Source organism: Chloroflexaceae bacterium, from assembly GCA_025057155.1.
GTDB lineage: Bacteria > Chloroflexota > Chloroflexia > Chloroflexales > Chloroflexaceae > JACAEO01.
This window is the reverse complement of sequence record JANWYD010000023.1, coordinates 1-57481: the sequence shown is the minus strand read 5'-3', so window position 1 is coordinate 57481 and position 57481 is coordinate 1. Positions and strand designations below refer to the sequence as shown.

Here is a 57481-nt window from a genome sequence, read left to right as displayed (position 1 = left end):
GATAGTCGGCCAGCAGGGCCTGGGGGCCGGAAATGCCGGCATTATTGTGGGCAATATCGAGTCGGCCATACATCTCCAGAGCCGTGCCAATCATCGCCTCGACATCGGGGCGCCGGGAGACGTCGGCGCGCACGAAGATCGCATCGGTGTTTTCAGCGCGGGCGAGCGCGGCTGTCTCCTCTCCCGCCTCGATCTGAACATCGGCCACCACCACCTTCGCGCCAGCCCGAGCGAAGGCGAGGGCCGAGGCGCGCCCGATGCCCGACGCGGCCCCGGTAACCAGGGCGACTTTTCCTCTAAACTCCGGCCACATATAGAAAACCTCCTGATCAATAAGTATGCCACAAAGGCGCGAAAATCAACGGGATTGGAAGAGTTTTAAAGCAAAGCCTGCGCAACATCCGCTTCCAGGAGTGAGTCGTGGGAGCGCACGCTGCTCCGGCGCCGGCTGAGAGGAACGAAGAAAGCCGCTTTGCTCCATGCTTCTTTAAGCAAAAGATGGTTTTCAAAACAAGGGTTTGATATGGCAATGTAGTAGATAACACTTTTGTCAACGACGCAACAGGCCCGATCCCCCGCGCGTTTGTACAATCGAACATGGCGTTGGAGCGAGCGCGCGAGGGAACGGGTATGCCTGAGGAGCAAGAACGGCACGGGAGCCGGAAAGAGGATGAGCAGGCGGACGCGACGGACGCCGCCGCACTCGAACCGGCGGAAGACCCGACTGCCGAGGCCCCGCCGCCAGCGCCCTCGCCACCGCGCCAGTCACACCGCCACACCGTGTGGCGGTGGCACGTGCGCCGGCGCCGGCGGAAGATACGTTAGCGCACCCCTTCCAGGCGATCCTCGAGGTCGGCGTGGAGCGCGCGCAGGCGCTCGAGGGTCTCCTCATCAGTCTGCCAGATGCCGCGACTGTGGGCCTCGAGCAGCCGCCCGACGGCGTTGCGGGCAGCCTCAGGGTTGGCGGCCTCCAGACGCTGGCGCATGGCATCGTCGAGGATGAAAGTGGCCGCAGCCTGGTCATAGACCCAGTTGTCCACCGCCCCGGTGGTGGCGCTCCAGCCGAGCATGTAGGTGAACCGGTGGGAGATCTCGGCGGCGCCGTTGTGGCCGTGCTTGAGCATGCCTTCATACCACCTGGGGTTGAGCAGACGGGTGCGGTACTCGACCCGCAGCACCTGTTCCAGGTTCTGCACGCGCGTCTCGGCGGTGAAGCTTTCGACATAACTGAGGGGCACCGCCTTGCCGGTGGCGCGTTCGGCGGCGGCCTTGAGGGCACCGGAGTAGCCGTAGTAGTGCTGCATATCGGTCAAACCGTATTCGACCGAGTCGATCTCCTGGGCCACGCGGTCCACTGTTTTGAGGAGGGAGCGCAACACTTCAGGCTGAGCCGCGCCGCCTTTCTGTCCGCCAAAGGCGTAGGCGTTGCGCTTGATGAACAGTTCCTCCAGCTCGCGGCGGTCCTCCCAGGCGCTGCCCTCGATGGCCTCGTCCACATCGGTGCCATAGGTGCCCTCGGCCTGGGTGAAGATCCGGGCCGTTGCCGCCTCCCAGCTCTTGCCCTCGGCGAGCATGGCCTGCACATGCTTGCGGATGAAGTTCATATCCTCCGGTTCTTCGGCGCGGGCGGCGTCGCAGACCAGCCGGTCGAGCAGATCGATCGTGCCGGCGAAGGTGTCGCGGAAGATGCCCGAGGCGGTCATGAGCACGTCAATGCGCGGGCGGCCCAGTTCCTGGAGGGGTATGAGGGCGTAGCGCCCCACCTTGCCCTGGCCGTCCTTGACCGGGCGGGCGCCGATCAGGCCGAGGACGATACCGATGGCCTCGCCCTTGGTCTTGATCGAATCGAGGCCCCAGAGGACCTGGGCGATGGTTTCGGGGTATTCGCCGTTGTGTTCGGCGCGATGGGCGGCGATAAGCGCCTCGGCGATGCGCACGCCGCGCTGGTAGGCGCTGTCGGAGGGCACGCGGAAGGGGTCAAGGCTATGGATGTTGCGCCCGGTGGGCAGGACGGCCAGACCGTCGCGGATCAGGTCGCCGCCGGGGGCGGCGGGGATGTAGCGCCCCTCGAGGCCGCGGAGCAGGAAGTCCAGCTCCTGGGTGTTATCGCGCAGGGCGGCGAGCATGGCCCGTCCCAGCTCGGTGAGGGGCAGAAGGAAGATGTTCCAGGCCGCGGCGCCGGCCTCGCTGATGCCCAGAACGGCCTGCCAGGCCCGTTCCGGGGCTTCGCCGTCGAAGACGGCCCGCCGCACAAACTCGTTGCAGACTGTCTCGACGCGGTCGCGCAGCTCCAACGCAGCGAGATCGCCCCGGCGCGCCCGGGCGAGGAGGGCGGCGTAGCCGTCCTGGGCCTGCCCTTCGCCGGCGGCGCGCCCGGTCACTGCGCTCATCACCAGGTCGCCCAGGCCGGGGTTGCCATCGCGGGAGATCTTGAGCGCCTCGACCACCAGGGTCAATTGATCCTCGGCGGGCGGGGCGCTGCCGAGGACGTGGAGCCGATCAGTGATCAGCGTGGTCTCCAGATCGCGCAGGTAGGCGTAGACCCGCGAGGCGAAGTCGGCGAACGGCTCGTCCTGGTAGCGCGCCAGGTCGGCGTCAAGGTTGAGGAGTTCGATCTTCTGCGCGATGGCCGCTTCGAGATCCGCATTCGGGCGTTCGCGGTACTCCTCGAGAACGTCCTTGAGGGCTTGCAGCTCTTTGTACAGCCCGGCGCGGCCGTAGGGCGGAATGGCGTGCCCGACGATCACTGAGAACCCGCGGCGCTTGGCGATGTTGGCTTCGGCCGGGTTGTTGATCGGATAGACGTAGAAGTTGGGCACGGCGCCCAGGAGCACATCGGGCCAGCAGCGCTCGGTGACGCCGAGTTGCACGCCGGGCATCCACTCGGCGGTGCCGTGCATGCCCACGTGGACGATTGCATGGGCGCCGAACTGCTCCGTCAGATATTTGTAAAACAGCGCGTACTGGTGGTGCGGCGTATTCTCCCGGTCGAAGAGCAGGCGCATGGGGTCGCCGGGCATGCCGATCATCGGCTGGACGCCGATGTAGATATTGCCCAGGGTCATGCCGCCGAGGCGCACGGCGTCTCGCCCGGCGGGGGCGATATCGCCGGGGAAGGGCCCCCAGCGGGCGTTGATGCGTTCCTGATCCTTCGGGCGCAGCCAGGCGTGAAAATGCTCGCGACCGACGGTGGGGCGCGACACCGGGGGGTGACCGGGGGGCAATTCAGGCACGTCAGCGCGGATGGAGGCCTCCAGGCAGCGGGCCAGTTGCGCCGGGTCGCGCGGGTATTCGCCGACACGATAGCCGGCGGCCTTGAGACGGTCGAGGAGGGCAATCAGCGTGGCGGGCACATCGAGCAATGCCGCAGTGGCAGTGTTACCCTGACCGGGCGGATAGTTATAGACCACCAGGGCCAGTTTCTTCTCGCGGTTGGGCGTATGGCGCAGACGCACGAACCCGCGGGCCAGGGTGGCCAGCCGTTCAAGGCGGTCGGGCACGGTGCCGATCTCATTGCCGCGCATGCCGCCAAGGACCACGGGCGCCACGGCGCCGTCCATCTCAGGCAGGGAGTAGAGGATAGCGGACTGGAGGGGGCCGACGCCGTGTTCGCGCCAGTGGTCCTCATCCTGCACGAAGAGGGGCGAAGCCACGATATAGGGGACGTCGAGCTTGCTGAGCAGTTCGCGGGCTACGGCGACAGTCAGGCCGGCCTTCGACGATCCGGCCGGCCCGCCCACCAGCGGGAAGCCCATGGTGTTGATCAACACGTCCACATTGAGCCTGGAGAGCCACTCGCGAACGACAATGTGGCTCTCGATGCCCTGCACGAAGATCGGCAGCACGCGCAGACCGGCGGCCTCAAGCGCGCGCACCAGGTCGGCGTGGTAGCGGGTGCCGCCGAGGATATGAGCGCGGAAGGAGAGCACCGCCGCCGTACCCAGGGGCTTCGCCGAAGCGCCTGTGCTCCTGGCGCGGGCGCGAGCGCGCTCCTTCTCCCAGCGCAGATACTCCTCGGGCTTGCCGAAGTAGCGCGGTGCATCGGGATGGGCGAAGCCCATGCCCGGCAGTTCCACCGGAGGGGCCACGTGGAGCTTGGAGAGACCGCAGTACTCGCGCAGGATCAACTTGAACATGTTCGCCGTATTGGCGACATCGCGGTTGTTCCAGTAGGTGGTGACGTTGGTCCAGTTGCGGAAGTCGGTAAGCCGTCTCCCAGGCAGGAAATTGACCAGCTTCGAGGTGATCTTCTGGAGCTTGACATAACCATAGTAGGCGTCTTCCTCGCGATTGCCGACCAGAAGGCGGGCCACGTTCTGCACCGGTTTGGGCATACCGCCGCCCTTGCCGCGCATAGAGTAGTTGCCCACTTTAGTCAGCCGCATCACCTCGGGGACGCCCTCGAAGCAGAACACCACCGGCGGGTCGAGACGTTCGACGGTCGGCACGAGCCACTCGGCGGTCTCATGGAGGGTGATGATCGAGGTGATCAGGCAGGCGCAGCGTGCAAGCGCGGCTTCCACCTCCTGCGGGCGGCGTTGCACGTCGCTATCCTCGAACACGTGCACCTTGAACTCCGGCGCCTCGGCACGTACCTGGGCCTCGGCCTGGCGGAACAGGTCGTGGCTGTAACGTTGCATACCAAGGATCAGCACAAACTCGATTGGGCGCGCCATTGCTGTCCTCCTCATCGTTCGGCTGCTCTTATTATCCTTCAAGTCGGGAATTATTCAAGTTTTGCAATTACGAAAAAAAGGCTGTGCAATACGTTATTCGATTGCGTGTGGTCTGTGGTTACAGGCGCGAGCTAGAATTGGTTTAACGCGATGCCGGACCGCCCGTGCTGCGATGCGACTGATGCGCGGTCTGCAATCAGACGCGCCGGTTGCATCGGGACGGGCAAGAGAAAGCGGTGGCATATGTCCGCTATTTTCACCACCCCTGAGGCGCTCAGCAAGGAAAACGCTGCATTACGGGCCGAACTGGCGCGCTACCGGGCGATTTTCGAACAGCTTGGCGTGGGGATCCATGTCTACAGGCTGGAAGATCCTGAGGATGACCGGACGTTGCGCATGGTGGCGGCGAACCCGATTGTCGAGGAGCTGACCGGCGTGAGTCCGGCGAATATTGTCGGCAAGACCCTCGACGAGAACTTCCCTGGACTGCGCGAACAGGGCGTGCCGCAGGCCTACGCCGGAGTTGTGCGCAGCGGACAACCTCTCGCGTTCGAGGTGACCTATGGCGACGAGCGGGTGATCACCAGCGCCTTCGCGGTGCGCGCGGTTCCCTTGCCGAACGATGAACTGGCCGTGATGTTCGACAATATTACGGCGCGCAAACAGGTAGAACAGGAGTTGCGACGGCTGAATGCCGAACTGGAGCAGCGGGTGGCCGAACGCACCGCCGCCCTGGAACGTAGCGAGCGGTTTCTGCATCATGTGCTCGAAACCTCGCCAGCAGCGATCTACATTAAGGACCTCGAAGGGCGGTTCCTCTTGATCAACCGGTACGCGGCCCAGATAGCCGGCCGGGCAACGGACGAGTTGATCGGGCATGCCGACAGCGAGTTCTTTCCCGAAGCGTATGTCGCCCGGTGGCGCGCCGCCGAGCAGGAAGTCGCGCGGACGGGCCAGGTCGTGGTCCAGGAAGAAACGGCCCCGATGCCCGATGGCATACACACCTTTCTTTCCATTCGTGCGCCAATGTACGACGAGCATGGCAACGTCTTCGCCATCAGCGGGTTCTCAACCGATATCACTGACCGGGTCCGGGTCGAAGAGGAACTGCGCCAGGCCCGCGAGCGGCTTCAGTTGATCATTGACAGCCTGCCGGCGGCGGTGTTCTGGAAGGACCGCAACTCGATCTACCAGGGCTGCAACAAGACCTTCGCCCGCTTCGCCGGACTGTCCTCGCCCGATGAGATCGTGGGCAAGAGCGACTACGATCTGCCCTGGACAAGAGAGGAGTCCGACTCATACCGCGCCTTCGACCGGCAGGTGATGGAGTCGGGCGAGGCGGCGCTGCACATCATCGAAACCCAGACCCAGGCTGACGGCCGGGTGGCGTGGGCCAGCACGAACAAGATCCCGCTGCGCGATGGTCGTGGCAGGGTTATCGGCATTCTTGGCACCTACGAGGACATTACCGATCTGAAGCGCACCGAAGAGGCGCTGCGGGAAAGCCAGCAATTGCTCCAGACGCTGTTCGCGCATCTGCCGGTAGCAGTGTTGTTGAAGGCGGCAGCGGACGGCCGCTTCGTCCTCTGGAACGCGGCCAGCGAACTGCTCTTCGGCTTGCGCGCCGAGGAGGTGATCGGGAAGACTGACTACGACTTCTTCCCGCGCGAGCAGGCCGACGCCTTCCGGGCCAAGGATCGCGAAGTGCTTGCCCGCGGGGTCACCGAGGTGATCCCCGAAGAACCGGTGGACAGCCCGCATCTTGGCCGGCGCATCGTGCGGACGACCAAGATCCCGCTCTACGACGAGCGGGGCAAGCCGACCTACCTGCTGGTAATCTGCGACGATCTGACCGAGCGCCGACGGGCCGAGCAGGAGCGACTGGTCCTCCAGGAGCAGATCATCGAGGCCCAGCAGCAGGCGCTGCGCGAGTTGTCCACACCGCTGCTGCCGCTCTCAAAGCGCGTGGTGCTGTTGCCGATCATCGGTTCAGTGGATACGGAGCGAGCGCTTCAACTGATTGAGACCTTGCTTGAGGGCGTCGCCAGGCATCGCGCCGACATCGCGCTGATTGACATAACTGGTGTACACATAGTAGACACCCAGGTGGCGAACACGCTGATCCAGGCGGCGCGTGCGGTGCATCTGCTCGGCGCGCGGGTGGTGCTTACGGGGATACGTCCCGAAGTCGCGCAGACCCTGGTGCAACTGGGTGTGGATCTGGGGGGCATTCTGACCCGCGGCACACTCCAGGACGGGATTGCCTTTGCTTTCGCGCAGGCGGGAGGGTAGTGCGTGGAGCGGGCCATGGTGCTCACCCTCCCCCGCCTCGCCGTGCCCGGCGCCCCCTCCTCTCAGGGGTAGGGTTTTTGGAGCGAGAAAGGGTTTTCGGCATTCCGGCGCGCTTACGACCCTCACCCCCCCGCCCCCCTGTCCCGCGCGCGGGAGAGGGGGGAGTTGGGCGTTCCAATGCCCCGGATGGCGCATGCGACGCAAGGATGCGCCGGAAAACCCTCCACCTGAGAAGGCCCCCCCTCCCTCTCCACTGCAGGTGGAGAGGGAGGGGGGGCGGGGGGAGGGTGAGGACCAGCACGCCTGGCGGGTAGAGGGGGACGGGGAAACCAGGTTTCCCGATTCAGCGCCGCTCCTCATCGGAAGCTTCGGCGACGGGGCGACCAAGGAGGGCGGCGACGCTCTCGGCGGTGAGTTGCAGGGCGATGCGCCCATCGCTGATCAGCCGATCCAGGATCGTCGGGTCGCGTTCTTCGGTGGGCAGGGCCATCACGAAGTGATTGAGCGCCTCGCTGCGCTCGGCGAGCAGATCGGCCCAGGTGGCCTGGGGGTTGGCGCGGCGCAGATCGGCGAGGTGCAGTTCAGCGAATTCGAGCAATTTCGCGGCGGTGTCCTCGGTAAGCTGGGCGGCGGCCCCGGCGAGATAGTACGTGGGCGCGGCCGCCCCCGGGGCGGTATCCGCCGGCACGAGGTGGCCGACGATCACCTCCCCCGTCGCCAGGCGCTTTGAGGCATGGTAGTCGGCGAGAGCGCGCCGCTCGCCGGTGAGCAGGTCGCGCAGGGTCAGACCCTGGCCCTTCTTCACCTCCTCCACCACATAGGCGCCCAGCCGCACCGCGCGCCACGCATCCAGCAACCGCCGCTCATACGGATTGGAGGTAAAATCTTCCTGCCCGGCCAGACGCTCCACCAGGGTTTGCCCATCTTCGTCGCGCGCGTCGAAGGCGAACCACGTGAGGAAGCGTTCCGCGCCGCGATCCTCCAACTGGTCCAGCTCGGGCATCTGTTCCACAGCATACTTGCCCTGCCAGAAGCGCGCGAATGCGGCGGGAAAGGACTCAGGAACGCTCCGGGCGGCCTCGATGATCTTTGGCAGCAGGGTGTCCTGAGCCTCGCGCAACAGCAGTTGCTCGGAGCGGGCGGCCTGTTCGAGGGGGAGATGGCAGTCCTTATACTTTCGGCCACTTCCGCAGGGGCAGGGGTCGTTGCGGCCGGGCTTGCGCTGCTTCTCCGCGGGCTTCGCCATACGAACCTCACTGATGGAGAATGGAGATGAACCGAATCACGGCGCGACGGCGAAGATTGTACCATGTCGCTCGTACCAGATGCGGCCATTCCGTCTCCCTGCCGGCGCGGGGAGAGCGTCTGGCGCGCTGCGCCCGGGCGGAGGAGGGAGGGGAAACCACGCCTCCCCGCGCCCCCGCCTGAAGCAGAAGCCCGAAATGACGCTCACTCCTTGTCCGCGGTTCTCATTAGCGCCCATATACACCAATCCAAAATCCGAAATGACTCCAGTTCATCTCTCGCTGATCTGCACGGTGCGCGATGAAGCCGAGAGCGTTGGCGCGCTGCTCGAGTCTATGCTGGCGCAGACGCGCCTGCCCGATGAAATCGTGGTGAACGACTGTCTGAGCCGGGACGCGACGCCGGCGATCGTGCAAGCCTACGCTGCCCGCGAGCCGCGCATCCGGCTGGTGGCGGGCGGGCATAACATCCCCTCGGGGCGCAACCATGCCATTCGCGCCGCGCGAGGCAGAATCATCGCCTGTACCGACGCCGGGCTGACCCTGGATCGTGACTGGCTCGCGGCCCTGGTCGCGCCAATCGAGGCAGGCGAGGCCGACCTGACGGGGGGCTTCTACGCGCCGGACCCGCGCTCGCTGTTCGAACTGGCGCTAGCGTGGACCAACTATCGCACCCTGGAGGAGATCGATCCGGCGCGCTTTTTGCCCTTCGGCAACTGCATGGCGTTTCGGCGGGAGGTGTGGGAGGCGATTGGCGGCTTCCCGGAATGGCTGAGCCATAGCGAGGATCTCTACTTCGACCTGGAGGCGGAACGGCGCGGCTTTCGGCGCGCATTTGCGCCCGCGGCAGTCGTGCATTTCCGGCCCCGTTCCTCACTGCGGGCCTTTGCGCGGCAGTACTACCTCTACGCGCGCGGCGACGGGGTAGGCGGGCTGTGGGCGCGTCGCCACGTGACGCGCTATAGCGCCTACGCGGCATTGCTGGCGCTCCTGGCGGCCGCGGCGCGCTGGCCCGCGGCCCGCCTCCCCGTGACCACGCTCATCGGCCTGGGGGCGGCAGCCTATACGCGCGGACCCTATCGCCGGCTCTGGCCGCATCTGGCCGGAAGGCCGCTGCGGGAACGGGCCGCGGCGCTGGCGCTCGTGCCCGTCATTCGTCTGGTCGGCGACCTGGCGAAGATGGCGGGCTATCCAGCGGGATTGGCGCAGCGGCGGCGCGCCCGTGGGAGGTGAAATCAGCGTCTCAGGCGGAGACAGGAACGGCCCGGCCCTGGCTGGCGTAGTACTCGCGGCAATACTCCTCAAGGGTCTGCATCTGGCCCAGACGCAGGATGCGGCTGGTCTCGCGCATATCGCAACTCATCTCATCGTAGCTGAACTCGAGGAGCTCCATGATCCCCGGCGCCGAGGGATTGAAGGGCTTGAGGACGAAGCCAAGGGTTTTAATCATCCAGACGGGCACGTGGATCACGCGAATAGGGCGCCCCCACACCCGCGACCAGGTGGCGACGATGTCCTCAAAGGTGGCATGTTCCGGGCCGCCGAGTTCAAAGATGCGGTTGATCGCCTCAGGGTTATCCAGCGCGTTCACGAAGGCGCGGGCCACGTCCACCATCGCCAGCATCTGGGTGCGCTTGCCGGGCGCGCCGATTACGGGGAAGAAGCCGAAACGCTTCACGATTGGCTCGCCGCGCTGCACGATCTCATAGAACAGCCCGCAGGGGCGAAAGATGGTATAGGGAACGCCGCTGCGCTGGATCTCCTCTTCAGCCATCAGCTTGGCCCAGACAAACTTATAGCCGACAGGGTTGCGTGGAAAGAGCGTGCTGGTAAAAAGAAACTGCCGCACCGTCCCGGCGCGTTCGGCGGCCCGCAGCAGATTGATCGGCCCCTGATATTCGGCCATCCGGCGCGACTCATCGCGCCGGTCGGCGCCGGCGCTGGTGGCGCAGATCACATGGGTCGCGCCGCGGCAGCCGATCTCCAGGCTGCCGGGGTCACGGATGTCGCCGCCGATCAGCTCGGCGCCGAGGGCGCGCAGCGGCTCGGCCTTGGCGACCGAGCCGGGCCGCACCAGCACCCGCACCGGACGCCCCTGCTCGCGCAGCATGCGCACCAGCGTTTGCCCCAGGGTTCCTGTTCCGCCGACGATGAAGATCATGACGGCCTCCTCTGATGAAAACAGTAGCCGATAGCCGATAGTCGATAGCCAATAGCCTGCTACCGGGGGATGGTGGATGTCGGATGTTGGATTTTCGTTTATGGCGTCCTTCGCAGGACCAGGGGATGCATCCGGGCAGGGTTCCAACAGAAAGGGCGGAGCGCTCCCGGCCTGGCGCCGGATGTCACGCTCGGAACGCCACCCCGGACGTGGTTCCAACAGAAAGGGCGGAGCGCTCCCGGCCTGGCGCACCGGCGCCAGTATAGCATATTTCCTCTGTCGTTTCTTGCATATATGTATGGACATATAGAGAATGAGTCTGTATAATGGGCACACCTGGTCCAGGCCCATTCGTCTCGCGCAGGCGGGGCGATTAGCTGGGGAGGAGTGTGCTGATGCCCTACCGGATCACCCGTCATAGCGAGGACCTCATCTGGGTCGTCGTCGAAGGCCATATGGCCGCGGATCAGGCGAACGCCTACTTCAACGAGTTGTGGACGCTGTTCGACACGTGCACGCAGCCGACCGATCTGCTGGTTGATGGCCGGCGGATCAGCGGGGCCAGCCCCTCGGCGCGTCGGCGAATGGAGCAAGTCGCGCACCATCCCCGGCTGGGGCACCTGGCCTTCGTCGTGAGCGAGCACCACCTGTTGCTCTTCGCGCCGCTGGTGAAGCTGGTCAGTGGAATCGGGCTATTTGGCAACGAGGTCGAGGCCCTCGATTACCTGCGTTCGTCGCGCGGGCTGCCGCCGGTGATTGACCTGGCCATGCCCGGCCTGCCGCCGCTCTCTGAGGAAGCCCGGCCGGCTGACCAGCGCGCCAGCGCGCCGTCTGCCGACACCCGACGCCCGCCGGTGTACACGATGCCCCATGCGCGGGCGGAACGGCGCCAGATGCCGGGGTTGTTTGCCGGGTTGAGCAACATGCTTGACGGATGGGCCAGTAATGTCCGCGACCTTTCCCGGCAGATCAAGGGCGATTGAGGCCGGTTTAGCGCCGGATCGTTTTCTCCAGGATCATGTACGCGCCCTCGGAGCGCACCGGGGTAAACCCGCAGGTGTAGCGGTAGAAGCGCTGCGTATTGCTCGACCACCCCGGGGCCGCGACGAGCCAGCGGGCAGTGTCCTCGCAGCGCTCCTCCAGGAAGCGCCAGACGTAGGCGCCGATGCCATACCCCTGGTATTCGGGTGTAACGAACAGCAACCCCAGCACGCTGGTACGGTCGGGGTAGTGCCAGATCACCGCCGCCCCGACCAGAGTATTCCCCACTGCCACGCTGAAGCGCTCCGCGTCAATGCAGCCAGGCGGCCACTTCTGGAACAGGTCGTCGGTATAGTAACACTGGAGCAACTCGGGGCTCACCTCGTCAAAGGATGGCACGTCCGCATCGAAGGTCGCGGCCATCAACCGCGTCAGGTGCGGAATATCGGCCGGGTCCAGCGGCGCGAGGTGCACGTCCTCGGGCGTATTCATGATCATTTCTCTCTTAACACGCGGCTGCGCCACACAGAACCGGTGCGAACATGGGGGAAACCGGACTTCCCCAGCCTCTTGCTGGCGGGTGGACGCAATCGGCAAGAACGCGCCCACCTGGGAAACCAGGTTGCCTCGTATCCTGAGACCGGTTGTAAGGAGGAAAGAGGAAACCCGGTTTCCTCTTCTAGCCTACCGGATCAGCATTACACCACGCGTACAAACTTGCGCCGGCCAACCTGCACGACCGCATTGGCGCCGGGCTGGAGCACCCGGTCATAGCCCTCAATGCGCTCGCCATTCACCCTGACGCCGCCACCGTCAATCAGACGTCGCGCCTCGCTCTTCGAGGCTGCCAGCCCGGCGGCGACCATCAGATCAACAAGCGGGGTCGGGGCGAGCAGCGGGTGCTCAGGCATCTCCGCGGGTGCTTCGCGCTGCACGAACTGCCGGACGAAGGCCGCCTCGGCCTCCTGGGCCGCGGCGGGGCCATGGAACTGGGCGACGATCTCATACGCGATGCGCGCCTTCAGATCGCGCGGATTGGCCAGGCCTTCCGCCAGGGCCTGGCGCATCTCGGCCAGTTCCGTTAGCGGCACATCGGTGAAGACCTCAAAGTACAGAGGGAGCACCGCATCGGACATTGACATGACCCGGCCGTACATCTCGGCGGGCGGCGTGCGAATGTCAATCGTGTTGAGGAAGGTCTTGCTCATCTTGCGCCCGTCGGTGCCGGGGATGAGCGGAACGAGAACCACCTGCTGCGGACGCATGCCGAGCTGGGCCATCAACTCGCGCCCGGCCAGAATATTAAACTTCTGATCAGTGCCGCCAAACTCCACATCGGCGCGGATCGCCACCGAGTCGTAGCCCTGAAGCATCGGGTACATCAACTCCAGGATGGTCAGACCCGCCCCGGACTCATAGCGGCGGCGGAAGGTCTCGTGGGCGAGCATCTGCGCCAGGGTGAAGCGCCCGGCCAGGTCGAGGGCGTGCTCCAGGGTGAAGCTCCCGAACCACTCGCTCTGCCAGCGCACCTCGGTGCGCTGCCGATCAACCACACGGAAGAACTGCTCCATGTAGGTCTCGGCATTAGCGCGCACCTCGGCGGCGCTGAGACGCGGGCGGGTCTCATCACGGCCTGACGGATCACCGATCTGTGCGGTCCAGTCGCCGATGATGAGCACCACCTGATGCCCAAGTTCCTGGAACTGCCGGAGCTTGCGCAAGCCAACGGCATGGCCGATGTGCATGTCGGGCTTTGTCGGATCAAAGCCCTGCTTGAGGCGCAAGGGCACGCCTTCGGCGAGGCGCTGACGCAGTTCCGACTCAACGATGACCTCGGCGACCCCGCGGGTCAGCAGTTCATCAATGTTCATACGGTATGAAGAGAGCGTGGACGCGGGGTCCACGCTTTCCGAGCTGGCTGCTTGCGCTTCTTTGGCGTATGGTAGCACGAGTCAGATGGTTCGGCAACCGTATTGCGGCGCAACCCGGAGAGTTGCACCCACGGGCGCTAAGCGCCGCTGACGGGGATCAGCGCGCGCCGCTGGAGGGTGATGAGATAATCGGCGTAGCGCCCGGCGGTTGCGCCTTCGGGGCCGGGGAGGAGGTCGCGCAGGGTGGCCGCGTACCGAGAAAGGCGGGCGAGGATCTGCGTGGGCGCGACGCCATCGTGGGGTTGCCGTTCGTTGACCCAGGCCACCTGAGCGTCAAGGGGCGCGGGAGTGCCAGCGGCGATAGCTGCGGCGAGCATACGGGTGGTGATGTGGAAACCGGCGCGGATGACATCTTCATCGCTGTCGCCATCGGCCAGGCAACGCGCCGTGGCCGCAGCCACGATGCGTTCGCGCAGCCGTTCGAGGGTAAGCGCCGTGGTGTCGGGCGACAGAGGCGCGGGTGGAGGCGAGGCGCTGGTCAGCACCTCCTCGGCCACCCGCAGGGCCGCCGCCGCATCGGCGCCGCTGCCGCGCACGTTGAGCGCCGGGGCCAGTTCGGGCTGCTCGGTGAAGGGCATGCCGCCGGCAATCACCGGAATCCCGGCCAGACCGGCGGCGTCGAGGGCGCGCACCAGTTCCTGCACCCGCGGCAGGTTGAAGAGCATCTGCGCGGAGACGCCTACCAGGTCGGCCTGGCTGTCGCGGACCATCGCCACCAGGTCGCGCACAGGTACGGCAGCCCCGAGGTAGTGAACCGTCCAGCCCTCGGCTTCAAAGAAATCGGCGACCATGCGCGCGCCGACGCGGTGCCACTCGTCGGGCACGCAGCCAATGACTACGGTGCGCCCGCGTTGCTGCCGGGGGCGAAAGAGGGGATGCAGCTCGCCCATCTGCCGCTCGATGATCGCCGTGGCCAGGTGCTCCTGGGCGACGCTCACGCGGTTGCGCTGCCAGAGCCGCCCGATGGCGTAGGCCGTGGGCTGGAAGAGGTCGAGGTAAACGCGCTGCGGCGTAAAGCCAGCGTCGAGGGCGCGTTGAACTACCCTGTCGGCGGCGCGACCACTCCCCGCCAGCAGCGCGTTGAGATAGTCACGCTGCAGTTCCTCGGTGGATGCTGCGCTGCTCATAGCTTGCCTTTTCCGTTCAGCCGCCTGGCGCCTCGCCACAGTATAGCCGATCATCGGCGCTTCGCGCGTCGTGGAGTTGCAATTCTGGCGGAAGGGAGGTTTACTCTTTGCCTTTCACCTTTCTATACAGGTTCAAGGCCATGGCCCGGCGCGTCTGGTGATCAACAATCGGCAGCGGGTAGTCGCGTCCGAGGCGTACGCCGGCGCGGATCTGCTCCGCGGGGGGCAGCAGGTGGGGCGTGTGAATGTACCTGACGGGCACGGCGGCCAGTTCGGGCACGTAGCGGCGCACGTAGGCCCCCTCGGGGTCGAACTTCTGCCCCTGGCTGACCGGGTTGAAGATGCGGAAGTAGGGCTGGGCATCGGTGCCGGTGCCCGCGGCCCACTGCCAGCCCCCGTTGTTGGCCGCCGGGTCGCCGTCGAGCAACAGGCGCATAAAGTGGCGCTCGCCCTCGCGCCAGTCTACCAGCAGGTCCTTGGTGAGAAAGGAGGCGACGATCATGCGCGCGCGGTTGTGCATCCAGCCCTCCTGGCGCAACTGACGCATGGCCGCGTCCACGATGGGGTAGCCGGTGCGGCCCTCCTGCCAGGCGGCGAGCAGGGCCGGGTCGTTCTCCCACTCCAGGGCGTCGTACTCGCGCTTGAAGGCGCCGCGCAGCGCATGCGGAAAGTGGTACAGCACCTGCACGTAGAAATCGCGCCACGCCAGTTCGCCGATCCAGCTTTCGAGCGAGTCGCGGGCCGCAGGCGTGAGCGCCGCCGCCCCCTCAAGGTCGAGCGCCGCGCGCAGGGCGGTGCGGATGCCGAGGACCCCCAGGCGCAGATACGGCGACAGGCGGGAGGTGCCGTCAATGCCCGGATAGTTGCGTTGTTCGGCGTAGGAAGTGATGCCCGGCTGGCGCCGGAGGTCCGCGAACGCGGCCAGACGTTCCAGGGCCGCCGCTTCGCCCGCGGGAGGCAGCGGCAGGTCATAGCGCAGCCCCAGGTCCGCCAGGGCGGGAATGGGGAGACTGGCGGGCCATGGCTCGCCGGGGATCAGGTCTGGCGGAGGATAGGTGCGGCAGCCCTCGGCCGCCAGGCGCTGGCGCCAGCGGCGCGCGTAGGGCGTGTAGACGCTGTAGGGCGTCCCCGCGTCCGTCTGCACCTCGTCCATCTCGAAGATTACGGCGTCTTTGAAGCTGTGCGCGGCCAGGCCGCTCGCTCGGAGGGCCTGTTTGACGGCAGTGTCGCGCCGGATGGCATAAGGGGTGTAGTCGCGGTTCCAGTACACCCCGGCGGCGCCGCTCTCGCGGGCCAGCGCGAGCAGCTCCCGCAGCGGATCGCCGCGGCGCACGATGAGGCGCAGGCCCCGGGCGCGCAACGCGGCGTCGAGGGTGCGCAGGTTCTCGAGCAGCCAGGCGGTGCGCCCGGGGCTGGCGAAGCGCCCGAAGAGGATGGCCTCGTCGAGGATAAAGACCGGGAGCACCGCGCCGCCGCTGGCGCGGGCCGCGGCCGTCAGGGCGGCGTTGTCGCCGAGGCGCAGATCGCGGCGAAACCAGTGGATGATGCGAGGCATACTCTGTTCCCGTGCGGCGCCCGCGACCTGTTAGCGCAACCCTCAGGGTTGCGCTACGGGTTGCGCCACGGCGTATAATAGGAGGCGTCCTGCCACAGAAGGGAGCCGCAGCATGGCGACACATTCACCTGAGGTGCGCGCCTTAGCCAGACGCACCGCGATCCTTGTAGCGGGCGATGTCCTCGCCCTGCTGCTTTTCGCAGCGATTGGGCGGCGCAGCCACGGCGAAGCGGCGGGTCCAGGGGCCATCCTGGAGGTGGCGCGCACGGCCGCGCCTTTCATCCTCGGCTGGCTGATCGCCGCGACCCTGGCCGGGGCCTACACTCCGGCTCGCACGCGAGGGCCGGGCGCCATGGCGCTCGCCACGCTGATTGGCTGGACGGGCGGGTTGCTCCTCGGCGCGGTCTTCCGCGCGCTGATGATCGGGCGCTTCAGCCCCATGTCATTTTACGTCATTACGTTTCTCGTAGCGCTGGCGATCCTGGGCGGCTGGCGCGGCGTCTTTGCTGTTGTTGAGCAGCGCCGGGCGACGTAAGGACCGGCGAGGAAAGGGCGGCGACACTGTATCTCCCCTTTGCGCTGGCCCGCCGGAGAGATACATCTGGGAGGGCGCCGCCCTCCCAGGAAGATTGATGTGTTCCCGTGTTGTGTGGGAAAGCTGCGCGAGAAGCGGCATGACCAGAGCGCAACCGGCCTGGCCCGCGCGCATCAACGGATGGTCGCCACGGCCTCGAACACCTGTCGCCCGTCAACAAACACCCGCGCCGTATAATTGCCGGTGGGCAAGGCGACCCGTCCGCTATCGCATGTAAAAGCGGTCGTGAGGCAATAGGCGGTGGTGAAGCGGAAGTCGTTGCCCGTGACGGTCCGGCTGCTGCCCGTGAGCGTCTGGCCGTCAGGGAAGGTGAAGTCGAGCCGCGCCAGGCGCCCGGCGTACCCCTGCAACTGCACCAACACATAGAGCAGATCAATCCCGCTGGCAAATTCGGTTCCGGGGTCAATCAGTTCACCGGTGTCCCGGTTAAAATTGGCGGCAAAGGTTACGCTGACGACGGGCGGGCGACCGAGGAACGGCAGGTAGACCGGCGTTGAGTTGCCCTGGGAACGGGCAGGAGCGATGAAGGCCATGGGCAGCAGAAGCAGCAGCAGCGCACTGAGGCGCCGGTAACGCGGCATACGGTCCCTTCCTAAGCTCAATGCGGATATCGGCTCTGGATTTGATTATAGCACGGAATCGTGTGCGCGAAGGCGCGGCGCACTCAGTCCACCCGGGCCGGGGTGCGGTGGAGAGGCCGCAGGCCCGCGGCCAGTTGCTCATCCGTGGGCATGGCTGACTCGGAAGGCTTGTCGGAAGCGGCCAGCAGCAGGGCGCCCCGCTGCGCCAGGTTCCAGCAGAGGTGATAGACGTCGCCGCAGAGGGTCAATCGCCCATCGGCCATGCGCGCGAGCGTAGCCGTCAGTTCGGCCCGGCGAAAGGCTTTGAAGGGCGTTGGATCGCCCCGGGCCGCCAGGGCGCGGAGTTCGGCGTGCAGGGAGGCCAGAGCGGGATGCACGGTCGGCTCGACAAGGGCGAGGAAGGCGGCGAAGTCTCCCAGGCTGCCCTCCTCGAAGCGGGCGCGCACCTCGTCCAGGGACATGGCGCCTGTCGTGATCAACAGGGCCGTGGCCACGACGTAGTCCTGGTTGTCAAGGGTGAACGGATGCCACGCGCGCCGGCACAATTCGGCGTAGGCGCGCCGGAACAGCGCCACGTCGAGATCAGGAACCAGACGCGTGGCGACGGCCAGGGCGCCTTCGGCGCGCGCCTCGTCAATAGCTCCGTCCGAGCGCCCCCGCGGGCCGAGCAGCGTCTTGTCAATGTCAATCAGCACGGCGGTGCGCGCCCAGTCCACCCCGCGCCAGTCCAGCTCGGCGGCCCAGGTGTGGATGAGGCTCCAGCGGGTGGCGGTAGCGGTGTCACCGTACCAGACCAGGCTCTCCGGGGCGACAGGCCGGTCCTCACCAATGAAGGCATACGCGGGAAGCGGGCTGGTTTGGCGGAGATGCTCGGCAAGCAAGCGGTCATTGTCGGTGTCGCCGATGACCGCCAGGGCCGCAAGCGGCCCGCTGCCGCGCGCCGCCTGCAGCGTATCGGCGAGCGCCCGCACGATGCGGGCATAGGCGGCGTCGCGCTTGCGAGGCGGCGGGCCAGCGGCCAGGCCCAGACGCGCACGCAGCTCGTCGAGACGCGGCAATGAGGGGTCGCACGGCTGCAGGTCGCGGTAGATGACGGCGTCCCCGGTCAGGTCGGCAATGGTGGCGTACATAGGTTCGGCAGGGTCTGGGAGGGCGCAGCCCTCCCAGGACCGTATTAAGATACGCGGATTCGTCCCTCATGACCCTTCCCCGCCCAGGGAGGAAAGCGGGCGTCTCCACCCAGCGGAGGGAAGCTGGGAGGAGGCGAACGCAGGAACCGGCAAGGCTCCTGCGAACCGCGCCTTATCCTAGAAGACCCTGGGCGTACATCAACTCCGCATTCAGCACGGAGCCGCCCGCGGCGCCGCGGATGGTGTTGTGGCTCAGACAGAGCAACTTGTAGTCCAGCACCGGGCACTCGCGGATGCGTCCGACGACTGTGCTCATACCCCGCCCGGCGTCGCGGTCGCGGCGCGGCTGGGGCCGGTCGGGTTCATCGCGCACAATGATTGGCTGCGGCGGGGCCGAGGGCAGGTTGAGTTCCTGCGGCAGCGCCCGGAAATCGCGCAGCGCGGCAATGATCTCATCGAGAGGGGGGCGGCGGGCAAACGCGATGGAGAGACACTCGAGGTGCCCCTCCAGCACCGGCACCCGGTTACAGTGGGCTGAGAAGGTTATCGGCGCCATCTCTACCGCCCCGTCGCGGAGCGTGCCAAGCATTTTCTGCGGCTCGGTCTCGACTTTTGGCTCCTCGCCGCTGATGTAGGGGATGATGTTCTCCATCAGGTCGTAGGAGGGCACCCCCGGGTAGCCTGCGCCGGAGAGCGCCTGCATGCTCACCAGCAGCACCTTCGTCACCCCGAAGGCATCGAGGAGCGGGCGCAGGGTCATGGTCGGGCCGGTCGCGGTGCAGTTCGGATTGGCAATGATCGCCCCCGCCCACCCCCGGCGCCGCCGCTGCACGCTGATCAGTTCCAGATGGTCGGGATTGACTTCGGGGATCAGCAGCGGCACGTCGGGATCCATGCGCAGGTCGGAGGCATTGGTGCAGACCACGTGGCCGGCAGCGGCCAGGCGCTCCTCGATCGGGCGAGCGGTTTTGCCGGGCAGCGCGGAGAAGACCAGCGGGGTGTCCAGCGCCGCGTCTTCGCTCAACACGGGCATGTCCCGCAGCCGCTCGGGAATCGGCGTATCGAGCATCCAGCGCGTGACTTCGGCGTAGGGGCGTCCAGCGCTCCGCTCGCTGCCGGTAAGGGCCGTCACCTCGAACCAGGGGTGTCCGTCGAGCAACTGAATGAATCGCTGGCCGACCGTTCCCGTGGCGCCCAGCACCGCGACGCGAACCTTCATCGTCTGCTTCTCCTTCCTGAAGTGAACACAGGCCATATGCGGGAGGGTCCGGGAGCGTTGCGCCCTCTGATTGGGTCTTCACCCTCTCCCGCCTCGCTATGCTCGGCGCCTCCTCCCGCTCCAACGCAGGCGGGGGGCGGCCTGGGGGAGGGTGAGAACGATCGCCATTACCAGAGGCAGAAAGAGGCGTAGCCCGAACTCGCCGAAGCAAGCGCTCTTCGCATCCCCCACAATCCTGTTACGTCCTTATTTTTCATTATACGTGATGCGCGCGGCGACGAAACGGCAGCCGCGCGCCACCAGGCCGGCATCGCATCAATCCGGCCTCTCGGCCCGGGCTGGATGAATCCGCACTTAAACTGTGGATAACAAATAACCACGGTGTATGAAACATTAAGTAAAACCCCCCTGGCAAGGCGCAGACTGATCGGGTATAATCTTCACCAAGTTGTCACCACTCTGCAATGGTCTTGCACGTTACCTATCCTCCCGGTTAGGTTCTCCCACGGCGCAGGTTCCGCCGGAGCAGACGGCATAACGCCTGCGCGTGCGAAAGGTGTAATTCCGTCGCCCAGCGGTGATCAACGCCGATCCGGACGTGGAAGGAGGCAGGTCGATGATAGACCCAGAGGTTCAACGGCTGTTGGAGCAGGCAATCGACACGCCCGTGAAGCTTCATCTGCTCTTGTTGTTTCATGAGAACCCGCGGATGGAAGCCACGCCCGGGGCTATCACCGACCGACTGTGTCGTGATATCTGGAGCGTTTCGCAGGCTCTGCACGAACTCTATGACGACGGCATCTTGCTGCGGGCCGCCACGGCCCACGGCGAGCCGGTCTATCGCTATGCCCCGCGCGAGGAGCTGGTCGAAGTGATTCGGCGCCTGGTGCGCAACTATGACGATCCTCTGGATCGTGAACAGTTGCAACAGTTCATTCGCCAGCTTGCCAGCTACGCGCCCTACCGCCGCTCGCCGCAGTGGGATGCACAGGTGGCTTGAAGCTGGTTTTCTGCTCTACCTTGCCCCGTGTCTGGTGCAGACACGGGGTTTTTTGCGCCACAGGCTGCTTCCGAGGCATCTAACACTCCTCTAACGCTACAACCTTGACAATTGTCCTGTCAAGTCTCTACAATCGGGAGAAGCAGCCGCGTGCCGCGGCATGGGCATGTTGGTATCTATTTCAGGCCGTGAGAAAGCGATGAAAGACTACTACCAGGTGCTCGGGGTGAGTCGCAATGCCAGCGAACAGGAGATCAAGCAGGCCTACCGCAGGCTTGCGCGCATGTACCACCCCGATATCAACCCTGGCGACAAGAAGGCCGAAGCCCGCTTCAAAGAGATCAACGAAGCCTATGAGGTGCTCTCCGACAAGGAGAAGCGCGAGAAGTACGATCGCTTCGGCAGCGACTGGCGACGCTATGAACAGGCTGGCCCCGGCATTGATTTCAGCAGCGCCGACTTTGCCGACCTGTTTGAAACCCTGTTTGGCGGGCGCGCGGGGCGCGCGGGCGGCTTTAATATGCGTATAGACGGTCAGGATATCGAGCAGCCGGTCGAGATCACCCTCGATGAGGCCTTCACCGGCACCCAGCGCACCCTGCAGTTCTCGAACCCTAACGGTACGCCCCGCACCATCACGGTGAAGATCCCCGCCGGTATTGACAGCGGCAACCGCGTGCGCGTGCCCGGTGAGGGCGCCCCGGGGTTGCATGGCGGCAAACGCGGCGACCTCTACCTGGTCGTCCGGGTACAACCGCATCCGCGCTTTGAACGCAAGGGCGCCGATCTGTATACCCGCGTCGAGGCGCCGCTCTACACCCTGCTGCTTGGCGGCCAGGTGGCCGTGCCCACCCTCGCGGGCAAGACGATCAACCTCAACATCCCCGAACAGACCCAGAATGGGCGCACCTTCCGCCTCAGCGGCCAGGGCATGCCCCGCATGCATCATGCCCATCAGCGCGGCGATCTGTATGTGACCGTCAACGCCGTGCTGCCGACCCGCCTGACCCCGCGCGAACGCGCGCTCTTTGAGGAACTGCGGCGTATCACGGAGGGCCAACTGGTATGAGCAACCCTGAGCGCACCTACACGATTAAAGTGGCGGCGCGACTCACCGGTATGCACGAACAGAGCCTGCGAATGTACGAACGCCGGGGGTTGGTGCGCCCTGCTCGCAGCAAGGGGAACATCCGCCGGTATAGTGACGCCGATGTTGAACAGATCCGTTTCATCAAGCGCCTGGTTGATGACCTGGGGGTGAATCTGGCCGGCGTCGAGGTCATCCTCCAGATGCGCCGCCAGGTGATCGAGTTGCGCCAGGAGCTCGAGCGCCTCCAGAGGTCGTGTGGGGGTGTGGAGGTGTAGAGGTGTGGAGGTGTGGAGGTGTGGAGCTGTCTTCTCACCTCCACACCTCTACACCTCCACATCTCCACCGTCCACTCATCCCGCCCCGGTGATATCCCGGCGAGCCAGCAGGCGCCAGGCGCCATAGCCGAAAAGGGCGCAGTAGGCCGCCACTACCAGCGTGGCCTGGGTGAGCGAGGGCAGCGTCGCCAGGTCCAGCCCGCTCGCCAGCACCGTGGGATCCAGCCCGAACAGCGCCGCATTCTCCACCACCAGGCGGTTGATGTTCGGCTGGAGCATCAGGTTCACGACGAACCGCACTGCGTCGCTGACCAGGCCCAGGGAACTGAGTGAACCGGCGCCCACGTCGAGGGCCAGGAAGACCAGCCCGCCCCCCGCGCCGGCCAGTGCCGAGCGCCCCAGCGCCGCACAGACAAAGGTTGCCAGAACATAGGGCAGGATCACGTACAGGCTGCGTGGAATCCCCACGCCCAGGGCCAGCAGATCGCGCCCGCCGAGGCTTGAGGACAGACCCAGGGCCGCGCTGGCGGCGGCGGCGATGAGGCATCCTACGGCCAGCCCCGCCAGGATGCCGCACACCAGAGCCAGCAAGAGCGCGAGCAGTTTCGCCAGCAGATACAGGCCCCGCGCCGGTGAGCGGATGAGTTGCGCGCGCAGCGTGCCCCAGCCGAAGTCGCTCCCCAGCGCGCCGGCTGCCAGAATCACCGCCAGAATGCCGCCGACGCTGTTCATCTGACCCAGCACCGCCCCGAAGACCCCTGGAAAGCTCAACTGGCGCTCGATCTGCGCCGTCTGCGCGGGGTTTAACACCTCAACCCGCACGCGGCCGCCGCTCAACGCGCCTTCCTGCAGGGCAATCACCAGCGCCCAGAGTCCCAGGTTCAACGTGAGCAGCGCCAGAAAGGCAGCCAGCAGCACCCAGGCGAGCGGGCGCTTCCGCAGCTTCAACCACTCAGCGGCAAACAGGTTGCGTAACATTGCCTATGTATCGCTAGTAACCTCAAGGAAGAACTGCTCCAGGTTGCTCGTATGCACGCCGATCTCGGCCACCAGCACCCCGGCGCGGGTCAGGTAGGTGTTGAGTTCGGCCGCGCGCTCCACGGGCGCGTCCACCAGCAAGGCTCCGTTTTCGCGCTCCACGGCGCGCACCCAGGGAAGCGCCGCCAGCAGCGCGGCGGCCCGATCCGGGTCGCCCTCCACCCGCAGGCGCAGGCCGCGCTCGCGGCGCAGCAAGTCGGCCACTGCGCCCTCGGCCGCCAGCCGGCCCGCCTTCAGAATGGCCACCCGCCCGCAGAGTTGCTCCACCTCTGAGAGGATATGCGAGCACAGGACGATGGTGCGCCCTCCCGCGGCCAGACGGCGGATCAGGGCGCGGATTTCGGCGGTGCCGGCGGGGTCGAGGCCGTTGGTCGGCTCGTCGAGGATGATCAGTTCGGGATCGGGCAACAGCGCTGCGGCGATGGCCAGTCGCTGGCGCATGCCCTGGGAGTAGACCCGCACCCGGTCGCGCGCGCGGTCGGTCAGTTCCACCGCCTGCAAGGCGGCGCCAATGCGCTCCGCAGGCAGCCCGCCCGTATGCGCCAGCACCCGCAGGTTGTCATACCCGCTGAGGTAGGGGTAAAACGCCGGGGTCTCGATCATCGCTCCCACCCGGCGCAGAGCGGACACCGGGTCGGCCTGCACGTCATGCCCCAGCACCAGGGCGCGCCCGGCGCTGGGACGCACCAGGCCTAGCAGCATGGCGATGGTGGTCGTCTTGCCCGCTCCGTTCGGCCCCAGCAGGCCGAAGATCTCCCCCCGCGCCACGCGCAGGCTCAACCCGTCCACGGCCAGGCGTGCGCCGTAGCGCTTGGTGAGGTTCTCGGTCTCGATGGCGCTTTCGGTAGACATAACGTTTTGCGCTGCGTCTCCGGTTCAGATTATAGCATCTGCATGTATCGGTGAAGCGGATTTCCGGGGAGGGTCAGGGCCGATGCGACATCCGGCTCCGGCGGGGAGGTTAGGGCGGCTACGCCGCCTGAGAGATCATGTTTCGTTGGTTTTGGCGGCGTAACCACCAAAACCAACGAAACATATTGGAGTCTGGGGATCGGCAGGGCCAAAGCAGCGGCGCTGCCGCTGCTTTGGCCCTCCTCTACCCAGACGGGTAGGCCCCCCGTCCATCTGGGGTCTCCAGGACTACCTGTTCCAGAGATATACGAAATAGATTTCGTGATATATTTAACGTATCTGGAACGAACCGCTACCGTTCACCAAGGAGATCTGTATGCACGATCGACAGGCCGGATGGCAGGAACGCGCGCTCCTGCCGCTGCTCACCGCGCTCGCCGCTCTCTCCGCGGCGATGTTCGTCGCCCAGGCGTTCAATCCGCAGCCGCAGACCTTCGCCGGACTTACCCTCGACCGCCTGAGCGCCACCATCAGCTTGCTCGTGGCTCTGGTGGGTGTCGTGGTCTACCGCTTCGCCCTGCGCTACCTCGACGGCGAACCGCGGCAGCGGAGCTTCCTCCGCTGGCTGGCCTTCACGGTGCTGGCGGCCTACACGTTCGTCTTCGCCACGCACCTGGTAGTGCTTTTCGTCGCCTGGCTGCTTACCAGCCTTGGCCTGCATCAACTCCTGACCTACTACCGTGACCGGTACGAGGCCTTCCCTCCCGCGCGGAAGAAGTTCCTGATCAGCCGGCTCGGCGATGTGGCCCTTATCGCCGCTATCGCCATCATTTTCTGGCAGTGGGGCACCCTCGACCTGAACGTGTTCCTGGCGCGCCTTAACGACCCGGCGCCATGGCCTATGGCTCTTGATGTGGTCGCCGTGCTCGTAGTGACCGGCGCGCTCACCAAGTCGGCCCAGTTTCCCTTCCATAGCTGGCTCCCTGAGACGATGGAGGCCCCTACGCCCGTGTCGGCGCTGATGCACGCGGGGATCATCAACGGCGGCGGTGTGCTGCTGCTTCACTTCGCGCCGCTGATCGTCCAGTCGCCGCTGGCCCTTCTCAACCTGGTGGTGGTAGGAACGCTCACCGCGGCCCTGGGTATGCTGGCGATGTGGGCCCAGACCAATGTGAAGCGCGTCCTGGCCTGGTCCACCGTTGGTCAGATGGGTTTCATGATGGTGCAGATCGGGCTGGCGGCCTTCCCCGCGGCCATCCTGCACCTGGTGGGGCACGGCTGCTACAAGGCCTGGGCGTTCCTCCGCACCGGCGATTTGCCCCGGCGCACGGCGCCCGCCCCCAAACTGGCCCCCGGCCAGACCGTGCTGCTGGCGGTGATCGGCACGCTGGCGGCCATTCCCGCCCTGGCCCTGGCCAGCATCATCACCGGCTTTGGCCCCTTCCAGTCGCCCGGCAAGCTGGCGCTCTCGGCCATCCTGGCCCTGGCGATCGGGCAGCTCTGGGTGGCCTGCTTCCAGGCCCCGCGCTCTCCCGCTGCCGGCGCTCTCGCGCCGGCCCTGGTAGCCCTGGCCGGAACGCTGGCGGCAGCTATGCTTGCCTTCGGCCTCTACGAAGGGGCGGCGCAGTTCTTCGCCCCGGTGTTTGGCGACCAGCCCGCGCCTGCCGGCCCCCTGGCCTGGATCGCGGCGGTCATCCCGGTGGTAGTCTTCCTCATCCTGGGGATCGTCTACGGCCTGCTGCCGGCTCTGGGCCGGACGGCCGCCGGACGGGCCTTCTACGTCCACGCCCTGCACGGCTTCTACTTCGGCGCTATCGCTGATCGCCTGGTCGAGCGGGTCTGGGGCGCTCCCGCGTTGCCTGACGCCCGGCGCCTGTAATGCCGCGTAGAGCCTGTCACTGGCATTCCGGGAGGGCGCAGCCCGGGGATGTGGGAAACCCCGCGTTCCCCGCGCCGCAGGTGTCCGGACAGGCTCTCACGCATCACTCGTCACGCATCACTTGTCACTTGAAAGGAGCCGCGTGTGCTAAAGCTGGTTGATACCGCGCAGATTGATTACGTCGCGCCGTCGGTGCTGGAGGATGTTCTGGCCGTGTGCCGACGCATTCCGCCGCTGTGGGATCTGGAGAACTACGTGGCCGTGAACCCCTTCCTGGGTTTCGCTGGCCAGCCGATTGACGAAGCCGCCCGCCAGATCCGCGACGGGTTGGGAGCGCGGGTGCTGCCGGACATCGCCTATTACCGCGAGCGCTGGCGCGCCGGGGCCTTCACCATGGCCGATCTGGAACTGGCCGCGCAACGGGCCGACCAGGACCCCGCGCTGCTTGCGGCGATCCTCGACGGTGCGGCGCCCCCGCCGTTGCGTCGGGCGGGCGTGGTACTGACCTTCGCCGAGCGGTATGACCGGGTGCATGGCACGCACTGGAATGAGCGCGCCATCCGCTACGCCGCCGCCTGGTGCGCGGCGCAGATCCCCGCCGACGGGCCGGCCTGGGGGCGCGCCCCGCAGCCGGCAGGGCTGTACGCCTCCTGGCGCGAGGCGGCGCAGGTGGATCGCTCGCTGGAGATCCGCGGCCTGCGGGGCTGGCGCGCCTGGGTGGCGCAGTTGCCCGCCGATCCGCTGGCGGCCATCGAGAGCGTGCTGGCCGATCTCCAGGTCAGCCCCGAGGAGCGCCAGGCTTACCTCTACCGGCTCCTGGGCGGCATCTTCGGCTGGGCCTCCTACCTGCGCCGCGAGGTCTGGGCCGCGGGCGATAATGAGGCCGGGCCGGTGCTCGACCTGCTGGCGATCCGCGTCTGCACCGACGCGGCCCTGGCCCGCATGGAGCCGCGCACGGCCGATCACGCCATCGCTCCCACCGACGCTCCGAGCATCGAGGACGAGTCGGTGCGGGTGATCTTCCAGGAGGCCCTGGAGAACGGTTATACCCGGCGCCTGCTGGGCGCCCTGCAGCCTCCGCCGGCGCCGCCCGAAACGCGCCCGGCGGTGCAGGCGGTCTTCTGCATTGACGTGCGCTCGGAGATCTTGCGCCGCCACCTGGAGGCGCGCTCGTCCGCCATCGAAACCCTCGGCTTCGCCGGCTTCTTCGCCGTCTTCCTCGACTGGCAGACGCCCGCCGGGTCGAGCGCCCGCTGCCCGGTGTTGCTCAAGCCGGCCGTGCACATTCGCGCCCAGGCGCCCGCGCCGGTCTGGGAGGGCCGCAGCGCGCTGAAGAAGCTGACCACTGCTCCGTCGTCGGCCTTCGCCTTTGTCGAGACGCTGGGCCTGGGCTACGCCGTGGGCCTCATCGGCGACGCCCTCACCCGGCTGACCGCGCCACGCGAGGACGAGGGGCAGGTTCCCTTCATTCTCGACTCCGACGGGGTGAGCGGCCTCACTGTGGAGCAACGTTGCGACATGGCGGCGCTGATCCTCAAGAACATGGGCCTGCGCCAGCGCTACGGCCGCCTCGTCCTCCTGGCCGGCCACGAGGGATGCAGCGAGAACAACCCCCACCAGGCCGGTCTGGACTGCGGGGCCTGCGGCGGGCACGGCGGGGCGCTCAACGCCCGCATCGCCGCTGCGGTGCTCAACGATCCCCAGGTGCGCGCGCGGCTGCCGGAGCGCGGCTTCGCCGTGCCGGAGGATACGTACTTCGTCGCTGGCGTCCACGACACCAGCACCGATGAGGTGCGCCTGCTCGACACCGACCGGCTCCCCGCCAGCCACCAGTCCGATCTGCAGCAGTTGCGCGCCTGGCTTAGCGAGGCGGCGGTCGCCACCCGCCTGGAGCGCGCCCGGGCCCTCGGCATCGCCCAGGGCGACCCGGAGCTGGTCAGCCGCCAGATCCGCCGCCGCGCCCGCGACTGGTCGGAGGTCCGCCCCGAGTGGGCGCTGGCCCGCAACGCCGCCTTCATCGCCGCGCGGCGCGCCCGCACCCGTGGCGTGTGTCTGGAGGGGCGCGCCTTCCTCCACGAGTACGACTGGACCACCGACCCCGACAACTCCATCCTGACCCTGATCCTCACCGCGCCGGTGGTGGTGGCCTCGTGGATCAACCTCCAGTACTTCGGCTCCACTGTGGACAACGCCCACTTCGGCTGCGGCACCAAGACCATCCACAACCGCGTCGGGACCCTGGGCGTGGTGCTGGGCAACGGCGGCGACCTGCGGACGGGCCTGGCGCTGCAGTCGGTGCAGGGCCCGGACGGGCGCTGGTACCACGAGCCGCTGCGCCTGCAGGTGCTGGTCGAGGCTCCGCGCGAGCGCATTGAGGCGGTGATGCAGCAGCACGCCGTCGTGCGCGACCTGGTGGAGAACGGCTGGCTCCGGCTCTTCGCCCTGGACCCCGAAGGGACCGGCGCGGCCCGCTGGGTTCCCGGCGTCGGCTGGGAGGCGTAAGGCGTGAGGGCGCGGGGAACCCTGGGGTTTCCCGCCTCACAGGTTGTAGGGGTTTTCGAGGGAGAATGGGCTTCCGGCATTCCAATGCGCGTACGGTCCTCACCCCCCCTGCCCCCCTCTCCCTGAGCGGGAGAGGGGGGAGTTGGTCGTCGCAATGCCCCGGATGGCGAATGTGACGCGAGGATGCGCCGGAAAACCCTGCACCTGCAAGGGGTTCCCCGCGCCCCTGCATGAACGGCGAGGGGCAGGGAGGGTTTCGCCCTCCCTGCCCCTCGCCTTGATTAGACATAAGGTTGGATCTGCGCGATAAACCGCCGGAAGTCGTCAAGCCGGCTCAACAGGGCATACAAACGCTCGGGATCGACCCGGACATACTCGCGCACCAGGAGGTTGCGCAGGCCAACCATGCTTGCAACCGCGCCGGCAAGCTCCTCGTCCAGGTACTCGGCGCAGCTCAGCAGATCGACGCATTCAGCGTAGCTGGCCGGCGCGTCCAGATTGTGCCGGCTGGCAACTGTCAACCGCCCAGGCTCCGGCAGGTCGAGCGGGCGCGACACGTAGATGCCGATATCCACGTCGCTCAACGGGCCGGCCTGCCCTCTGGCGAAGGAGCCCAACAGCAGGGCGAACGTGATGCGTTCCTCAGCGGCGAGCAGGCTGGCGACGGTGGCGGGGAGCAAGGTTCAAACTTGCATTTCGGATGGTGGAGCGCCGTCTTCCGAGCATACCAGACTTCCTGCAATCTGCAATATTCCCGACGGCGGCTATCTGGCCGTGAGTCCCGACGGCGCGACGCTGGCCGTCGGCAGCCGGGGCGCCGTCCGGCTCTATGCGATCGAAGCGGGTCTGCCGCAGGGAACCCTGACGTGCTGGCCCGCAGAGGCCTCCATCGCTCCGATAGGCATCGCCTTTTCCCCCGATGGGCGCATTCTGGCCGTGACGGAGCAACGCTTCCCCAACGGGCCGGAGGTCCAGCTCTGGAATGTGGCGAGCCGACGCCGGGTGGAGTGATCCGCGTTGATGATCCGGACGCGCTGGTTGCCGGAACGCTGGCCTTCAGCCCTGATGGGCGCTACCTGGCCGTGACCGCCGCGCCGCTCGGGGTCTGGTTGCTGGACGCGGAACGCCAGGAGGTGGTCCAGGCCCTCCAGCGCGGGCCGTCAGAGAGCCTGGCCTTTAGCCCCGATGGCGGACTGCTGACCGTCGGCGGCGCGACCATCCGCACCTGCGCCGCTGGCGCGTGGCGCCTCGTTCACGAACAAACGTTCAAAGAGTCGCGCACCATTATCCCGGACCCTGATGGCGACCTGAGCCGCCACCGGGGCATGGTCGTCGCCATCAGCCCGGACGGCCGCTGGCTGGCGGACATCGGTCTGAGCCAGGTGCAGATCTGGACGGTCGAGGGGTGAGGCGATTTTGGATTTTGGATTGCGGTATCTGGCATAGGCGACTCCCATGAGTCCGGATTCCATTAACTTCCGATTAATCATACTAATCGGAAGTTAATGGCGTGCGCTGCCATCGGGGTGCAACCCGGCGGCTGAAGCCGCGGGCTACCGATACGAAGCCCGCCTGCGCGGGCTATACCGGATGTAATGCGTAATCGTCATCATTTGCGCCTGTGGGCCTCCGGCCGGCTACCCGCCTTTGCGGGCGGGGAAGCGTCGGCGCAGGCCGGCGCCCGGCGCGCACGCGCCCCAAGGCGCGGTTTCAACCGCCAGCCAGAGTATGCCGAGCGTAATCGTTACTCCTCATCAATCGCCAGCGGCAGGTTGTGGGTAAGGTATGGCCCTGATAACGAAGAACCGCCGGGCCGGATCTGGTATACTTCCCGTAGACAAGGGATGTTCCTGATGGTTGCGTTCCCACGCGCTCCCGCGGGCAGGGGTGCGGGGAAGCCTGGCGTCCCCGTTGTGCAAGTGGAGAACCCGCGATGCCAGCAGCGTATGAACCCGACGAGGCGCCCGGGGGCAGGCCAGGGCCGCTAGCCTGCCCTCTCGCCATTGATCCCCGCGCCGCCGCTGCTGCCGATGCCGCCAGTGTAGCGACGGTCTTCGATGATTATCGCAGCCGGCTGGACCCGGATACGCTGCGCCGGCAGGAGGCCGATCTGGCTCTCTTCGCCTTTTTTCTCGGCCAGGTGCAGGCCATTCCCCCCGCCCAGGCCCCTGCCTTTGGGGCGCGTCTGGCCTACGATCCTCACGCCTGGGCCAATGTCACCCACGGCCTGGTGAGCGCCTTCCTCCGCTGGCAGCTTCAGGAAGGCTACGCCATCGGCTCGATCAATGTGCGCCTGGCCACCGTGCGGCGCCACTGCGCCCTGGCCCACGCCGCCGGGGTGCTCTCCGCCGACGCCCTGGCGCTCATCCGCACTGTGCGCGGCTACAGCGGGCGCCAGGCGCGCGCGATTGACGCCCAGCGCCGCCGCGCCGCCACGCCTACCCGCGTCGGCGCCAAGAAGCCTGCGCCGCTCGTGCTTACCCCGGCGCAGGTGCGCGCCCTCAAGCAGCAGCCCGACACCCCCCAGGGCCGGCGCGACGCGCTGATCATCTGCCTCCTGGCCGACCTCGGCCTGCGCGTGGGCGAACTCGCCGGCCTCGAGGTTGGCGCCCTTGACCCCGCCCGCGGCACCTTGACCTTCTACCGGGAGAAGGTCCACACGACCCAGACCCACCACCTCAGCCGCGACGCCCTGGCCGCCGCCCGGGCCTACCTGGCCGCCGACGCCCTCCCCTCAGGCCCCCTGCTGCGCGGCTCGCGCAAGAACGGTGAGCTGTGGGGCGCGATGTCGGCGCGGGCCATCCGCGAGCGGGTGGCCATCCTGGGCGAACGCATCGGCATCACCGGTCTCTCGCCCCACGACCTGCGCCATACCTGGGCCACCCGCGCCGCCCGGGCGAAGAGCGACCCCTTCGCCCTGCGCGACGCCGGCGGCTGGAGCAGCCTGCTGATGCCCAGCCGTTACGTGCAGGCCAGTGAGGTGGCCAATAGCCGCATTTCCCTCGACGATGAATTGTAGCCTGGACAGGAACCCCGGTGAGTCTGCTCGACATTGATGGGCTGCGCGTGGTCTATCCCAATGGGCATGAAGCCCTGCGTTCGGTGTCGCTGCGCGCCGAGCCGGGCGAGATCATCGCCGTCATCGGGCGCTCCGGCGCGGGCAAGTCTACCTTGCTGCGCTGTATCGCCGGGCTCCAACGCCCCACTGCCGGGGCGATCGTGCTGGCGGGCGAGAACATCGCCGCGGCCGGGTCCGAACGCCTCCGGGCCATCCATCGCCGCGTGGGGTTCATCTGGCAGGAGTACCATCTGGTCGGACGGCTCTCGGCCTTTGCCAATGTGCTTATCGGGCGGCTCGGGCACAACCCCGGCCCGGCCAGCCTGCTGGGGTATTTCAACCGCTATCACCGGGCGATAGCGGTGCGGCAACTGGAACGGGTCGGATTGCTGGAGAAGGCCCGGCAGCGCGCCGACCGCCTCTCGGGGGGCGAGAAGCAGCGCGTCGCGATTGCCCGCGCCCTGGCTCAGGAGCCGGTGGTGCTCCTGGCCGATGAGCCGGTCGCCAGTCTCGACCCGGAACTGGCCGCCCAGGCGCTCGACGATATGAGCCGGATCGCCCGCGAAGACGGAGTGCTGACCATCATGAACCTGCACCAGGTGGCTCTGGCCCGCGCCTTCGCCGACCGCGTGGTGGGCATCGCCCGCGGCGAGGTGGTCTACGATGGTCCGCCGCAGGGTCTGGATACGCCGGTCCTGGAGCGGATCTACCGCTTCGACCGCCCCGCGGCGGAGGCGGCGGAGCTTGAAGCAGAGACATCACATGGCCGCTGACACCCCGCCGCGCTCCCCGTCGGCCCAACGCGAGCAACTGCTCAATCCCTGGCCGCGCCCGACCCTGCGCCAGACGCTCGCTGCAGTCGTCGCCCTGGCCGTGCTGTTCTGGTCACTGCGAGGCGCCGGGGTGAGCCTGGACGCGCTGGTCGAAGGCATGCCTACGATGCTCGACTTCCTGCGGCGCATCTTCCCGCCCCGCTGGGACATGCAACCGGTAACCCTGGCCGTACCCGGCGCGCCGGACGCGCAGGTTGTCGTTCCGCTGCCACGGGTCGCGCCGTACATCGTCGAAACGCTGCACATGGCGGTGATCGGCACGCTCCTCGGGGTCATGCTCTCCTTCCCCTTCGGCCTGCTGGCCGCTCGCAACCTGGCCCCGCATCCCCTGGTCTACCATGGCACGCGCCTGCTGTTGAACATCAACCGGGCCATTCCCGACATTCTCTTCGCCCTGATCTTCGTCGCGGCCGTCGGGTTGGGACCCTTCGCCGGCGTGCTCGCGCTGGGGGTCGGGGCCATCGGCGCGCTGGGCAAACTCTACGCCGAGGCCATCGAAGCGATTGACCCGGGGCCAACACTGGCCGTGCGCGCCACCGGCGCCACCCGGCTGCAGACCTTCGTCTACGGCGTCTTGCCCCAGGCCCTGCCGCTCATGGCCTCCTATTCGCTGCTGCTCTTCGAGCATAACGTTCGCTCGGCGACCATTCTCGGCCTGGTCGGCGCGGGCGGGGTAGGCTTCATCCTGACCACCTATATCAGCCTCTTCCAGTACCGCGAACTGATTGGCGCGCTGATCCTGGTTATCATGGTGGTGACGGTGATCGACTGGTTGAGCGGCCAGGTGCGCAGGCGGATCATTTGATCGTTTCATTATGTCAAGTTAGAACGAGGGGGAAGACGTGGGAGGGCGCAGCCCTCCTACAAACCCGATCACGAGGAGACAAGGAGACTCGCCCCTATGGCCCGGCTTATGTCCACCCTTATCCCCATATGGCTGGCGGCGCTGCTGGCGGCCTGCGGCGCGGCGCCGGTCGCGCGGGTGACCCCCACGCCGGCGCCCACCATCGTCGCGGATCGCGCCGGCTGGCCGGAGCGCTTCCGCATCGGCCTCTTCGGCGGCGATGACCCCAACGCGGTGCTCCGCAACGCCGAACCCTTCCGCGCGCTGCTGGAGGCGCGCCTGGGCATCCCTGTGGAGATCCAGACCGGCGCCAGCTACAGCGCGGTGATTGAAGCCATGCGCGCCGGGCGGGTGGACGCGATGGAGATCGGCCCCTTCGCCTACGTGCTGGCGGTGCAGGAGGCGGGGGCGGAGGCGCTGGCGGTCGCGGTTTATCCGCAGAACGAGGCCAACCCGGTCTATGACCCTGCGGCGCCCAGTTTCTACTACAGCGTCTACGTGACGCGCAAAGGCTCGGGGATCAATCGCCTGGAGGATCTGCGCGGCGCCAGTTTCGCCTTCGTTGATCCGGCTTCAACCTCAGGGCACCTGGCGCCGCGCGCCGGGCTGATCAAGGCGGGGATCAACCCCGACACCGACATGCGCACCGTGTTTGCCGGCTCCCACCCCACCGCGGTGCTCTCGGTGTGGAACGGGCGCACCCAGGCGGCCGCCACGTTCGAAGCCAACCTCTACCGCTTGCAACGGGAGGGACAGGTCGAGTTCTGCGGCTTCCCCGATCAACTCAGCAGCGTGGTGCGTACCGCCAAGGAGATCCGCGCGGTATTTGAGAGCTGTCCTGAGGGGCGCCTGGCCATTCTCGGCTTCACCGACCCTATCCCCAATGCTCCCTTTGCCGTCAACAGCCGGTTGCCCGCCTCATTCAAGGCGGCAATGACGAGCCTGCTGCTCGAAGTCAAGGAGCATCCCGATCTGGTCGCGGGGCTAAGGTACTGGTATGACCTGCCGCCGCCCGCGCTGAACCTGCCGAGCGTGGACAGTTACTATAACTCGCTCCGCGAGATCGCGCGGGTGCTGAACCTGGATCTGAAGGAACTGGCGCGGTAGTCCGGGGTCGCGTGGAGGCGTGGAGGTGTGGAGGCGTGGAGGTGTGGGAAAACATTGCTATAACTCCACTGCTCCACGTTTCTCGAAACGATTGACCTGCACCGCCAGCGGCACGGGCGCAGCGAGCCACACGGCTCGGCATCCTCAGCGGATCATTCCGGTCAGTGCTCAATGGTGGGGACGGCGGGAGTTGAACCCGCACGCCTTGCGGCACATGATCCTAAGTCATGCGCGTCTGCCATTCCGCCACGTCCCCGGGTGTTCGGCGCGAGTATAGCATGGGCCAGAGGCGTTTGCAATAGCAGCGCCGGAATGCGCCTCCTTGCGACCGATCCCGGCCACGTGCTATACTTGCCGTTGCAGTAGCCTCTTTAACAGGCTTCGGGGACCTGCGCCCCGAAGCGGAGAGCAGCCATGAAGGCTGTCGTTATGGCTGGCGGCGAGGGAACCCGCCTGCGACCGCTCACGATCAACCGACCGAAGCCGATGGTTTCCATAGTTGACCGGCCGGTCATCCAGCATATTATTGAACTCCTCAAGCTCCATGGCATTACTGACATTATCATTACCGTGCAGTACCTGGCGAATGTCATTCAGGACTACTACGGCGATGGCAGTCAGTATGGCGTGAACATCACCTATTCCCTTGAAGAGGTGCCGCTTGGCACCGCGGGGAGCGTCAAGAACGCCGAGCATCTGCTCGATGAGCCGTTCCTGGTGCTCTCCGGCGACGCGCTGACCGACTTCAATCTGACCGAGATTATCGAGCGCCACCTGGCCGCCAGAGCCATGGCGACCATTACCCTGACGCGCGTCGCCAATCCTCTCGATTACGGCGTCGTGATCACCGACGAAGACGGCAGCGTGCGCCAGTTCCTCGAAAAACCCAGTTGGAGCGAGGTCTTCTCGGATACTGTCAATACGGGCATATATGTGCTCAACCCGGAGGTGCTGGCCTACATCGAACGCGGCAAGTATACCGACTGGTCGAAGGACGTCTTCCCCCGCATGCTTCACAAAGGCGACAAGATCCAGGGTGTGGTCGCCAATGGCTACTGGACCGATGTGGGCACGATTGAAGAGTACATGAAAGCCTGCAGCGACTACCTCTCCGGGCGGGTGAAACTGCCGCGCCTGGGCCAGAACATCGGCGGCGACATCTGGGTCTACGGCGACGTGGAGATCGCGCCTGACGCTCAGCTCCACGGGCCGATCTACCTGGGCAACGGGGTGAAGATCAAAGGCGGGGTGATCGTCCACGGGCCGTCGGTGATTCGTGACTATACCATCGTTGACACACGGGCGAATATCGATCGCTCGATCATCTGGCGCAACTCCTACATCGGCGAGCGGGCCGAGCTGCGCGGGGCGATCGTGCTGCGGCAATCCACCATACGCCAGCGGGCCATGCTCTTCGAGGGCGCCGTAGTCGGCGATGGAGTGCAGATCGGCGCCGGCGCGGTCATCCAGCCGAATGTGAAGATCTGGCCCAGCAAAGAGGTTGATGAGGGGGCCACCGTCTCCAGCAGCATCATCTGGGGAAGCCAGGGCCGCCGGGTGCTCTTCGGACGGCACGGCGTCACCGGGCTGGTGAACATCGAGATCACCCCTGAGTTCTGCGCCAAGCTCGGAGCAGCCTTTGGCGCGACCCTGCCGCGCAGTTCCACGGTGACGATTAACCGCGACGCTCACTACACGCCGCGCATGCTGAAACGGGCCATCGTCGCCGGCCTGCCCTCCGCTGGCGTGAACGTCTGCGACCTGCAAAACGTCCCCATCCCCGTCGCGCGCTACTATACCTATGCCACCCACGCCGCCGGGGGCATCCATGTGCGGCTCTCGCCTTCTGATAATCGCGTAATCGAAATCAAATTCTTCGACGAGCGCGGGCTGGACATCACCCCGGCCACCGAGCGCAAGATCGAAAACACCTTTTTTCGCGAGGACTTCCGCCGCGCCTACCTGGATGAGATCGGGCGCATTTCCTACGGCGAGGATATCGATCGGACCTATATGGACGCGTTCATCAAGGCCCTGCGCTCCGACGCCCTTGAGGCCTTCGGGCGCAGCATGCATCTGGTGGTTGACTATGCCAATACCAGCTCGAGCGCCTTCCTCTCGCCGATCCTGCGCCGCTATCACGTGGATGCGGTGGAACTGAACGTCAACCTCGACGAACGCATGGTCTTTCAGGTTCCTGCGCAGTTCGAGGCGGCCATGCAGCGCCTGGCCCAGATCACGCCGGTTGTAGGCGCGCACCTCGGCGCCCGGCTCGACACCGGCGGCGAGCGACTCTACATTGTTGATGACACCGGCGCCCGGCTCCATCCGCTGAAGGCGCTGGCTGCCGTCACTGCGCTGGCGATGCGCGCCAACGGCGGCGGAACTGTCGCCGTTCCCGTCACGGCGCCGCGGGCGTTCGAAGAGATCGCCGCGCGCTACGGCGGGCGCATTGTGCGCACCAAAGCCGCGGTGAGCGCCCTGATGCAGACCGCCGCCCAGCATCCCGATTTGCTGCTGCTCGGCGATGGCACCGGCATTTACATGTTCCCCAGCTTCTTCCCTATAGCCGACGGCATGTTCGCCCTGATGAAGCTGATGGAACTGCTCACCGTGACCGAAACCCGCCTCAGTGAAGTGATTGCCGAATTGCCCCCATACTATATGTTCCAGACGCGCACCCCCTGCCGCTGGGAGGCAAAAGGCAAAGTCATGCGTCTGCTGAACGAGCAATATGCTGAGCGCTTCACTAACCACATTGACGGGATCAAGATCGAGCTGGGCAATGAATGGGTTCTAATCCTTCCCGACCCTGATGGCCCCTTCTTCCAGGTGATCGCTGAAGGCGCCACCGACGAGCAGGCTCGCATTCTGGTCGAAAAATATTCAGGATTGGTCACCAGTCTCCAGTAGACCTCAGTTCCCTGAAAGCAGTTCCATGTGGTATCATGCGCGTGGTTTTTTCTCCAGGATAACGAGGAGAGGGATGAGGAGGGGCGAGCCCTCATGGGTAAACCGCCGTCTGCGTCTGATTAAGGAGCGCACCGATGAGCGAGGACACAACGTCGCGTCCCAATCCGCAGCAGGATAGGATTCTCGGGACGGTGGAAGGAGTAGTGATCCCGGTTGCGCGCGTTGGTTATGGCCTGTTCGAATTGCTTCTGGGCCTGCTGCCCCCGCAAACCCGCCACCATGCTCGCAATGGCGTCCGTGAATTGAGCTACGCCTTCGCCGGTCTGCCTCGTGACTTTGCCGAAATCTCCGGAGGTGAGATCAAGCGCTGGGCGGTCCGCAGCGGCGTAGAGGCCACACTCGTCGCTCCTGCTTCGACATCAGCGCCCGCCGCCGAGACGAAACCCGCCGGAGCGCCCGCGGCTGAAGCCAGACCCGCCGGAGCGCCCGCGCCCGGCGGCGCAAAGCCCGCCGCCGAGACGAAACCCGCCGGAGCGCCTGCGGCTGAAGCCAGACCCGCCGCCGCCCCGACGTCTGCGGCGAAGCCCGCTGCCGCTCCCGCGCCGGTGACCCGGATCAGCAGCGCTGCGTCCAGCACTGCCGCAGCCGCTACAGGGGTAGTCATCGCCCACATCGAGTTCAACCCGCCAGGCGCCGACGTCGAGGGCGAGTATGTGCTGATTCGCAACACCTCCAGCCAACCTATGAACATGACCGGCTGGAAACTCCACGACAGCGCGCAGCGGCACACCTACGTCTTTCCGCAGTTCGTGCTCTCCCCCGGCGCCGAAGTCAAGGTGTGGACCCGCGCCGGTACGGATGACGCCGCAAATCTCTACTGGGGGCGGCGGGTCGCTGTGTGGAACAACACGGGTGATACGGGGACGCTGCTCGATGCCAGCGGGGCCGTGGTAAGCCGCTACACCTATACCGGCGACCAGGGCAAGGGCCAGGCCTGACCTTTCTGCAGGAATTGGAACTGTTTCAATGGTATACTGACCATCACAGCCCCAATGTCTGCAACATGCCTACTCACGGAGTCACCAATGACCGTCAAACGTGAAAATGCGTTCGACTTCCTCGGCCCCCGCACCCTGATCGGACCGGAACTGCGCCCTGGCGATCGCGCTCCGGACTTTACGCTTATCAACCGCAAGCTGCAGCCCGTAACCCGCGAAGCCTACGCGGGTAAACCGCTGGTTATCAGCGTTGTCCCCTCGCTTGATACCGGCGTGTGCAGCAAGCAAACTCAGCGTTTTAACGCCGAAGCCGCCGCCCGCGCCGGGCAGGTGAACTTCATCACCGTGAGCGCCGACCTGCCATTCGCCCAGGCTCGCTGGTGCACCAGCAACGGCGCCGAGCAGATCGAAACGCTCTCCGATCACCGCGACATGAACTTCGGCGCCGCCTACGGCACCCTGGTGGACGAACTGCGCATCGAGAGCCGCGCGGTCTTCGTGGTTGACGGCGAAGGCATTATACGTTATGTCGAGTATGTGCCGGTCGCCGGCAACGAGCCCAACTACGACGCCGCCCTCGCCGCCCTTGCCGCTCTCGGCGGATAAGAAGCAATTCGGACCGTCGGATTATCGGATTGCACGCCGCGAACCTTATGCTCTCCCCGATCTTCTCGGCAAGCGCCTCGGCAGAGGCGCGCCTGGAAGGGGAGGATCGGGGAGAGTTGTTGCTTCACGCTGCTCCATGGTTATGTAACCTTTAGACTCCAGACAAGCGCCGGGGGCGGAAATCCCGCCTTACATCAGTTCCTGGTGAAGACGGCGCCTGTGCATCATCGTCAAATCTCATCGGAACGGCGCATACGGCAATCCAGAATCCACAATCCGAAATGGCGTCGCCTCTGGTGCTGGTCTGGTTCGCCGCGTATGGTACATTCTGCTGCGGAGCAGTCTGGTTTCGGCATTGTTCAGCCGGTGTTAGCGAAGACTCGCGGCCCCGGCGGGCCGGATGGAAGCCACCATCAGGAGGCGCGATACTGTGAGTGAAGCATTCGATGATGATCTGCCTGACGATCCCGAGGCCCTGCGGCAGGAGGTGCGCCGCCTGCGTGAACAACTGCGGCGATCCGAGGACGTCATCTCGGAACTGGCGGTGCCGGTCGTGCCCTTGCTCGAGGGCGTCATTGTGCTGCCCCTGATAGGTTATCTGGATAGCCGGCGGGCGCAGCAGGTGATCGAGAGCCTGCTGAACGGCATTGCCGAGCACCAGGCCGACGTAGCGATCATTGACATCTCCGGCGTGCCGATCGTTGACACTCAGGTAGCCAATTCCCTGGGGCAGGCCATCCGCGCTGCCAGCCTCCTCGGCGCCCAGGTAGTGATTAGCGGCATCGGGGCTCGCATCGCCCAGACCCTGGTGCATCTCGACATTGACTTCTCTAATGTAACCACCTGCGCCAACCTCCGCGATGGCATCGAGGCCGCCCTGGCCTTCAACGGCCTGCACATCGCGCCTGTCGAAGCGGAACCCGGCAAGTAAGGACCGCGCCCTACGCTCCGGCATGGCCAGAGAGAGGTTCTGACCCTGCGAAAGCCCCTTTCCGGCGCGGCGGATCCGCGTCGCGCCGGAAAGCGCGAGGATCGTGGTCACCTCTACCGAACACGTTACATAGCGCAGAGAGGGCGGAGAAGCGCACATGGCTTCAAAAGGCTCGTCCTCTCCGTTCCTCTGTGCGCTCTGCAGTACACCAGAACACGTCCAGGAGAAGGATTATTTGCCCCGCCACTACGCTTGTGCTATACTGTTCGACGGCGTTGAAATGCGCCAAATACACACACCTCCTCCACTCGATCGCTCCTGCCGGAACCTCCGGTTCGGTCGGCTCACGTGGGAGGTGGCGGCTGGATTATCCAGAATAGCAAGGAGCATCTGACAGTTATGACCCAGACGACAACGCCGCGCGTAGTTTCGATCAAGGCGCTGCTGGAGGCTGGCGCGCACTTCGGGCACCAGACGAATCGCTGGAATCCGAAGATGCGCCCGTACATCTACACCGCGCGCAATGGAATCCACATTATTGACCTGCAGAAGACCGTCCTGGGCCTTACGGCGGCCTATAATTTCATTGCCGATGTGACGGCGCGCGGTGAGAAGGTGCTCTTCGTCGGCACCAAGAAGCAAGCCCAGGAGGCGGTGATTGAGGAAGCGACCCGCGCCGGCCAGTACTATATCACCCAACGCTGGCTCGGCGGAACATTGACCAACTTTGCGACGATCAAGGGGCGCCTCAAGCGCCTCGCTGATCTCGAGGCCCAGCGTGATCGCGGCGATTTCGCCCGCCTTACCAAGGCCGAGGGTTTGCAGCTTGAAAAGGAAATAGAAAAGCTCAACCGGGTCTTCGCTGGCATCAAGACTATGGATCGGCTGCCCGGAGCGCTCTTCGTAATCGATCCGCACAAAGAGGAACTGGCCGTCAAGGAGGCGCTCAAGGTTGGCGTGCCCGTCGTGGCCATGGTGGATACGAACTGTGATCCCGACCCGATCAGCTACGTCATTCCATGCAATGACGACGCCATCCGCGGCATTCGCCTCATTACCGGCAAGATCGCCGACGCGGCGCTCGAAGGCATCGCGCGCCGCGAGGCGGCCCAGGAGGGCTGAGAGACCACCGCGAGAGCAGCGCAGGGAACGCCCGTTTTCCCCGGGCTCCCGCCCGTCTTATACCAGACGGCAGCGCAACGCAGCGGGTTGCGCTCAGGTTTTGGGAGGGCCATGCCCTCCCAAGATAGTACCATCAGGTGGTTCTGGAGGGGCATATGCCCCTCCACGTCACGAGAAGAGGAGCGAAGCCTGTGGCAGTGTCGATTGAACTGGTCAAAGAACTGCGGGAGCGAACCGGCGCCGGGATCAAGGAGTGTAAAGATATCCTGGAGCAGACCGGCGGTGATCTCAAGAAGGCCATTGAGATCCTGCGCGAACGGGGGATCGAGGCGGCGGCGAAGAAGGCTGCTCGCGAAGCTCGTGAGGGCCTCATCGGGGTCTATGTGCATTACGGCGCTCGCGTCGCCGGTCTGGTGGAATTGAACTGCGAGACCGACTTTGTCGCTCGCACTGAGGACTTCGTCACCCTGGCGAATAACCTCGCCCAGCATATTGTCGCGCTGAATCCGCGCTACATCAGCGCCGACGAGGTGACCGACGAGGCTGTGGTCGAGAGCGGGCTGCCCCGTGAGAAGTTTATCGAAGAGAGCGTGCTGCTGCAACAGCCATTTATCAAGGATCCATCAAAAACGATCGAAGAACTGATCAAAGAAACTATCGCCAAACTCGGCGAAAACATCGTCGTCCGGCGCTTCGTGCGCTACGAGGTTAGCGCCTGACCTGCTACGGCGGGAGCAGTTGACGCCTGGCGGGAGCGCCTGCCGGTCGGAAACTGCTCCCTGCTTCTGGTACCTCCTATGCAAGAGCCTAAGTATCGGCGTATTCTGATCAAGTTGAGCGGCGAGCAGATCAAAGGCACCGATGAAGTGGTGAGCTACGATATGCTCGACTATCTGGCCCGCGAAATCGCCGCTGTGCATCGTCGAGGCGTCGATATCGCGGTCGTGATCGGCGGCGGGAACATCTGGCGCGGCAGCCAGTCCATCGCGCGAGGAATGGATACGGCGCAGTCGCACTACATGGGGATGCTGGGCACGATTATCAACTCGCTTGCCCTCCAGGACGTGCTCGAGCAGCACGGGCTGCATACCCGCGCTATGACTGCCATCCAGATGAATGAGGTCGCTGAACCCTACATCCGTCGCCGCGCCATCCGCCACCTGGAAAAGGGCCGGGTGATCATCCTCGCCGGAGGAACCGGCAATCCATACTTTACTACCGACTCGGCGGCGGCGCTGCGCGCCGCCGAGATCCATGCCCAGGTGATCTTGATGGCCAAAAACGGCGTGGACGGGATCTACAGCGCTGATCCACGCCGCGACCCCAGCGCCGTTAAGTTCGATCACCTGACCTACATGGAGGCCCTCAATCGCGGTCTTACGGTGATGGATAGCACCGCGCTCACGTTTTGCATGGATCACGATATCCCGCTGATTGTATTCAATGCGCTGGAACCGGGCACGATTGAGCGCATTGTGCTCGGGTATCACGTTGGCACCCTGGTCAGTAAGAGTCTCCCTGAACGGATGGCTGTGCCGGAAGTGTAAGCCTCGAGAGGCTGGAGGCGCCGCAGCGCCGGCCTGATGACCGCGCGCCTCGCGCGGCGAGGAAGCGGTGCAGGTGCGACAGAACGCCCCCACCCCTGGCGACCGCCGGGCGGCGAGTTATGTGAGGAGAGCGTGATGGTCAACGATGTCTTGCGCGACTATGAGGCTCATCTGAAGAAGGCCGTCGAGGCCCTGCGGCACCATCTGGCGACGATCCGCACCGGGCGCGCCTCGGCCGGCCTGGTTGAGCATCTGCATGTGGAGGCGTATGGCGCGCCGATGCCGCTGAACCAGCTCGCCAATATTTCGGTGCCCGAGGCCCGTCTCATCGTCATCCAACCCTACGATGCAGGGTTGATCAAAACGATAGAGAAGGCCATTCAGCAATCCGACATCGGCATCAATCCCACCAACGATGGGCGCGTGATCCGTCTGGCCATCCCCCCGCTGACCGAGGAGCGACGGCGTGAACTGGTGAAGGTGGTGCGCCATCGCGTTGAAGAGGTGAAGGTCTCGGTGCGGAACCAGCGCCGCGATGCGATGGACCAGTTGAAGGAGCTTGAGGCCGAAAAGCTGATCAGCGAGGATGAACTCAAGCGCGCCCAGGAACGGGTGCAGCAACTGACCGATAAGTGCATCGCCGACCTCGACGCGATCGGCAAGGATAAAGAAGCCGAGGTCATGGCGGTCTGAGCCACGACGGGCGGAGAGCAGGCTATGAGCAAGGCTGATGGCGAACGTGAGAGCAAGACCCCTCAACACATCGCGGTCATCATGGACGGAAACGGGCGCTGGGCGCGCCAGCGAGGGTTGCCGCGACTCGCGGGCCATCGGGCAGGTACTGAGAATATCCGGGCGATTGTGAGCGAGGCCGACCGCCTGGGTGTGCGTTACCTGACCCTCTACGCCTTCTCGACCGAAAACTGGACTCGCCCGTCTGCCGAGGTGCAGGGTCTGATGCAGATCCTGAGCGATTTTATTGACCGCGAGACGTATGCGCTCCACGAGCAGAACGTCCATCTGCGGCATCTCGGACGGCTCGAGGGTCTCAGCCCGCGCCTGGCCGAAAAGGTGCGCTACGCTATCGATCTGACCCGTCATAACACCGGTCTGACTCTGGCGATCGCCTTTAACTATGGCGGCCGGGCGGATATTGTCGACGCCGTGCGTAAAATTGTCGCCTCTGGGGTCAGTCCGGATCAGATTGACGAGCGGTTGATCAGCGCCAACCTCTACACTGCCGGGATGCCCGACCCGGACGTGATCATCCGCACCAGCGGCGAGCGGCGAATTTCGAACTTTCTTATCTGGCAGGCAGCCTACAGTGAGTTCTGGTTCACCCCCGTCTTCTGGCCCGACTTCCGGCCAGAACACCTCCAGCAGGCTATCAGCGAGTACGGACAGCGTCAGCGTCGCTTCGGCGGGCTCGTCTCCGAGTAGCTCAAGCTCCCTCGTCCAGCGCCTGTTCAGCGTCGTGATCCTGATCCCGCTGATTGTCGCCGTAGCCTGGTGGCCCTGGGCGACGGCGGGCTTCGTGGCCTTCTGCGTGGTGCTGGCGATCATTGAGCTTTTCGGTCTGTTGCGCCAGGGGGGCTTCGCTCCTCGCCGTGTTCCCGGCATCGTCCTGGGAGTAGCGTTCTGCGGCGCGGCCGCTCTGCAACCCTTCACCGATCTCAGCCTCGCCGGGATGACGCTGGCCCTCGGGTTGATGGCCACCCTGGTGTACGAGTTCACCCAGCCTGATCGCAGCACCAGCCTGCAGAACTGGGCGCTCACGTTTACCGGCGCCGCCTACATCGGCTGGCTGCTGAGCGCCTTCATCCTGCTGCGCCAGCTTGATACGCCCCTGCGCCCCGGCCTGCTCGCGCCGCTCAACATTCCCCCCGGCGCCGCCTGGGTCTTTCTGGTGCTGGCGATCACCTGGCTCCAGGACAGCGCGGCCTATTTCGTGGGTCGTTCAATCGGGCGCACCCGCATGGCGCCTATCCTTAGCCCTAAGAAGACCTGGGAGGGCTTCGCTGGCGGACTGGTTGCCTCTATCCTTACCGCGGCCGCGGCGGTGCCGCTCCTTGGCTTGCCCATCAGCCTGTTGAGCGCCGTGCTCATTGGCGTGGCCGCCGGGATCGCCGGACCACTCGGCGATCTCGGCGAGTCGCTTATCAAGCGCCAGGTCGGCGTCAAAGACTCTGGAACGCTCATCCCTGGCCACGGCGGTATTCTTGACCGTATGGACAGCCTGCTCTTCACCGCGCCGGTTATCTATTTCACGATTCTCTTGACTCTGGCCCCTTGATTCGCTACACTACCAGCAGTCTTGAGCGTCGGGCTCGTGGAGAGCGTCAGAGACGAAGAGGCGGACGGCTCATCCAATGCCTCTTCCTGCGCCCGACGCTGTTTTGTTGCATTGGAGATAGTATGCTCGCTCTCGCAGGCATCGCAGCCGCGCCGATACAGCAGGCCGCCGAGCAAAGCGCAGGAAATCCGCTGGTGGCCATTGGCGCATTCTTGTTAATGCTCGGGTTGCTGGTGGTGATGCACGAACTCGGGCATTTTCTCACCGCTGTATGGCTGGGGATCAAGGTTGATGAGTTCGGAGTCGGTTTTCCGCCGCGCATGCTGACGCTCTTTGAGCGGAACGGCGTTAAATACACGTTGAACTGGCTTCCTCTGGGAGGATTCGTGCGTTTTGCGCAGAACGGCGACGGCGCGAGCGACCCCCTCTACGGCGCCGGCGGCACGCTGGCCGCGGCGCCCCCCTGGCGCCGGATTATTGTGATGGTGGCCGGTCCATTGATGAACTTGCTGCTGGCCATGGCGATCTTTGCCGTGCTCTTCAGCACCCTCGGCGTTCCCACACCCGCTGGCAGCCAGATCATCAGCCAGGTCTTCGCCGGCACCCCCGCCGAACAGGCCGGGTTCCGTTCCGGCGATGAACTGCTTGCCCTGGACGGCCGTTCCGTCAAGGATCCCAGGGTGATCGGCGAAGTGGCCCGCGCCAGGGCCGGTCAGCCGGTGACTGCCACGGTGCTGCGCGATGGCGCAGAAGTAACTCTGGTGGTCGTCCCCGGCCCCTGGACCTCGCCTGAGGGAAAGAGCTTTGAGTCGGGCTTCGGCTTCAGCTACGGTCCACGGATGGAGCAAGTGCAGGTCGGGCCGCTGGCAGGCATCTGGCACGGCATCACCTACAGCCTGGAATTGACCGGTCGGATGATCCAGGCCCTGGCAACGCTGCCGGCTTCACTCCTCGGCCTTTTCTCGCCGGCGCCGGCGCCCGAAGGCGGCCCGATCGGGCCGGTAGGCATTGCCCGGGCGACGGGCGAGGTGATCCAGCAGCCAGGCGGGTTCGCGGCCTTCTGGAACCTGGCCGCGGTTCTGAGCCTGAATCTGTTCTTGCTGAACCTTTTGCCCATCCCTGCCCTTGATGGCAGCCACATTATCTTCGCCCTGGTCGAGTGGCTGCGGGGGGGCAAGAAGGTGCCTCCGGAAAAGGAAGCCCTGGTGCACGCAATCGGCTTTGCCGCACTTATGGGCTTGATGGTGGTGATTACGGTCAATGATGTGCTCAACGCCATCCGCGGCCTGCCGGTGCTGGGCGGGAATTGATGATCCGGGCCAGTGAAGTCGGCGAGTATGTGTATTGCGCCCGGGCCTGGTGGCTGCGACGGGTGGCCGGCCTGGAACCGGAGGGCCAGGCCCGTCGCGCCCTCGGCAGCGCCAGGCATGCAGCCCACGGGCGCCTGGTCGCTATGAGCGGCGTGGTCCTGTGGGCCGGGCTGGCGCTGCTGGCCGGCGGGTTGTTGCTGGTGGCAGCGGGAGTCTGATCGCGGCGATGCTCGGAGGGGTTGTTCTTTGCCTGGGCCTGCTGCTCCTGGTTTTTGCCCTCGTGTTGCGCCAGCGGGCCGGGCTGCCCTGGGGTCGCGTGGCGGCTATGGATGTCGGCGCAGGACGCCCGCTGGAGCGCCCCCTGGTCGCGATGCGCTACAGGTTGGCGGGCAAGCCTGATTATCTGATCGAACGCGGCGGGGCCGTCATCCCGGTTGAGGTGAAACCGGGGCGGCGGGCGCCGCGGCCCTACGACTCCGACCTCATGCAACTGGCCGCCTACTGTCTGCTGGTGGAAGAGACGACGGGCCGCGCGCCGCCATGGGGGTTTCTGCGTTACGCCGACGCCACCTTTCGTCTCGCCTATACCCCCGCCGTGCGCCGGCGCCTGGTGGCCCTGCTCGACGAGATGCAGGCCCTGCTCGACGCCGACGATGTCAGCCGCAGTCACGACGATCCGCGCCGCTGCGCCGGTTGCGGCTTCCGCACCCTGTGCGACGACGCGCTGGCCGACTGAGCAGCAACCCTGACGCCAACGAAGACCTGGACTCCCGGCTGCGCCTCGAAGACGGCGGATCAATCCCAGGTCCGGCACTCGCCTCTGGGAATGCAAAGAGGCCGGGTCTGGCCTCAGAACCTTGCGCGGAGCCTGCCGGTCCGGGCGCCCCCGGTGTCTATCGGGAGAATCTGTGCTATGATATTTGAGCGTGAGGCCCTGATTGCAAAGCTCCAGGAACGGCTAGAGGGTCGGATTGACGCTACCGAGCTGGCGCAGTGGGCTTTTGATAGATTCTACGAACTCGATCAGGGACTGCTGGCCGTTGAGAGTGGAGATGTTGATGTTATCGCCGATGTGCTCGACGAGTTGCTGTTCGCCGATGACACGCGCTTCGCGCTGGACGAAACCGACCTGCGTCGGCTGATCGCCCGGCTTCAAGAGCCATGAAGATCCGACAACATCCACGAATGCAGGGCATTATGGTAGGCGACGAGGTGTATTCCTATCCGCACAAGATTTTTGCCCGCGTCGCCGACGTCTTCCCCGCCGCTGTTTGCGTCAAGGTGGGTATTCTTTCGATAGATGAACCAATGGAGATCACGCTCGCCCCGCAACTCTGGCGCGCCGACGATATTGAAAATCTCTCGGTCTGCCGGTACTGCGGCTGCCGCGAGAACATCCGCACCGTCAGCGGCACGGGCATTCCCTTTCGCGTCTGCGCCGCTTGCAGCGCCCTGAGCGACGACTCCACCCCTGCCTCCATCGCCTGACTTCCATGTCCACCGATCCGGCGCACCTGCGGCCTTACCTTTCACACTGGTTGCGCGCGCGGATCGGGAGCGCCGAGTTGCGGCCAGGGGCTGTCTTTACCTGCCAGGCGACAGTGCTCTATGCTGACCTGCGCGGCTTCACTCGCCTGACTGCCGCCTTCGCCACCCTGCCCGACGGCGCCGAACGCCTCCATACCGCCCTGAACCGCTGCTATACCGTGTTGATCGAGACCGTAGCCGCATACGGCGGCGACGTGTCGGCGATTGCCGGTGACGCCTTGACCGCCTGGTGGCCCAACCAGGCCGACGTAGTCCTGGCGCAGCGCTGCGCGATGGCCTTGCTCGAGGCGGTGAACGCCTTGCCGCCCCTCGCTACGCCGTCGGGGCCCTTTCGTTTCTACCTGCGAATTGGGATCGGCGCGGGAATGATCCATGCCATCCTTGCCGGCCTGCCGCATTACGGGGTGCATCTGACCCTGCTGGGGCCGGCGCTGCTGGCGGCGGCGACTGCGGAACGCGCCGCATGTACGGGCCAGGTCGTTGTTGCCAGCCCGCCCGCCATGACTGCCGAGCGAACGCGTTTTCAGCCGGGTGAGCCCGGGCCGCCGCTGCGGGATGACGATTTCCTCCCCCGCGCGCTTATCGAACGCCTGCGCCGCCAGACGCTCACTGCCGAGTACCGAACGTGCATTCCCGTCTTTGCAGGCTTTGCTTTGCCGGCTCATCCGCGTGGCCTGCATACGCTGGTGAGCCAGGTGCAGGAGACAACCTGGCGTTGGGGCGGCTGGCTGAACGAGATCGAGGTGGGCAACAAAGGCGCCGTGCTGGTGCTGCTCTTTGGCGGGCCGCTGGGCCGCGGCGCGGACGCGAGCCAGGCGGTGGGATGCTGCCTGGAGTTACGCGAACGGGGGTTGATCACCCACGCCGGGATTACCCAGGGGCTGCTCTATCTCGGCACCGTGGGCGGCGCAGAGCGGCGCGTGTATACGGCTCAGGGCGATGAGATGAACCTGGCGGCCCATCTGATGCAGCATGCCAACAGCGGCGAGATCCTGGTTTCAGGGCGCGTGCGCAGCGAGGTGCAGGGCCGCTACCTGACGAGCGAACCGATCCTGCTGGCAACCAAGGGGCACCAGGAGGGAGTGCCGGTGGCGCGCGTCCTGGGGGCCGCAGGTGAACCCGCGCCGTAGGCCCGGTTCACGGTCGGCCATTATATAACCGGTCTGTAGAGCTGTGGAGGTGTAGAGCTGTGGAGATGAAAAACTGCCATTGCACCTCCACACCTCCGCATAAGTGGCTACGTGCCGGTAGCCACGGTGGTCGCCGCTGTTGCCGACGCCGGGGCCGGTTCTGCGCCGGCGCCTTCGACCCAATGCTGGAACAGCGCCCGCTGTGGCGGCGTCGCCAGAATGGCGAGCTGGTCGCCGGCTTCCAGTACCGTCTCGGGATCGGGATTGGCGATAACCCGTTCGCCGCGCAGGACGGCAACGACGGAGACGCCGGTGCGTTTGCGGATGGCGCTGGCGCCGATGCTCTTCCCCGCCAGCGGCGAATCGGACGACAACGTGTACCAGACAATATCCAGACTGCGGCGCACGCGGCGCAGGCGGCGCAGCGTCGCCGCGTCGGTGTTGAGAGCCTCCATCGGCTGGTAACATTCGGCCCGCACGGCGTCGCTTAAACGTTCGATCTCCGCGGTGGGAACGTCGAAATGCAGAAGCGCCTGGCGCACCATTTCCAGGCCGGCCTCGAACTCGGGCTGCACCACCTCGTGAATCCCCAGCTGGCGCAGCACCTCAAGCTGGGCCAGGCGCGTGGCCCGCGCAACGATGTGCAGGCGCGGGTTCAGCGCGCGGGCCTGGCGCACGATGGTCTCGACGTCAATCGCCGCCGACACCGCCACCAGCAACAGCCGCGCCTCGTGGACGCCCGCCGCCTCCAGCACTGTCGGGCTGCTGGCATCGCCATAAATCACCGGGATGCTGCTGGCCTTCAACGTGTCAATGCGATGCTGATCGCGCTCGATGACCACAAAGGGATGCCCCAGCCGGCGCATCAGGTCGGCCGTGTAGCGACCGACCCGCCCGTAACCGGCGATAATCGTGTGGCCGCGCAGAGGTTCCTCAATACGCGCCAGCATGGGACTGGGCGTTTTGCCGCGCCAGCGGCGCCAGAGGGTGTATGTGGGCGTCGCCAGCCGGCTGACGAACGGGGTGAGGATCATCGTCACCACCGTTGTGGCGAGCACCAGGTTCGACTGCGCGGCGGTCAGGGCGCCGACGCCCAGACCCGCTCGCGCCAGGACAAAGGCGAATTCGCCGATCTGGAACAACCCGAATCCGACGGTAAGCGGCACGTCGCCGCGGTAGCCGAACAGGCGCACCACGGCGGTGAAGATCGCCGCTTTGGCTCCGCTCACCACCAGGGTCAGCATCAGGATGGACCACCAGTTGGCCAGCAGGAAAGCCGGATCGATTAGCATCCCCACCGACACGAAGAACAGTATGCCAAAGACATCGCGCAGGGGGATAATGTCGCTCAGCGCCTGGTGGCTATAATCCGACTCGCTGAGCACCAGGCCGGCCACGAAGGCCCCAAAGGCGAAGGACAGGCCGGCCAGATAGGTCGCGTAGCCGATCCCCAGGCCGAGGGCCATGATCGCCACCAGGAACAGCTCGCGTGAGTTCCAGGTGGCAATCCGTTTCAGCAGGAACGGAATCACCCGCGTGCCGACAAAGACCATCGCCGCCAGGATCAGACCGGCGCGGAGCGCCGCCAGCCCCAGATTCACCAGGCCATCGCTCAGGTTCGCCAGTTCGGGGAGCATGATCATCAGCGGCACCACAGCCAGATCCTGAACGATCAGCATGCCGAGCATGACCCGGCTGGCCAGGGTGCCAAGCTTGCCCTGACCCATGAGCGTCTTCAGGATGACCATGGTCGAAGAGAGCGACACCAGCGCGCCCAGCCACAAGGCGGGATACGGGTCCCATCCCAGGAAGCGGCCCAGCAAGAAGCCGACGGCGGCAGTAAGAGTCATTTGCAGCAGCGTGCCGCCAAACGCCACCCACTTGAAACGGATGAGCTTTTTGAGGTTAAACTCTACTCCCAGGGCGAAGAGCAACAGGGCCACCCCGATCTCGGCGAGGAGTTCAATATCGTGGATATCGCTTACCCGCGGGCCGGCGGTGTAGGGTCCGACGACAATGCCGGCGACGATGTAGCCCAGAATGAGCGGCTGGTTCAGGCGCCGGGCCACAAAGCCGCCTAGCAGCGCTGCGACGAGAATGATGGTAATGTCGGCGGCAATGCCCATGGGGGTGTCCTCGCTGCTCTGCGTTACGACTGCGTGTGTCTCTACAGCTTAAAGATACGGCCCGGAACCGCATATGTCAACTAGAGCCGCCAGGAGCCGCTGGACGCGACGCACCGGGCCTGATCGGGGTCGTTCGGGGAGGTAGACGCCCTCTCAGGAACCGATGCAGCGCAACCGCCCGCTCTACACCGCCCTCCGAACGGGAAATGCTACAATACAGCGGGTGCGTAGACCGACCGGAAAGCCCCGCCGCCCCCTATCCCCCTGTGCCCGACGCCAGGGGCGCCGGAGCCATGGAGGTGTCACACGTGTACGTCCCTGAGTCGTCCTTTCTCCTTGCCCTCGAGAACCGCATCCTGCTTGAACGCATTCCCTTCAGCGACCGCGGCTCGCGACTGTTGCTCTTCAAAGATCGTCGGCAGCCTGACACCCTGTATCTCAAGCTTGCCGAACGATTGACCTCGGTCACCCCCGGCCTGTCGGCCTACCGTCATCGCCCGCCGTACATTCCCAGCCTGCGCCTGGTGGATGGCAATGGCCGCCCTGTCCCCTTCGAGGCGACCACCTATCCCCACGCCGTCATGTTCCAGACCCCCGTCGGCGAGTTTCGCTGCGTCTTTCAAGACGCGCACACGCTGAGTTTCGGTCTGCCTACGGGCGTGGCGAGCGGCATCAGCTTCACCGTCGTGCCCGACCTGGCCCGCCCCGACTCGCAGGGAGGCGAGTTCAAAACGGTGCGCAACTGCGCCTACTCTACCAACGGCGCCCTGATCCTCAACCAGGTGGAGCATAACGGCGTCGGCTACCACGTGACGCTGGTGGCCCAGGGCGACGCCGATACGGCGATCACCCTGCACATCCAGGCCGGTCTCGACCTTGACCGGCGGGTCGTGCCCTTTCGCGCCGCCCTGCGCGCCGCCGAAGAGCGCTGGCATCGCTGGTTCGCCGGAGTGCCCGCGGTGCACGAGCCCTACCGCCAGCAGTATTACTATGCCTGGTGGGTGCTCGGCAACAATATGCTCTCGCCCTACGGCTACTTCCGCCGCGAGAGCGTGGCCCCCAGCAAGGCCCACTACATCGGGGCCTGGCAATGGGACAACTACTTCCACGCCCTGGCCTTCCGCTATACCGACCCGAAACTGGCCAGCGACCAGATCCAGTTCATGCTCGACCATCAGTTGCCCGATGGCATGATCCCCGACGCCGTCTACGACGAGGGCACCATCACCCAGTTGGAGGCCCCGGTGGCCGCCGCGGTGACCAAGCCGCCGATTATCGGTTGGGTCGCAATGCATGTGTACAATCAGACTGGCGACTTTGCCATGCTCCGCGAGATCTACGAGCCGCTGGTGCGCTGGAACTCGTGGTGGTTCGGCCTGAACGATGATGACGCCGACGGGATCGCGCAGTACTCGCATCCCTTCTCTTCAGGGCTCGACGACAGCCCGCTCTGGGACGAGGGGATGCCGGTCGAGGCGGTGGACCTGAACACCTATCTCTGCCTGCAGATGGAGGCCCTCTCCAATATGGCCCGCATCCTGGGGCGCCCGCGTGAGGCTACGCTGTGGAAGAACCGCGCCGATGCCCTGGCGCGGCGCATCATTGAGCATTTCTATGACGAGGATGCCGGCGTGTTCTGGTCGCAGCGCGAGCACCGCCCGATCAAGGTGCTCACCCCCTTCAGCCTCTACCCCCTCTGGACGGGACGCATGCCGCCCCGAATTACCGAACGCCTGATCGCCCACCTGCGCGACCCGCGCAGCTTCTGGGCCACATATCCGCTGCCCACGGTAGCCCTGTGCGATCCCCGCCACGATCCCCAGCAGATGTGGCGCGGGCCGGTGTGGATCAACATCAACTACATTTTCGTCGAGGCTCTACAGCGCACCGGCTTTCAGGCTCTCGCCGGGGAACTCGCCGAGCAGACGCTGCGCCTGGTAATGGGCCAGCGCGACATTTACGAGTACTATCACCCTCTGACCGGTGAAGCGCCGCCCAAGGCCGCGCCCATGTTCGGCTGGTCGGCGGCTTGCTTCATCGATCTGGCCATCCGCATGAGCCGGGGAGAGATTGTATGAGCGCGGTTGCCATCCTGCACTACGCCGGGCCGCCCTACGTCGGCGGCGTCGAGATCACCATGGCCGCCCACGGGCGAACGCTCGCCGCGCTGGGGTGGTCGGTGCGCATCCTTGCCGGAAAGGGCGGGGATGTTGGACCGAGTGTAGACGTGCGCATCTTGCCCGAACTCGGCTCTCGCGGCGAGATGGTCGAACGCATCAACCGCGAACTGGCCGCGGGAAGTGTCAGCGCCGAGTTTCTGGCCCTGCGAGATCGCCTCGCCACGTGGCTTGACGACGCCATCGCCGGTTGCGATGCGCTGATGGTGCATAATGTGCTGAGCCTGCACAAGAACCTGGCCTTTACCGCTGCCCTGCGGCGCCTCCACGACGCCGGCCGTCTGCCCCGTATGCTGGCCTGGTGCCACGACTTCGCCTGGCGCGATCCTTTATATCTGCCTGAATTGCACCCCGGCTACCCCTGGGATCTGCTTCGCGAAGCGTGGCCCGGGGTGCGCTATGTGGTCGTCTCGGAGGACCGGCGAGGCATCCTGGCCGAGTTGCTGGGCTTGGCGCCGGAGCAGATCGCCGTAGTGACGCCCGGCGTTGATGTGCGGGCCTTGCTCAAGCTCGAACCCGAGACGGTTGACCTGGTTGAGCGGCTACGGTTGCTGGAGGCCGCCCCGTTGCTCCTCCTGCCGGCGCGCATTACCCGGCGCAAGAACATCGAACTGGCTGTCGCCATCGCAGGCGCCATGCGCCGCCAGGGCGCCGATCCGCGCCTGGTGGTCACCGGGCCGCCAGGGCCGCACAATCCGACCAACGCCGCCTACCTGGCCGAGTTGCTGGCCCTGCGCCGTGAAACCGGGGCCGGAGACTCCATGGTGTTTCTCTACGAGGTCTTCACCGACCCGCAAGGCCAGCCGCGCCCCGTCTCCGACGCCATGCTGGCCGATTTCTTTCACCTGGCCGACGGCCTGCTCTTCCCCAGCCGCTACGAAGGCTTTGGCATCCCGGTGCTGGAAGCGGGGCTGAGCGGGATTCCGATCTTTTGCAGCGACATTCCGCCCCTGCGGGACTCGGCCGGTTCCGCCGCAGTGTACTTTGGGCTCGAAGAGCGTCCCGATCAGATCGCAGAACGGATCCTGACCGCGCTTGCCGCTGATCCGCGCTACGCGCTGCGGCGACGCGTCCGCACGACCTACACGTGGGAGGCGATCGTGCGCCGGCACATCGTCCCATTGCTCGCAGGCACGTCGGCCTGACCGCCTGCAGCATCCCCTACCGGCGAGGAAGGAACGTTTGTAATGACTTCTGCATATACCGGCAACGATACCGGAGAATATACGGTGCTTCTGCCCGCGCGGGCGCCGGAGAAGATCCGCCTGCTGCTGCCCCTGGCGGCGGATATTGCCCGCCATCACGGCGGCCAGGTGGTGATCGTCAGCATTGTGGTGGTGCCCGAAGGTCAACCCCTGAGCGACGGGATGCTGGAGACGCGGCGGGTGCGGGCCGTCCACGACGCAATCGCCGAACTGGATACGATCCAGGTCCCTGTGCGCACCGTGATCACCGTGGCCCATGATCTGACCGAGGGCATCCGCACCGCCGCCCAGGAGCAGCGGGCCAACCTCATCCTGCTTGGCTGGCAGGCCGAGCAGTCTTCCTCGGAGCGGCTTTTCGGCCCGCCGATTGACAGCCTGCTGCGCCATCCTCCCTGTGATGTGGTGGTGGTGCGCCTCATGGGTGATGGCCAGTGGCGGCGCATCCTCCTGCCCGTGCGCGGCGGCCCCCACACCCCCCTGGCCTGTGAAGTGGCCCTCGCTCTGGCTGAAAGCCACGAGGCCGGCATCAGCGTGCTCTACGCCGCCAACCCGCGCCTGCCCGACAATGGCGCCGTGCGCGAGAGCCTGCAATCGCTGCGCGCCATGCCTCGCGTCACCCGCTGGCTGGAGCGCAGCATCCCCGTCGAGCAGGCCATTCTGGCCGAGGCCGCCGACCATCAAGCAATTGTGCTGGGCGTCACCGGCCGTCAGGGCGACCCCGAAGCGCCTATCGGCCCCCTCGCCGACCGCATCCTGCGCAAGGCCGCGACCACGGTCATCCTCGTGCGCCATCGCATGGCCCAGGACGAGGAGCAGGCCCAGCGGATCTGGCAGCAACAGCGCGATCTCTCGGCTATTGTTGACCGCTGGTTCGCCGAAAACACCTTCAGTTCCACCGAGTATGACGACCTGCAACGCCTCCTGGCCCTTAAACAGCAGCAGGGGGTGCGCATCAGCCTTGGCCTGCCGACCCTCAACGAGGAGCAGACCATCGGCGATATCATCGGCCAGGTGCAGGAGCACCTGATGGAGAAAACACCCCTCCTCGACGAGGTGGCGCTGATTGATAGCGGTTCGCAGGACCGCACCCGTGAGATTGCCCTTGCCCACGGCATCCCGGTCTACATTCATCAAGAGATCCTGCCGCAGTACGGCGCCTTCCACGGCAAAGGCGAAGCCCTGTGGAAGAGCCTCTATGTGCTCAACGGCGATATTATCGCCTGGTGCGACACCGACATCAAAAATTTCCATCCGCGCTTCGTCTATGGCGTGATCGGCCCCTTGCTGCGCGAACGCCGGCTGGTGTACTGCAAGGGCTTCTACCGGCGGCCCATCCAGTTCGGCGAGCGGGTGCAGGCCAGCGGCGGCGGCCGCGTCACCGAGCTGACCGCCCGGCCCCTGCTCAACCTGTTTTATCCCGAACTTTCAGGTATGCTCCAGCCGCTCGCCGGCGAATATGCCGGGCGGCGCTTCGCCCTCGAGTCTGTGCCCTTCTTCACCGGCTATGGCGTGGAGACGGGCCTGCTGATTGATCTGCTCGAGCGCTACGGGCTGAGCGCCCTGGCCCAGGTTGATCTGCTCGAGCGCATCCATCGCAACCAGGAACTCGTTCCTCTCTCTAAAATGGCCTTCGCCATCACCCAGGTGGTCATCCAGCGGCTTGAACAGCGACAGCGCGCCAGCTTGCTCGAACCGGTCAACCAGACTATGAAACTGATCACCCAGCGCGAGGACGGCAGCTTCCATCTGGAACTGCGTGAAATCCGCGACCACGAGCGCCCGCCGATGCTGCAGATCCCCGAATACCGGCACCTGCGCGGCCTGCCCCTGGAGGTGGCCGGACAGCCGCTGCAGGAGGCGCCGCGATGAGCGACCCGCGCGCCCGTATCCACACGCTGCTTGAGGCGATCTACGGCCAGCCCGCAGGCGCGGCGATCACTCCGCGCCTGCAGGCCATGCTCGATGACTTCGTGGCTCGCCATCCTCCAGGCCCGCCGCGCCCGCCCGCCGAACGGCTCACCGAGAATGACGTGATCCTGATCACCTATGGCGACCAGGTCCGCGAGCCGGATCGCCCACCCCTCCAGACCCTCGGCGAGATCCTTGATACGACCTTCGGCGGCATTGTCAGCGGCGTCCATATCCTGCCATTCTTTCCCTACACCTCCGATGACGGCTTCTCGGTGGTGGATTATCGCGCCGTTGATCCCGCTCTGGGAACGTGGGCCGACATCGAACGTCTGAGCCGGCGCTACCGCCTGATGTTCGACGCGGTGGTGAACCACATCTCGGCCAGCAGTGCGTGGTTCCGCGAGTTTCTGGCCGGCGCGCCCGGCGCTGAGGCTCGCTTCCACGTTGTTGACCCCGCCACCGACTTGCGGGGAGTGACGCGCCCGCGCACCACCCCTCTGCTCACCTCCTTCGAGACCGCCGCTGGCGTGCGCCACGTCTGGACCACCTTCAGCGCCGACCAGATTGACCTGAACTTCGCCAATCCCGAAGTGTTGCTGGAGATGACCGACGTGCTGCTCGCCTACGTGGAGCACGGCGCGAGCCTGATCCGTCTGGACGCCATTGGCTACCTGTGGAAAGAACCGGGTACGACCTGCATCCATTTGCCGAACACGCACCGGATCGTGCAACTCTGGCGCGCTGTGCTGGATGTGGTCGCTCCAGACGTGCTGCTGATCACCGAAACGAACGTGCCCCACGCCGACAACATCAGCTACTTCGGCGACGGGAGCAACGAGGCCCAACTGGTCTATCAGTTTCCGCTGGCGCCCCTGGTGCTGCACGCCTTCGCCACCGGCGACGCCACCCGCCTGAGCGGCTGGGCGCGCGAACTGGCCCCGCCCTCGCCAACGACGGCGTTCTTCAACTTCCTGGCCTCCCACGACGGCATCGGCGTGGTGCCTGCGACCGGCATCCTGAGCCAGGCCGAAGTGCAGGACCTGTGCGCGCAGGTGGAGCGCCACGGCGGGCGCGTCTCCTACAAGACCAACCCCGACGGCTCGCAAAGTCCCTACGAGTTGAACTGCACCTGGTTCGACGCTCTCTCCGGCCCCGCCGGCGGCGAGGCGCCAGAACTGGCAATCGGGCGCTTCCTCGCCTCGCAGGCGATCATGCTGGCCCTGCAGGGCGTGCCGGGGGTCTACGTGCACAGCCTATTGGGGTCGCCTAATTATCAGCAGGGACTGCAAGCCACCGGCCGTTTCCGCAGCCTGAATCGCGAGAAGTGGACGCGGGCCGATCTGGAGGCGCGCCTGGCCGACCCCCGGCGCCGCGAGGGGACGGTGCTGCAACGCATGGCAAGGCTCATCCGCGCGCGGCGTAATGAGCGAGCCTTTCACCCCAATAGCCCACAGCAGGTGCTCGACGTGCACCCGTCGGTCTTTGCGCTGGAACGCCGCACGCCCGAGGGTGACGCGACGGTGCTGTGCCTGCACAACGTCTCTGGCGCGCCGCAGCGGGCGCCGGCGCCCGCTGTGGGAGGCGCCCGCGACCTCATCAGCGGAACCCGCTATCCCCCCGGCACGGACGGGATAGAGCTGGCCCCATACCAGGCGGCCTGGCTGCGCCCGGAGTAGCCAGCGGCGCGGGCGCCC

51 protein-coding genes and 1 tRNA gene (1 of these 52 cut by a window edge) are annotated in these 57481 nt (G+C 65.8%); 36 read left to right on the top strand and 16 right to left on the bottom strand.

The window, feature by feature from the left end; all coding sequences use genetic code 11:
- Positions 1-313, bottom strand: the 5' portion of a protein-coding gene (locus tag NZU74_18020) for an SDR family oxidoreductase (GenBank protein ID MCS6883233.1). It extends 446 nt beyond the left edge of the window; 313 of the gene's 759 nt are visible here — the first part of the coding sequence; its start codon is at positions 311-313; its stop codon lies beyond the left edge, outside the window.
- A 317-nt stretch (positions 314-630) separates the two neighbouring features.
- Between NZU74_18020 and NZU74_18015 the strand changes: the two genes are divergently transcribed.
- Positions 631-825 carry a hypothetical protein gene (locus NZU74_18015; GenBank protein MCS6883232.1) on the top strand — a complete coding sequence of 65 codons (195 nt, stop codon included), beginning with the start codon at positions 631-633 and terminating at the stop codon, positions 823-825.
- Here NZU74_18015 and bchH read toward each other — a convergent pair.
- Positions 822-4676 (bottom strand): magnesium chelatase subunit H, encoded by a 3855-nt coding sequence (bchH, locus tag NZU74_18010; protein MCS6883231.1) that lies wholly within the window; start codon positions 4674-4676, stop codon positions 822-824. The genes NZU74_18015 and bchH overlap by 4 nt on opposite strands.
- A 243-nt stretch (positions 4677-4919) precedes the next feature.
- On the opposite strand from bchH, the gene NZU74_18005 reads away from it, so the two are divergent.
- Entirely contained in the window at positions 4920-6968 is a 2049-nt protein-coding gene (locus NZU74_18005) for a PAS domain-containing protein (GenBank protein MCS6883230.1), read from the top strand.
- A gap of 343 nt (positions 6969-7311) precedes the next feature.
- On the opposite strand, the gene NZU74_18000 is transcribed toward NZU74_18005, so the two are convergent.
- Entirely contained in the window at positions 7312-8214 is a 903-nt protein-coding gene (locus NZU74_18000; protein ID MCS6883229.1) for an SEC-C domain-containing protein, read from the bottom strand.
- Between the two features lie 259 nt (positions 8215-8473).
- On the opposite strand from NZU74_18000, the gene NZU74_17995 reads away from it, so the two are divergent.
- Positions 8474-9445, top strand: coding sequence for a glycosyltransferase (locus NZU74_17995; protein MCS6883228.1), 972 nt, complete (start codon positions 8474-8476; stop codon positions 9443-9445).
- Between the two features lie 10 nt (positions 9446-9455).
- Here NZU74_17995 and NZU74_17990 read toward each other — a convergent pair whose 3' ends face one another.
- Positions 9456-10373, bottom strand: a complete 918-nt coding sequence (locus NZU74_17990) for an SDR family oxidoreductase (GenBank protein MCS6883227.1) — start codon at positions 10371-10373, stop codon at positions 9456-9458.
- A 395-nt stretch (positions 10374-10768) separates the two neighbouring features.
- Here NZU74_17990 and NZU74_17985 point away from each other — a divergent pair, with 395 nt between their 5' ends.
- A complete protein-coding gene (locus NZU74_17985; protein ID MCS6883226.1) occupies positions 10769-11356 on the top strand; it encodes an STAS/SEC14 domain-containing protein in 588 nt (195 codons plus the stop codon).
- 7 nt (positions 11357-11363) lie between these two features.
- On the opposite strand, the gene NZU74_17980 is transcribed toward NZU74_17985, so the two are convergent.
- The 4 genes from NZU74_17980 to NZU74_17965 form a co-directional block, all read right to left on the bottom strand.
- Positions 11364-11846 carry a GNAT family N-acetyltransferase gene (locus NZU74_17980; GenBank protein ID MCS6883225.1) on the bottom strand — a complete coding sequence of 161 codons (483 nt, stop codon included), beginning with the start codon at positions 11844-11846 and terminating at the stop codon, positions 11364-11366.
- 206 nt (positions 11847-12052) lie between these two features.
- On the bottom strand, positions 12053-13225 hold the full coding sequence (gene tyrS / locus NZU74_17975; GenBank protein MCS6883224.1) for a tyrosine--tRNA ligase: 1173 nt from the start codon (positions 13223-13225) through the stop codon (positions 12053-12055).
- A 137-nt stretch (positions 13226-13362) separates the two neighbouring features.
- On the bottom strand, positions 13363-14412 hold the full coding sequence (locus NZU74_17970; protein MCS6883223.1) for a cobalamin-dependent protein: 1050 nt from the start codon (positions 14410-14412) through the stop codon (positions 13363-13365).
- A gap of 100 nt (positions 14413-14512) precedes the next feature.
- The gene (locus NZU74_17965; protein ID MCS6883222.1) at positions 14513-15967 is read right to left on the bottom strand and encodes a DNA photolyase family protein; all 1455 of its coding nucleotides are present in this window, start codon (positions 15965-15967) and stop codon (positions 14513-14515) included.
- A 112-nt stretch (positions 15968-16079) separates the two neighbouring features.
- On the opposite strand from NZU74_17965, the gene NZU74_17960 reads away from it, so the two are divergent.
- Positions 16080-16502 carry a DUF3054 domain-containing protein gene (locus NZU74_17960; protein ID MCS6883221.1) on the top strand — a complete coding sequence of 141 codons (423 nt, stop codon included), beginning with the start codon at positions 16080-16082 and terminating at the stop codon, positions 16500-16502.
- Between the two features lie 173 nt (positions 16503-16675).
- Here the strand turns inward: NZU74_17960 and NZU74_17955 are convergent, their stop codons facing one another.
- The 3 genes from NZU74_17955 to asd all read right to left on the bottom strand — a co-directional run bounded on the left by NZU74_17955 (position 16676) and on the right by asd (position 19492).
- Positions 16676-17143 carry a hypothetical protein gene (locus NZU74_17955; GenBank protein MCS6883220.1) on the bottom strand — a complete coding sequence of 156 codons (468 nt, stop codon included), beginning with the start codon at positions 17141-17143 and terminating at the stop codon, positions 16676-16678.
- 83 nt (positions 17144-17226) lie between these two features.
- Entirely contained in the window at positions 17227-18273 is a 1047-nt protein-coding gene (locus NZU74_17950; protein ID MCS6883219.1) for a hypothetical protein, read from the bottom strand.
- Between the two features lie 172 nt (positions 18274-18445).
- Positions 18446-19492, bottom strand: a complete 1047-nt coding sequence (gene asd, locus NZU74_17945; protein MCS6883218.1) for an aspartate-semialdehyde dehydrogenase — start codon at positions 19490-19492, stop codon at positions 18446-18448.
- Between the two features lie 616 nt (positions 19493-20108).
- On the opposite strand from asd, the gene NZU74_17940 reads away from it, so the two are divergent.
- The 3 genes from NZU74_17940 to NZU74_17930 all read left to right on the top strand — a co-directional run bounded on the left by NZU74_17940 (position 20109) and on the right by NZU74_17930 (position 21857).
- Positions 20109-20492, top strand: a complete 384-nt coding sequence (locus tag NZU74_17940; protein MCS6883217.1) for a hypothetical protein — start codon at positions 20109-20111, stop codon at positions 20490-20492.
- 199 nt (positions 20493-20691) lie between these two features.
- Complete coding sequence (locus NZU74_17935) at positions 20692-21561, top strand: J domain-containing protein (GenBank protein ID MCS6883216.1); 870 nt, start codon at positions 20692-20694, stop codon at positions 21559-21561.
- Positions 21558-21857 (top strand): helix-turn-helix transcriptional regulator, encoded by a 300-nt coding sequence (locus NZU74_17930; protein ID MCS6883215.1) that lies wholly within the window; start codon positions 21558-21560, stop codon positions 21855-21857. The genes NZU74_17935 and NZU74_17930 overlap by 4 nt, the downstream gene beginning before the upstream one ends.
- A 75-nt stretch (positions 21858-21932) precedes the next feature.
- Here the strand turns inward: NZU74_17930 and NZU74_17925 are convergent, their stop codons facing one another.
- Entirely contained in the window at positions 21933-22835 is a 903-nt protein-coding gene (locus tag NZU74_17925; GenBank protein MCS6883214.1) for an ABC transporter permease subunit, read from the bottom strand.
- 3 nt (positions 22836-22838) lie between these two features.
- Positions 22839-23747, bottom strand: coding sequence for an ABC transporter ATP-binding protein (locus tag NZU74_17920; GenBank protein ID MCS6883213.1), 909 nt, complete (start codon positions 23745-23747; stop codon positions 22839-22841).
- A gap of 376 nt (positions 23748-24123) precedes the next feature.
- Here NZU74_17920 and NZU74_17915 point away from each other — a divergent pair, with 376 nt between their 5' ends.
- Together NZU74_17915 and NZU74_17910 are read left to right on the top strand one after the other, a co-directional pair.
- Positions 24124-25626 (top strand): hypothetical protein, encoded by a 1503-nt coding sequence (locus tag NZU74_17915; GenBank protein ID MCS6883212.1) that lies wholly within the window; start codon positions 24124-24126, stop codon positions 25624-25626.
- Positions 25627-25770: 144 nt separating this feature from the next.
- Positions 25771-28128 (top strand): DUF2309 domain-containing protein, encoded by a 2358-nt coding sequence (locus NZU74_17910; protein ID MCS6883211.1) that lies wholly within the window; start codon positions 25771-25773, stop codon positions 28126-28128.
- A 281-nt stretch (positions 28129-28409) separates the two neighbouring features.
- On the opposite strand, the gene NZU74_17905 is transcribed toward NZU74_17910, so the two are convergent.
- Positions 28410-28808 (bottom strand): DUF86 domain-containing protein, encoded by a 399-nt coding sequence (locus NZU74_17905; GenBank protein ID MCS6883210.1) that lies wholly within the window; start codon positions 28806-28808, stop codon positions 28410-28412.
- A gap of 94 nt (positions 28809-28902) precedes the next feature.
- Here NZU74_17905 and NZU74_17900 point away from each other — a divergent pair, with 94 nt between their 5' ends.
- The 6 genes from NZU74_17900 (at position 28903) to NZU74_17875 (ending at position 33970) form a co-directional block, all read left to right on the top strand.
- Positions 28903-29139 (top strand): hypothetical protein, encoded by a 237-nt coding sequence (locus NZU74_17900; protein ID MCS6883209.1) that lies wholly within the window; start codon positions 28903-28905, stop codon positions 29137-29139.
- Positions 29136-29537 carry a WD40 repeat domain-containing protein gene (locus NZU74_17895; protein MCS6883208.1) on the top strand — a complete coding sequence of 134 codons (402 nt, stop codon included), beginning with the start codon at positions 29136-29138 and terminating at the stop codon, positions 29535-29537. The genes NZU74_17900 and NZU74_17895 overlap by 4 nt, the downstream gene beginning before the upstream one ends.
- Before the next feature lie 524 nt (positions 29538-30061).
- Positions 30062-31147 (top strand): site-specific integrase, encoded by a 1086-nt coding sequence (locus NZU74_17890; protein ID MCS6883207.1) that lies wholly within the window; start codon positions 30062-30064, stop codon positions 31145-31147.
- Between the two features lie 17 nt (positions 31148-31164).
- Complete coding sequence (gene phnC / locus NZU74_17885) at positions 31165-31959, top strand: phosphonate ABC transporter ATP-binding protein (GenBank protein ID MCS6883206.1); 795 nt, start codon at positions 31165-31167, stop codon at positions 31957-31959.
- A complete protein-coding gene (gene phnE, locus NZU74_17880; GenBank protein MCS6883205.1) occupies positions 31949-32824 on the top strand; it encodes a phosphonate ABC transporter, permease protein PhnE in 876 nt (291 codons plus the stop codon). The genes phnC and phnE overlap by 11 nt, the downstream gene beginning before the upstream one ends.
- 96 nt (positions 32825-32920) lie before the next feature.
- Positions 32921-33970, top strand: a complete 1050-nt coding sequence (locus NZU74_17875) for a phosphate/phosphite/phosphonate ABC transporter substrate-binding protein (protein ID MCS6883204.1) — start codon at positions 32921-32923, stop codon at positions 33968-33970.
- A gap of 172 nt (positions 33971-34142) precedes the next feature.
- Here the strand turns inward: NZU74_17875 and NZU74_17870 are convergent.
- A tRNA-Leu gene (locus NZU74_17870) sits at positions 34143-34226 on the bottom strand.
- A 158-nt stretch (positions 34227-34384) separates the two neighbouring features.
- Here NZU74_17870 and NZU74_17865 point away from each other — a divergent pair.
- From NZU74_17865 to NZU74_17790, 16 genes are all read left to right on the top strand, one after another.
- Positions 34385-36883 (top strand): mannose-1-phosphate guanyltransferase, encoded by a 2499-nt coding sequence (locus NZU74_17865; GenBank protein MCS6883203.1) that lies wholly within the window; start codon positions 34385-34387, stop codon positions 36881-36883.
- Between the two features lie 134 nt (positions 36884-37017).
- Positions 37018-37881, top strand: a complete 864-nt coding sequence (locus NZU74_17860; protein ID MCS6883202.1) for a lamin tail domain-containing protein — start codon at positions 37018-37020, stop codon at positions 37879-37881.
- A gap of 87 nt (positions 37882-37968) precedes the next feature.
- Entirely contained in the window at positions 37969-38487 is a 519-nt protein-coding gene (tpx, locus tag NZU74_17855) for a thiol peroxidase (protein ID MCS6883201.1), read from the top strand.
- Positions 38488-38917: 430 nt separating this feature from the next.
- A complete protein-coding gene (locus NZU74_17850; GenBank protein MCS6883200.1) occupies positions 38918-39418 on the top strand; it encodes an STAS domain-containing protein in 501 nt (166 codons plus the stop codon).
- A gap of 399 nt (positions 39419-39817) precedes the next feature.
- Positions 39818-40540: a 30S ribosomal protein S2 gene (gene rpsB, locus NZU74_17845; GenBank protein MCS6883199.1), complete on the top strand. Its 723-nt coding sequence runs from the start codon at positions 39818-39820 to the stop codon at positions 40538-40540.
- A gap of 191 nt (positions 40541-40731) precedes the next feature.
- The gene (gene tsf / locus NZU74_17840) at positions 40732-41259 is read left to right on the top strand and encodes a translation elongation factor Ts (protein ID MCS6883198.1); all 528 of its coding nucleotides are present in this window, start codon (positions 40732-40734) and stop codon (positions 41257-41259) included.
- A 78-nt stretch (positions 41260-41337) separates the two neighbouring features.
- Positions 41338-42087: a UMP kinase gene (gene pyrH / locus NZU74_17835; protein ID MCS6883197.1), complete on the top strand. Its 750-nt coding sequence runs from the start codon at positions 41338-41340 to the stop codon at positions 42085-42087.
- A 135-nt stretch (positions 42088-42222) separates the two neighbouring features.
- Positions 42223-42780, top strand: a complete 558-nt coding sequence (frr, locus tag NZU74_17830; GenBank protein ID MCS6883196.1) for a ribosome recycling factor — start codon at positions 42223-42225, stop codon at positions 42778-42780.
- Between the two features lie 24 nt (positions 42781-42804).
- Positions 42805-43527 (top strand): isoprenyl transferase, encoded by a 723-nt coding sequence (locus tag NZU74_17825; GenBank protein ID MCS6883195.1) that lies wholly within the window; start codon positions 42805-42807, stop codon positions 43525-43527.
- A 22-nt stretch (positions 43528-43549) separates the two neighbouring features.
- Positions 43550-44380: a phosphatidate cytidylyltransferase gene (locus NZU74_17820; protein ID MCS6883194.1), complete on the top strand. Its 831-nt coding sequence runs from the start codon at positions 43550-43552 to the stop codon at positions 44378-44380.
- Between the two features lie 122 nt (positions 44381-44502).
- Entirely contained in the window at positions 44503-45690 is a 1188-nt protein-coding gene (locus tag NZU74_17815; protein ID MCS6883193.1) for a M50 family metallopeptidase, read from the top strand.
- Positions 45690-45908, top strand: coding sequence for a hypothetical protein (locus NZU74_17810; protein MCS6883192.1), 219 nt, complete (start codon positions 45690-45692; stop codon positions 45906-45908). Before NZU74_17815 ends, NZU74_17810 begins: the two co-directional genes overlap by 1 nt.
- Before the next feature lie 8 nt (positions 45909-45916).
- Positions 45917-46426: a CRISPR-associated protein Cas4 gene (gene cas4 / locus NZU74_17805; protein ID MCS6883191.1), complete on the top strand. Its 510-nt coding sequence runs from the start codon at positions 45917-45919 to the stop codon at positions 46424-46426.
- Positions 46427-46603: 177 nt separating this feature from the next.
- Complete coding sequence (locus NZU74_17800) at positions 46604-46855, top strand: hypothetical protein (GenBank protein ID MCS6883190.1); 252 nt, start codon at positions 46604-46606, stop codon at positions 46853-46855.
- Positions 46852-47178 carry a hypothetical protein gene (locus NZU74_17795; GenBank protein ID MCS6883189.1) on the top strand — a complete coding sequence of 109 codons (327 nt, stop codon included), beginning with the start codon at positions 46852-46854 and terminating at the stop codon, positions 47176-47178. The genes NZU74_17800 and NZU74_17795 overlap by 4 nt, the downstream gene beginning before the upstream one ends.
- Before the next feature lie 5 nt (positions 47179-47183).
- Positions 47184-48368 (top strand): adenylate/guanylate cyclase domain-containing protein, encoded by a 1185-nt coding sequence (locus NZU74_17790; GenBank protein MCS6883188.1) that lies wholly within the window; start codon positions 47184-47186, stop codon positions 48366-48368.
- Between the two features lie 107 nt (positions 48369-48475).
- Here the strand turns inward: NZU74_17790 and NZU74_17785 are convergent, their stop codons facing one another.
- Entirely contained in the window at positions 48476-50494 is a 2019-nt protein-coding gene (locus tag NZU74_17785; protein ID MCS6883187.1) for a cation:proton antiporter, read from the bottom strand.
- A gap of 293 nt (positions 50495-50787) precedes the next feature.
- Here NZU74_17785 and NZU74_17780 point away from each other — a divergent pair, with 293 nt between their 5' ends.
- From NZU74_17780 to NZU74_17765, 4 genes are read left to right on the top strand one after another with little or no spacing between them, the layout of a single operon-like run.
- Positions 50788-52572, top strand: a complete 1785-nt coding sequence (locus NZU74_17780; protein ID MCS6883186.1) for a trehalase family glycosidase — start codon at positions 50788-50790, stop codon at positions 52570-52572.
- Complete coding sequence (locus NZU74_17775) at positions 52569-53816, top strand: glycosyltransferase (GenBank protein MCS6883185.1); 1248 nt, start codon at positions 52569-52571, stop codon at positions 53814-53816. Before NZU74_17780 ends, NZU74_17775 begins: the two co-directional genes overlap by 4 nt.
- A 42-nt stretch (positions 53817-53858) precedes the next feature.
- Complete coding sequence (locus NZU74_17770; protein MCS6883184.1) at positions 53859-55745, top strand: glucosyl-3-phosphoglycerate synthase; 1887 nt, start codon at positions 53859-53861, stop codon at positions 55743-55745.
- On the top strand, positions 55742-57463 hold the full coding sequence (locus NZU74_17765) for an alpha-amylase family glycosyl hydrolase (GenBank protein MCS6883183.1): 1722 nt from the start codon (positions 55742-55744) through the stop codon (positions 57461-57463). The genes NZU74_17770 and NZU74_17765 overlap by 4 nt, the downstream gene beginning before the upstream one ends.
- Positions 57464-57481 lie beyond the last annotated feature (18 nt).

Coding starts and splice junctions, on each gene's coding strand:
- NZU74_18015 (MCS6883232.1), top strand. CDS start 631: ATGCCTGAGGAGCAAGAACGGCACGGGAGCCGGAAAGAGGATGAGCAG.
- bchH (MCS6883231.1), bottom strand. CDS start 4,676: ATGGCGCGCCCAATCGAGTTTGTGCTGATCCTTGGTATGCAACGTTAC.
- NZU74_18005 (MCS6883230.1), top strand. CDS start 4,920: ATGTCCGCTATTTTCACCACCCCTGAGGCGCTCAGCAAGGAAAACGCT.
- NZU74_18000 (MCS6883229.1), bottom strand. CDS start 8,214: ATGGCGAAGCCCGCGGAGAAGCAGCGCAAGCCCGGCCGCAACGACCCC.
- NZU74_17995 (MCS6883228.1), top strand. CDS start 8,474: ATGACTCCAGTTCATCTCTCGCTGATCTGCACGGTGCGCGATGAAGCC.
- NZU74_17990 (MCS6883227.1), bottom strand. CDS start 10,373: ATGATCTTCATCGTCGGCGGAACAGGAACCCTGGGGCAAACGCTGGTG.
- NZU74_17985 (MCS6883226.1), top strand. CDS start 10,769: ATGCCCTACCGGATCACCCGTCATAGCGAGGACCTCATCTGGGTCGTC.
- NZU74_17980 (MCS6883225.1), bottom strand. CDS start 11,846: ATGAATACGCCCGAGGACGTGCACCTCGCGCCGCTGGACCCGGCCGAT.
- tyrS (MCS6883224.1), bottom strand. CDS start 13,225: ATGAACATTGATGAACTGCTGACCCGCGGGGTCGCCGAGGTCATCGTT.
- NZU74_17970 (MCS6883223.1), bottom strand. CDS start 14,412: ATGAGCAGCGCAGCATCCACCGAGGAACTGCAGCGTGACTATCTCAAC.
- NZU74_17965 (MCS6883222.1), bottom strand. CDS start 15,967: ATGCCTCGCATCATCCACTGGTTTCGCCGCGATCTGCGCCTCGGCGAC.
- NZU74_17960 (MCS6883221.1), top strand. CDS start 16,080: ATGGCGACACATTCACCTGAGGTGCGCGCCTTAGCCAGACGCACCGCG.
- NZU74_17955 (MCS6883220.1), bottom strand. CDS start 17,143: ATGCCGCGTTACCGGCGCCTCAGTGCGCTGCTGCTGCTTCTGCTGCCC.
- NZU74_17950 (MCS6883219.1), bottom strand. CDS start 18,273: ATGTACGCCACCATTGCCGACCTGACCGGGGACGCCGTCATCTACCGC.
- asd (MCS6883218.1), bottom strand. CDS start 19,492: ATGAAGGTTCGCGTCGCGGTGCTGGGCGCCACGGGAACGGTCGGCCAG.
- NZU74_17940 (MCS6883217.1), top strand. CDS start 20,109: ATGATAGACCCAGAGGTTCAACGGCTGTTGGAGCAGGCAATCGACACG.
- NZU74_17935 (MCS6883216.1), top strand. CDS start 20,692: ATGAAAGACTACTACCAGGTGCTCGGGGTGAGTCGCAATGCCAGCGAA.
- NZU74_17930 (MCS6883215.1), top strand. CDS start 21,558: ATGAGCAACCCTGAGCGCACCTACACGATTAAAGTGGCGGCGCGACTC.
- NZU74_17925 (MCS6883214.1), bottom strand. CDS start 22,835: ATGTTACGCAACCTGTTTGCCGCTGAGTGGTTGAAGCTGCGGAAGCGC.
- NZU74_17920 (MCS6883213.1), bottom strand. CDS start 23,747: ATGTCTACCGAAAGCGCCATCGAGACCGAGAACCTCACCAAGCGCTAC.
- NZU74_17915 (MCS6883212.1), top strand. CDS start 24,124: ATGCACGATCGACAGGCCGGATGGCAGGAACGCGCGCTCCTGCCGCTG.
- NZU74_17890 (MCS6883207.1), top strand. CDS start 30,062: ATGCCAGCAGCGTATGAACCCGACGAGGCGCCCGGGGGCAGGCCAGGG.
- phnE (MCS6883205.1), top strand. CDS start 31,949: ATGGCCGCTGACACCCCGCCGCGCTCCCCGTCGGCCCAACGCGAGCAA.
- NZU74_17875 (MCS6883204.1), top strand. CDS start 32,921: ATGGCCCGGCTTATGTCCACCCTTATCCCCATATGGCTGGCGGCGCTG.
- NZU74_17865 (MCS6883203.1), top strand. CDS start 34,385: ATGAAGGCTGTCGTTATGGCTGGCGGCGAGGGAACCCGCCTGCGACCG.
- NZU74_17860 (MCS6883202.1), top strand. CDS start 37,018: ATGAGCGAGGACACAACGTCGCGTCCCAATCCGCAGCAGGATAGGATT.
- tpx (MCS6883201.1), top strand. CDS start 37,969: ATGACCGTCAAACGTGAAAATGCGTTCGACTTCCTCGGCCCCCGCACC.
- rpsB (MCS6883199.1), top strand. CDS start 39,818: ATGACCCAGACGACAACGCCGCGCGTAGTTTCGATCAAGGCGCTGCTG.
- pyrH (MCS6883197.1), top strand. CDS start 41,338: ATGCAAGAGCCTAAGTATCGGCGTATTCTGATCAAGTTGAGCGGCGAG.
- frr (MCS6883196.1), top strand. CDS start 42,223: ATGGTCAACGATGTCTTGCGCGACTATGAGGCTCATCTGAAGAAGGCC.
- NZU74_17825 (MCS6883195.1), top strand. CDS start 42,805: ATGAGCAAGGCTGATGGCGAACGTGAGAGCAAGACCCCTCAACACATC.
- NZU74_17815 (MCS6883193.1), top strand. CDS start 44,503: ATGCTCGCTCTCGCAGGCATCGCAGCCGCGCCGATACAGCAGGCCGCC.
- NZU74_17810 (MCS6883192.1), top strand. CDS start 45,690: ATGATCCGGGCCAGTGAAGTCGGCGAGTATGTGTATTGCGCCCGGGCC.
- cas4 (MCS6883191.1), top strand. CDS start 45,917: ATGCTCGGAGGGGTTGTTCTTTGCCTGGGCCTGCTGCTCCTGGTTTTT.
- NZU74_17800 (MCS6883190.1), top strand. CDS start 46,604: ATGATATTTGAGCGTGAGGCCCTGATTGCAAAGCTCCAGGAACGGCTA.
- NZU74_17795 (MCS6883189.1), top strand. CDS start 46,852: ATGAAGATCCGACAACATCCACGAATGCAGGGCATTATGGTAGGCGAC.
- NZU74_17790 (MCS6883188.1), top strand. CDS start 47,184: ATGTCCACCGATCCGGCGCACCTGCGGCCTTACCTTTCACACTGGTTG.
- NZU74_17785 (MCS6883187.1), bottom strand. CDS start 50,494: ATGGGCATTGCCGCCGACATTACCATCATTCTCGTCGCAGCGCTGCTA.
- NZU74_17780 (MCS6883186.1), top strand. CDS start 50,788: ATGGAGGTGTCACACGTGTACGTCCCTGAGTCGTCCTTTCTCCTTGCC.
- NZU74_17775 (MCS6883185.1), top strand. CDS start 52,569: ATGAGCGCGGTTGCCATCCTGCACTACGCCGGGCCGCCCTACGTCGGC.
- NZU74_17770 (MCS6883184.1), top strand. CDS start 53,859: ATGACTTCTGCATATACCGGCAACGATACCGGAGAATATACGGTGCTT.
- NZU74_17765 (MCS6883183.1), top strand. CDS start 55,742: ATGAGCGACCCGCGCGCCCGTATCCACACGCTGCTTGAGGCGATCTAC.